Origin of the sequence: Aliagarivorans marinus DSM 23064 (assembly GCF_000429485.1) — a bacterium.
GTDB classification, from domain to species: Bacteria; Pseudomonadota; Gammaproteobacteria; order Enterobacterales; family Celerinatantimonadaceae; genus Aliagarivorans; species Aliagarivorans marinus.
On the sequence record NZ_KE386907.1, the window covers coordinates 656,059 to 698,113 of the forward strand.

The window sequence follows — 42,055 nt, forward strand, 5'->3', positions numbered from 1 at the left end:
AATCAGGAGTGGTTCGATAAGGGTTTTGATTGGCTTATCGCCGAGAAGCGCAGCTAAACGGCCGGGTGGCCGTTTCATCTTGAGAGAGGCTTAAGCGACTTCGTAGTAACTTGGCTGATTCTGCAGCTCTTGGTTAATCACTTGTTGAGCAGTACGCGCACATTTGCCACAGCCGGATGCCACGCCTAATTTCTCGCGCACCTTCGTCAGGGTATCGTGCCCTTCCATCACCGCTTCGCGGATCTGTTTATCGGTGATTGCCTTACAAAGACAAACGTACATGCTCAACCTCGCATTAAACTCTATGTGGCTAAGTGCAGTGACTCAGCTCTGTGTTACCCGGCGCTTTTACTCAAAGCAGGGGTAAGTTTAATGCGACCCATTCTCATTTTCAATACTTAAGATCATTAAACGGGGTTATCGATATCCACATAGGTCACTTGCAGCTTGTGCTCGCTCGCCAACCACTCGCCCAGTGCCTGCACGCCATAACGTTCGGTAGCATGGTGGCCAGCAGCAAAATAGTCGATACCCATCTCACGTGCGGTATGTACCGTGTTCTCAGAGATTTCGCCGCTGATAAAGGCATCAAGCCCCTGCTCTGCGGCCAGGCCAAGATAACTCTGACCGCCGCCAGTGCATATCCCGACCTTTTTAAGCTCGCCAGCGTGCCCGGCGATATGCAGCGGTTGGCGACCCAGTACCTTCTCTATGCGCGCAGCAAACTCAGGGCCTGACACAGGCTCATCTAGCTTGCCCACCATCGCCACAGAGCGCGGATCCCACGCTTCCAAGCCACGGGTTAGGCTAAGGCCTAATCGCTTAGCCAGCTGGGCATTGTTACCGAGCTCTGGGTGCACATCCAAGGGCAGATGATAGGCATAGAGGTTGATATCGTGCTTAAGCAGGGCCTGGATCCGGCGACGCTTCATGCCAGTAATCACCTCGGCCTCGTTCTTCCAGAAAAAGCCGTGATGCACCAAAATGCCATCGGCATCGAGTTCGATCGCCTTATCAATCAAGGCCTGACAGGCAGTCACACCAGTGACGATATGTTGTAGCTTGTAGCGTCCTTCAACTTGCAAGCCGTTGGGGCAATAGTCTTTGAACTTGAAGCTTTCAAGATGCTGATTGAGAATGTTTTCTAGGCGGGTGTTCTTCATACGGCAAACTCACTGTAAATTTTGCCGTATTGTAACCCTTAGGGGTCGAATAGCTAGTATGACGGGCTAAGATCAAAGGTGGCCGTTGGATAACGGCCACTGTGCCGCAAAGGGCTTAGAATAGGATGTGTTCTACCGATTTTTCAGCTTGCTGCAGCCAGCTTGGCTTGTCGTTACGCTTAATCCATTGACGGTGGATAAAGCTGTAAAACGGCTTGCGCAGACCTGCCATTGCAACGAATGGAAACGAGACAATCCCTAGTGATACCAGTCCAACGCGGCGTGACACGATCGAAAGAGCAGAAAATGATTTAGTCATTAGGGTAACTCCTACTGGTTTGACCAGAAGATATTACCCCAAGGTACGTAACTTAACTACAAAATTAGCGAAATAATCACCAATACCGCTTGTTAAGTTTGTGTTTTTGTAAATTTGTTAACATTAGAGAAACATGAGTGATTACTTCACCCGGGATTTGAGTTGGTGTCTTGAGCCACCTCGACTACTGCCCCATCCAGCCCCTTACTTGGCCGACAGCGGGTTTTATCAGCGCTGGCGTGAAGAGCTGGATGTATCCACTTTGCACAATACGCCGCGCCCGCAGATCAAGCGCTTGGGCCTGTACTTTGAGGCGTGTTGGCGACAGCTGATTGCCTTGCACCCCGAGTGGGAACTGCTTATCGACAACCGGGCCATCGTTGAGGGTGGACGCACGATTGGCGCCATCGATTTTGTGGTGATTAATCATCAGCAGCAATGCCTTGAGCACTGGGAACTGGCGGTGAAGTTCTACTTGGCAACTTGCGCCAATGCGCGTATCTATGATTACCTAGGCCCCAACCAACAAGACAGACTGAGCAACAAGCTCAGCAAGTTACTCCTCAAGCAACTGCCACTGATCCGACACCCGCAGCTGCAAGCTGAGATTGCCCCCTACCGGCACTACCAGTTCAAGCAAAGAATGCTGCTATGTGGCTATCTGTTCTCGCCGTGGCAAGCGCAATCAAGCGAGCATCAATGGTGTGAATACGCCGATTGGCGGGCGCGATTTGACACCACGCAGTGGCAGGCGATAGGCAAGCAGGATTGGTTATCGGCTAAGGGAAGTGTTGAGAAAAATACTGAAGAGCTGGTAGGTGGCGCACTAAGCCGGCCAATACAGTTAGTGCATAAGCAAACCCAAGCGCGCCTGTTTGTCTGCCCCGACGGCTGGCTAGCAGCCGCCAAGGGCCGTTAAGCTAGCTAAAGTCGCGATGATCGGCAGAGTACTGCTCCATCAGGCTTTCGACCTTATCCACCATCGAAGTACTACCGCAGAAGAACGGCACCCGTTGATGCAGCTCGCTGGGCTGAATTTCCAGGATTCGACGGAAGCCGTCACTCGCCTTACCGCCCGCTTGCTCAATCAAGAATGCCATGGGGTTGCACTCATAGAGTAAACGCAGCTTACCTTTGGGGGCCGAAGCGGTAGAGGGGTAGATGTAGATGCCACCTTTAATCAGGTTGCGGTGAAAATCCGATACCAGCGAGCCGATATAGCGCGAGGTATAAGGGCGGGAGGTATCTGGGTCAATCTCCTGACAGAACTTCAGGTACTTTTTCACGCCATCGGGGAATTTTAGATAGTTACCTTCGTTAATCGACAAGATGTTGCCTTCTTGGGGGATCTTCATCTTCTCGTGGGATAGGTAGAACACACCCAGTGAAGGGTCGCAGGTAAAGCCATGCACGCCATGTCCGGTGGTATAAACCAACATGGTGGACGAGCCATACACCACGTAACCGGCAGCAACCTGCTTCACGCCGGGCTGAAGAAAGTCCTCTGCAATGGCTGGCGTTCCCGGCGGGCTAAGACGGCGATAGATGGAAAAAATCGTTCCCACTGACACATTCACATCAATGTTGGAGGAGCCATCAAGCGGGTCCATCAGCACCACATATTTACTGTTAATCGCTCGCTGGCTGTCGAAGCTAACAAAACAGTCTTCTTCTTCTGAGGCCACGCCGCATACTTCACCGCGTGCTTCCAAGGCCTGTTTAAAAACTTCATTAGCGTACAAGTCGAGCTTTTGCTGGGTCTCGCCCTGTACGTTTTCCACCCCTGTGGTACCGATAATATCGACTAAACCGGCCTTGTTGATCTCCCTGTTGACGACTTTTGACGCTAAGCGGATCGCGCCCAGTAGCTGAGTAAGCTCGCCGGTGGCATTTGGATATTGGTGTTGTTTTTCTATGATGTATTCGCCGAGTGTAATCATACCCCTTCCCTAGTACTGATGATTTTGTTTTATGAAAACCTTTTCAGGCTTTACGACATTGTGCACTGCCTTATTGGTTAATGCTAGAACGGAAATTGTTCAAAAAAAATCCTATTTTAGTCTTGACCTGTATAAACACACAGTATACTGTTTACCCATACAGTGTTTATGTATACAGGTACTGTACAGGTTCAGGAGTCAGCCAATCTCAACGTCGGCAGATTCAGCAACCAAACCGTACCGCGGCGAGCAATCAGCAACGCGTCGCATACAGCACTGGTAAATAGCAAGAATTTAACCGAGTAACACTTAATCGAGTAACAACTGGTAGGCACCGTTTCATTCGCCAACGATTGGCAAGGAGATAGAACCATGGCTGCAACTGCATATAGCTTGAACACCGTAAAACTGAACCCTTACTGGTCTGAATTCAAGATTGCTACTCCAACATCTCATAGCGGGCAACTCTCCCGCAGCCAGGTCCAGTTCTTACCCTACTCACCCGACGACAAACAAAAGAAACTGTTGCTCTGCCGCTTAGCCGTATTGAGCCGTCAGCATCGTTGGATCACCCTGATTGCGCCGCACTTTGTACCTAGTAAGCAAAGCTTAGAGCGTTGGGGCATCGACCCAAACAAAGTACTGGTTGTAGATGCGGTGAATACCAACAATGTTGAGAAGGTGTTTGTGAGCGCCTGCCAAAGCGGTAACAACTCAGCGGTGCTGGCGTGGCTAGACAAACGCTCCAGCTATGACGCAGAAGAGCTAGAGCAGGCCGCCTCCGACGGAGACTGTCGCGGCTTTGTGTTCGCAGCTCCTAGCTTCCAGTAGCGTACGTATTCACTGGCTTCACGAGCATACAACGAGTTCAAACGACAAAAGCGCCCAAGTGGCGCTTTTGTTTTATGCTGTTGAGCATTTAGATACTCAACGTGATGCTATTTTGATTCCTAATCCTTTGTGCTAGTATCGCCGCCTTTTTGCGCCAGAGCAGCGCTCCGCCTATCGGTATTTGTATCGGTAACTACCGTCTAACTCTGCTGCTAACTCCTCGCGCATCAATACAAACAAAGAGTAACTATCATGACCAATTGGCTAATGTTAAATGACTTTGCCATTGCGGGATGCTTGTTGTTACTAGGGAAAGTTATACGAGTTCACAGCCGCTTACTGCAGCGCTTCTATCTGCCTTCTGCCGTGATTGCCGGGATCATCGGCCTGGCTTTAGGGCCTTCCAGTCTGGACATCCTGCCCTGGAGTGGCAGCTTTGGCAGCAATGCGGGCCTACTGACCACGGTACTGTTCTGCTCACTGGGTTTGGCCACTGATATCCCCTCTCCCAGCCAGGTTGCAAACCGCGCCGGCAGCTTGTGGGCCTTCAATCAGATTGCCACCGTTTCCCAGTGGATGTTTGCCGCCCTGTTCGGTTTGTTCTTGGCAACCTTTATCTGGCCTGAGCTGAATTCGGGCTTTGGTCTGGTCATGTCGTCCGGCTTTATGGGTGGACACGGCACCTCGGTGGTGGTTGGTGAGATCTTTGGCGATCTGGGCTGGGAAGATGCTCTGACTCTATGCTTGAGCTTTGCCACCGCCGGCATCTTTATCGCGATTATTCTGGGCATGTTGCTGCTGCAATTAGCGTTAAAGCTGGGTCTTATCGACAACTTCGCCAGCTTCGAGCAGATGGACCGCTACCAGCGCCGTGGCCTGATTGAGCCTGAAAAGCAGCAGGCAGTGATGACCGAAACCATGTCATCGTTGTCAGTCGACAGCTTTGCTGTGCATCTCGCGATGGTGGCCGCGGTGACTGCGTTTGCCTATCTCTCTGGCGAGTACTTGTCATCATTTCACCCCAAGGTACAGATCCCCACCTTCGTGACCGGCTTTATCGGTGGCATGTTAGTTCGCCGTATTGCTCAGCTCACCGGCAGTGCTAACTACCTGTGCGACAAGGTGTTTAATCACGCCAGTGGCTGCAGCACCGACTACCTGATCGTATTTGGCATCTCCTCGATTCAGGTGATGGTACTGGCGAACTACCTGCTGCCGATGGTGGTGCTGATGCTTGGTGGTATCAGCTTTACCCTGTTCTTGATCCTGTGGGTTGCCCCGAAGATCTTGGGCAAAGGTTGGTTCGAGAAAGGCATCTTTAGCTGGGGCTGGCTCACCGGCACGGTCGCGATGGGGATTGCATTGCTGCGTATCGTCGACCCGAAAATGCGCAGCAAGGTGCTGGATGATTACGCCATTGCCTACGTACCCGGCTCAATCACCGATATCTTCGTGATCTCGCTGATGCCACTGGCAATGGTGTCGGGCTATCACTGGCTGGCCTTTGCGGTCGCTGCAAGCTACATCACTGTCGTGCTGGGCATCTGGCGTTTTGTCCTGCCCAAACAGGGCTAATCTCTCACCTCGTTTCCGCCATTACTCTTCCGCCATCACTCACGGGCAAGGCTATCAGCGCCTTGCTCGTACTCGGCTAAGCGCTGTCTTAGCCACTCGCCCGAAGGATGGACCTGCCCTTGGGCATCTTTCACTAAATAAGGCTTGCCGCTGATGCTGGAGCCGCTGGCTACTTTGTCGATGAACAGCTCTACGCTCCATTGCTCTTTGGGCGGCGCAAACCACCAGTTTTGCGCGCGCTTAAGCTTCATACGCAAATGGGCCGCAGCCTCTGCTCCGTCATATTGCGTGCCGTTGCGAATAAAGCCATGGGGATTTTGCTCCACCGCCTCAAGTAAAAACTCGATCTTGTTCAGCTCTTGTTGCCAGCGGTAAGTGGCCTCGTCGGTTGAGGATTCAGCGCGAAGAAGGCCTGATACGCATATCAGGCAAAAACTGCAAAAAACAACAAAAACCTCTGTGAATTGTCGCCGTTCCATAAATCTTCCGAAAGTAATGCTCAAACTGGTATCGTTTACAAGACGTTAACGTAACGTGTCGCTTGTGTGGAGCATACGTTATTAGCTATGATTTTCCTTAATTGACAGTATATTAGCTAATGGAGCTGGCCACGATGTACTACTTTTGGGTACCTTTTCTGGTGCTCGCAGGAATCTTTGTCCCCCTATTGACCCGATCCTTGAGTCGCAGCCACAGTGCCATGGCCACCGCCGTTCTTCCGGCGCTGGCATTAATCCTAGTGGTGCTGGACCTGCCATTGGTTTTGGAGGGCAACAGCTTTAGCCAAAGCTATGATTGGATCCCTGCTCTGCAGCTATCGCTCTCCTTCCGCCTCGATGGCTTATCATCGCTGTTCGCCATGCTTATCCTGGGCATCGGATTGCTGGTGATTTTGTATGCCCGCTATTACCTCTCAGCCAACGACAGCTTCAGCCGCTTCTACTGTTTCCTGATGATGTTTATGAGCGCCATGCTCGGCATCGTCATGTCTAACAACCTGTTGCAGCTATGGTTTTTCTGGGAGCTAACCAGTATCAGCTCGTTCTTGCTGATCGCCTTCTGGACCCACCGCAGCGATGCCCGACGCGGTGCGCGGATGGCGCTCACCGTCACTGGCGCGGGCGGCTTGGCGCTGCTGGCCGGGATCGTGCTGCTGGGCCAAATTGGCGGCAGCTATCAGTTCGATGAGCTGCTCGCTCAAGCCGATGTGATTAAACAGCACCAGATGTATCCATGGATACTCGGGCTGTTCCTGCTCGGCGCGTTTACCAAATCGGCCCAGTTTCCTTTCCACTTCTGGCTGCCCCACGCCATGGCGGCACCGACACCGGTTAGCGCCTATCTGCACTCCGCCACCATGGTTAAAGCAGGCATCTTTTTGCTGGCGCGCTTCTATCCTCTGTTTGCGGGTACCGAGCTGTGGTTTATCACCGTCTCACTAACTGGCCTGTTCACCCTGCTGTTGGGCGCCTATATGGCGCTGTTCAAGCACGACCTTAAGGGCTTGTTGGCCTATTCGACCATCTCTCACTTAGGCCTGATTACCTTGCTGCTCGGGCTCAACACTCGATTGGCGGCGATTGCGGCGGTGTTCCACATCATGAACCACGCCATCTTTAAGGCCTCATTGTTTATGGCCGCCGGGATTATCGACCACGAGTCGGGCTCGCGGGATATGCGTAAGCTCAACGGCCTCTATCGCTACATGCCGATCACCGCCACCTTGGCGATTGTGGCAGCCCTGTCGATGGCGGGCGTGCCGCTACTTAATGGCTTCTTGTCCAAGGAGATGTTCTTTGCCGAAACCCTCGAGCAGAGCATCCTCGGTTCGCTGTCGTGGTTGATCCCAGTGCTGGCGACCATTGCAGGCGCGCTATCGGTGGCCTACTCGGCGCGCTTTATTCATGACGTGTTCTTTAATGGCGAGCCCAAAGGGCTGAGCCGCACACCGCACGAACCACCGCGCTATATGCGGGTACCGGTAGAGGTACTAGTAGCGCTGTGTTTGCTGGTGGGTATCGTTCCCGGCTACACCGTCGGCCCGATCCTTGATGCCGCATCATTAGCGGTGCTGGCACAGCCACTGCCTTACTTTAGCTTGGCCATCTGGCATGGCTTCAACGTGCCACTGCTGATGAGTGCGGTAGCGATTGCCGGCGGCTTGGTGGTGTATGCCAATCGCGCCCTGCTGTTCCGCTTCCAGAGCCAGTTCGAAGAAGTGGATGCCAAAGAGTACTTCGAAACCACCATTTTAAGCCTAACCGAGAAGGCTCGGGCGCTTAACCAGAGTTTGGAGAATGGCTCCTTCCAGCGCTACGCCTTCTTGTTGGTCATCTTCGCCCTAGTGTTATTTGGTGCGCCTTTGTTGAAGCTGGCCGATGCCACAGGCAGCCAAGGCGTGCGCGAGCTCAATGGCGCGGTCATTGTCGGTGCCGTGCTGATGCTGGCAGGTTCACTGGCCAAGGTGATCTGGAGCCACTATCGCCTCATCGCCCTGCTGATGCTCTCCTTGGTGGGCTTGGTGGTCTCGATTAGCTTTGCCTACTTTTCGGCACCGGACTTGGCTCTCACCCAACTCTCGGTGGAGATTGTAACGGTGATACTGCTGCTGTTGGCGCTGTACTTCCTGCCGCAGGAAACACCCGCCACCCGCACCCGACCGATTATCTTTGTACGCGACTTTGGCATCGCCTCGCTACTTGGCTGTGTGATTGGCGGCATCTGCTATGCGCTGATTACTCGCCCCACCGATAGCATCTCCCACTTCTTTATCGAGAATGCCAAAAGCGGCGGCGGTGGTACCAACGTGGTGAACGTGATTCTGGTGGACTTCCGCGGCTTCGATACCTTAGGGGAAATCACCGTATTGGGGATTGCCGCGCTGGGTATCTTCAAGCTGATTGCCGGTATGCGCCTGTCGGCGCGCAACCGCGACGGTGCCGGTCGCCTCTGGGCCAAGGAGCGCTATCCGATGCTGCTGGCGGTGGTGTCACAGAGCCTGCTGCCGCTATCACTGCTGATTTCGGCCTATATCTTTATCCGTGGCCACAACCTGCCCGGCGGCGGCTTTATCGCCGGTCTGGTTACCTCGATCGCACTGATTCTGCAGTATCTGGCCAATGGTGTGGAATGGATGGGACAACGCCTCAAGCTCACCTACCTGTACCTGGTTGCCTCTGGTTTAGCAATTGCACTGCTCACCGGCTTGGGTAGCTGGCTGTTTGACCGGCCATTCCTCACGTCGTGGTTTGATTTCTTCTACTGGCCGTGGGTGGGCAAGTTTGAGCTGGCCAGTGCCATCGCCTTTGACTTGGGGGTTTACCTCACCGTAATCGGTGCCACCCTGCTTATTCTGGCGAATCTCGGCAAGCTCACCACCGCCGAGCGCCTTACCGATGGAGACCAATAATGGAAGCTGTATTCGCCGCCTGCGTCGGTTTTATGAGTGCCTGTGGCATCTTTTTGATGCTGCGTGGCCACACCTTTACCCTGGTGATCGGACTCACCCTGCTCTCCTATGCGGTAAACCTGTTCTTGTTTGCCAGTGGCGGCCTGAAGATAGGCGCGCCCGATGTGCTTGGCGCCAGCAACGACTACGCCGATCCACTGCCCCAAGCGCTGGTGCTAACCGCCATCGTTATCGGCTTTGCCATGACCGCCTTTGCGGTGATTTTGGCGATGCGTGGGCGCTCTGACTCGGGCAACGACCACGTCGATGGCAAAGAACCTAACTTGGAGTGGAAGGAACCACGATGATCAAGCATTTAATCACCCTTCCCATCCTGCTACCGATGCTGACCGGGCTGTTGCTGCTATTGCCGCAGCTACGCCACAACGTGCGCTATCAGCGCGTTACCGCCAGCCTTGGCAACCTGGCGAGCTTAATAGCCTGCGTATACCTGCTGATTGCGGTGCAAGACGGCATCATCGCCTATGCACTGGGCGACTGGAAAGCCCCCTTCGGCATCGTGCTGTACGGCGATGGCCTGTCAGCGCTATTGGTATGCCTAAGCTGCCTGCTGGGCTTTTGTGTCCACCTTTACGCCTGCGCCGGCGACGACCAACGCGGGCCGTTCTTCCACCCGCTGTTTATGTTTCAGATCATGGGGATCAACGGTGCCTTTCTGACCGGCGATATCTTCAACCTGTTCGTGTTCTTCGAGATCCTGCTGATTGCCTCCTACTCCTTAATGGTTCACGGCGGCGGCAAGGCAAAGATCCAGGCCAACGTCCACTATGTGTTCCTCAACCTGATTGGCTCGGCGCTATTCCTGTTCGCCTTGGGCACCTTGTATGGCGCCACTGGCACACTCAACATGGCCGATATGGCCCAGCGCGTGGCCTTGCTCGATGCTGAGCAGCAGCTTATCGCGAAAGCAGGTGCCCTGCTGTTGTTAGCGGTGTTTGGCCTGAAAGCCGCGATGGTGCCGGTGCACTTCTGGCTACCGAAGACCTACGCCAGTGCCACTGCCCCCGTTGCGGCCCTGTTTGCGATTATGACCAAGGTGGGCTTGTACAGTATCTGGCGAGTGCATGGCGCTATCTTCGGTGACTACGCTGGCGAGCTGGCCAACGTAGCCCAGCCATGGCTATGGCCGATCGGCTTGGCCACCATTGCACTGGGCGTGATTGCCGCCTTGGCCAGCCAAAGCCTGCGTACGCTAATCAGTAATCTGGTCATCGTCTCTGTGGGCACCTTGCTAATCACCATCTACATTCATCAGCTCGATGCCACTCGCGCCGGCGTCTACTACCTCATCCACAGCACCCTGAGCTGCGCAGCAATGTTCTTGCTGGCAGGGGTGTTTGTCTCGCTGCGCGGCAAAGCGGAAGACCGTTTAGTCAGCGCTAAACCGATGCCTCGCGCTGGGCTACTCGGCAGTTTGTTCGCGCTACTGGCGATTGCCTTGATTGGCATGCCGCCGCTATCGGGCTTTGTGGGCAAGGCGCTGATCTTACAATCCATTCAACAGCCCGAGCTGCAGCTATGGGCGTGGTCGGCCATCCTCATCGGTGGTCTAGCGGCGCTGATTGGTCTGTCGCGCGCGGGCACCACGCTGTTTTGGAACACCAGTGGGGATCATCCAGAAGCAAGTACCATCCACCCACTGCAAATCACTGCCATCTTACTGCTGGTGATAAGCCTGCCTCTGATGGTGGTATTTGGCGGCGTGCTAACCGAACTTAGTGACACCGCCGCTCAGCACCTGCATCGTGCGCTAGAAGTAGAGACCCTGTTGGAGGTCAGCCAATGGTAAAGACCCTTAAATCGAAACTGCTGCCAACGCCCTACCACAGCCTGCTGCTATGGACGGTGTGGCAAGTGCTACATGGCTTTACCCCCGGCCATATCCTGCTGGGAACAGTGTTGGCTATCGCCATCCCGATCATTGTGGCGCCGCTAAGGGTTCAGCAGGTGTACGCCAAAAAGCCTTTGCTGGCATTGCGCTACCTGCTGGTACTGCTTGGCGACATCGTGGTGTCGAACATCGATGTGGCCAAGCGGGTGCTACAAAGCAACCGCAAGCTGCGCCCGGCCTTTATCGCGTTTCCGGTGGAGCTGGAGCCGCCACTACCACTAACCATTTTGACCAGCTCAATCTCCCTGACCCCGGGAACGGTGAGTGTGGAGCTATCTAAAGACCGTAAATGGCTGTATATCCATGTGCTGCATCTGGACGATGAGCAAGAGATGATCGCCCATATCAAGCAGCGCTATGAGCGCCCACTTCGCGAGGTATTCCAATGTTAGAGTTCGCAATCCTGATTGCCTGTGGGCTGATCTGCATCGGCCTGGCACTGAATGCCTGGCGCTTAATCATCGGCCCCACCACGCCGGATCGGATCATCGCCGTAGACACCATGTACATCAACAGCATCGGCCTGATTATTCTGCTCGGGCTTTATCACCACTCTACTCTCTATTTCGAAGGTGCATTACTGATTGCCCTGCTGAGCTTTGTCAGCACCGCAGCGTTTTGTAAGTACCTACTTCGTGGGGATATTATCGAGTAATTATGATGGGACCTATTACTGAATTTATTGTGAGTGCCGTGCTAATAATCGGCGCAGGCTTTATGCTAATTGGCTCGATTGGCCTGGCAAAGCTGCCGGACTTCTTCACCCGCCTACATGCGCCTACTAAGGCATCGACCTTGGGCGTGGGCTGTATTCTGGTCGCATCGATCATCTACTTTAGCGTGCAAAAAGGTGAGCTAAGCCTGATTGAGATGTTGATTACCCTGTTCTTGCTAATCACCGCCCCCATCTCGGCCCATATGCTGGCCAAGGCGGGCTTACACTATAAAGCCAAACTGGCTGAGCACACCCAAAACCCACAGCTTACAGAGCGCGCCTACCAGCACCAAGGGCCCGAACAAGACTCAGACGAAAAGCAATAATCCCCACCGCCTAAACGCAAAAAAGCCGACCATCAGGTCGGCTTTTGGGTATCAGCAGCGCTGTCTTACATCGTAACCAGCAGTACCAAACCAGGTAGCAGCAAGAACACCAAACCAATGTAGCCCGCGATGGCCCACTTGGTTTTGGCCGCCATGTCACCCAAGAACTCGGCGCCCTTCATTGGCAGCTCGCGCAGTGCCGGAACACCGAAGATAAATAGGGTCGCCAGCACGTTGAAGATCAGGTGAACCAAGGCGATTTGCAAGGCAAAGGCCGCCGTCTCACCGGTGATAGCAGTGGCAGCCAATAGCGCGGTAATACAGGTACCGATGTTTGCGCCCACATTGAATGGGTACACATCACGCACTTTTAGCACGCCTGTACCAACCAGCGGTACAACCAGGCTAGTGGTGGTAGATGAAGACTGAACCAACACGGTAACGATTGAACCAGACGCGATACCGTGCAACGGACCACGACCGATCGCCGATTTGAGGATTTCACGGGCACGGCCCACCATCAGGCTGCGCATCAACTTACCCATGCGGGTAATCGATACCACAATCAGCGCTACACCGATTAGTGCCAAGGCAACGCCACCCATGGTGCCCAAGCTCTCTAGCGGCGCCTTCACGGTGTTGACCATCGGGCCGATGATCGGCTTCATAAAATCTAGGCCCTTCATGCTCATGTTACCGGTACCCACCAGCGGGGTTACCATCCAAGCACTCAGTTTGCCCATCAGACCAAACATCATCTCTAGCGGCAAGAAGATCGCCACGGCCAGTAGGTTGAAGAAGTCATGCACGGTGGCACAGGCAAATGCACGCTGGAACTCCACCTTACAGCGGGCATGGCCAAGGCTTACCAGCGTGTTGGTCAGGGTGGTACCGATGTTGGCACCCATGATCATTGGAATAGCGATAGATACCGGTAGGCCGCCCGCCACCAAACCTACGATAATCGAGGTCACGGTGCTGGAAGATTGGATAAGTGAAGTGGCAATAAGGCCAATCATCAAACCCGCAACCGGATGCGACGCAAAGTCGAAAAGTACCGTTGCTTGGCTTCCCACTGCCCACTTAAAACCGTCGCTGACCATAGATACCGCGGCCAACATAAAGTAAAGCATTAGAGCCAGTTGGCCCCATTTAAGCCAGCGCTGAGATACTGTAGTAGATTGCGCCGTAATCGTTTGAGTTGTCATAACCTGTCTCGATGACAATTGAATGTCATTTACGTGTCAGTTAATTGAATTTGGCGCGATGGTAGAGGGCTTAAATTACGCTTATATTACACTTTTATGTAAGTCGATTTACTATTGAGTGAATTTTGACCACCCCCTTTTGTTTAAACTACCTCTAAGGTCATAAGCGCTCACTAACCCACTGTAATTACTAGGAATATATGTATTGAGAGTTTTTTACAAAAGGTAAAGGATATTCGACTGTTTTTACCTATTTTTTCCATCAAAAAAGCCATTTTTGCTTAAGATAGCGAAAAATGACGTCATTATTTCATTGTTTTACATGATCTATTGCTGGCAAAGGTCTTACGGGTGCCCCTCGTCTGCACCGCCACTGTGTTACAGTAGCAAGCATGACCCTGCGAAGCCGTAACCACCATGGATTGGAACACCCTTAGCTTATTCTTACTGGCCAGCCTCACTCTGAACCTGATCCCGGGGCCAGATGTGGTTTATATCGTCTCCCACTCGATGCATGGCAAGCTTAGCCGCGGGCTCACTGCCGCACTGGGGCTTGGCGTGGGTTACTTGTTGCACACCGCGGCAGCGGTATTAGGCTTGTCGGCATTGCTACTGCAATCGGCATTTGCTTTCACCGTCGTCAAATTACTGGGGGCCGCCTATCTGGTCTACTTGGGCCTCAGCGCCCTGCGCAGAGCCTATCAAGGCGGCGGCGCGCTCAGCCTTAAGCAAAGCACCCCCGCTAGCCACAACGCCTTTCGCCAAGGCGTGATCGTTAGCATCTTAAACCCCAAGGTCGCCCTATTCTTCCTGTCGTTTTTACCGCAGTTTATTAATCTCGAGCAAGCCAACACCACCCAGCAATTGCTAACGTTGGGGCTTGTGTTTACCCTGCTGGCCACGGTGGTTAACAGCAGCTACGCCCTGCTGGGTAGCTGGCTATTCAGCCGCGCCAACCGCGACAAGCTTAGCCGGGTTATCGAAGGTGCCTCGGGTGGGCTACTGCTGCTATTGGCGGGCAGGCTAGTGACCAACCAATAATCCCCTTCGAACAACAGCATCGAGAGTGGCGGCGCACTCAGCGAATCGCATGATCTCAGAAGCATTAGACGTAAAAGCATTGGATCTAAAAGCACTGGACCTATAAGCAATGGACGCAGAAGTAACGGATGTAGAAACAGCGCAAACAACACCAAGCGCAAGCAGCCAGCGACTTATCCCCTGGCATGACAATCTTTGGTATGTCGAGGGCAGCACCGTCTCGTTTTACGGCTTTCCCTTCACCACCCGGATGGTGATCGCCAAACTTAGCGACGGCACCTTGTGGGTACACAGCCCGATAGCCTTGGACGACGGCTTACAACAACAGGTCGATGCACTTGGCGAGGTGCGCTATCTGATTGCTCCCAATCATTTACATCATCTGTTCCTGCAGCCATGGCAGCAACGCTACCCTGACGCCACCAGCTACGCCACAAAAGAGCTGGCTAAAAAGCGTAGCGATCTGCACTTTGATGAGGTACTGGATAACCAACAAGACTATCCGTGGGGTGACGAGCTAGCTCACTGCTTGGTGACCGGCTCACCGGCCATGCAGGAGTGCGTGTTTTTCCACAAGGCCTCTGCATGCTTGGTGGTCAGCGATTTTATCGAGAACTTTCCGCGCCAACACTTTAAGCGCTGGCAACAACCGATTGCTCAGCTTGCCGGGATCCTCGCGCCCGATGGCAAGATGCCACTGGATTGGCGACTGAGCTTTTGGCGCGGCCGTAAACAGTTGGCCACTCACCTCACCACCATTTTGGGCTGGCAGCCGCAAAGCATCATTATGGCCCACGGCCTCCCGGTCGAGAGCAACGCGATGGGTCACCTTAAACAAGCCTTTAAGCTGAACTAAGCGCCCTGTAGACAAGGGGATAGAAAACGATACGGGCACAAAAAAGCAGCGCTAACACGCTGCTTTTTTGTGCCGAGAGTGAACTGACTATGAATCGGCCTCTGCCATATTCAATTGTGGGCTCACTGCCAACGATGGTTTCATTAACCAGTAATAGGACAACGCAGCCACCGAGCCTCCGATAAACAGCGCGTAAGTGGCCAAGGGGGTAAACACAAAGGTGGCAAAGATAGCGGCCACACTGGCGATAAGCAGGGCCATTACACTGCGTTTGTTGATGCCGTTTTGGTACCAATAGGCACCCTGTGGCGATTCAGTATAGAGCGATGGCACATCGATCTGCCCCTTCTTTAACAGGTAGTAGTCGACGAGGATGATGCCATACAGTGGGCCAATCATGGCCGCCAGTACGTCCACGGTGTAGTGGATCACCTCTGGGTTGTTAAACAGGTTCCACGGGGTAAGCAGGATCGAGCCGAAGGCGGCGATAAAGCCTCCAGTTTTAAAGCTGATCTTCTGCGGCGACACGTTGGAGAAGTCAAAGGCCGGCGCCACAAAGTTCGCCACAATGTTGATCCCCACCGTGGCGCAGATAAAGGTCAGCGCACCCAAGATGGTAATCAGCCCAGAATCGAGGCGTTTCACGGTTTCCACCGGATCCATGATCATCTCACCAAACACTGGGATCGAGGCTGACACAATCACCACACTGATCACCGCAAACAACATAAAGTTGAGCGGTAGCCCCAGCCAGTTCCCCAGTTTCAGTTGGCGGTAGCTGCCACAATAGCGTGAGAAGTCACTGAAGTTCAGGGTTGGTCCTGCAAAGTAGCCCGCCACCAAGGCAGTTGCCGCGATGGTTTGGCCCCATGACTCCCAGCCGCTTAGCTGTTTGCTGCTGAGGTTAAAGCTGATGTTGTCCCAGCCTGCAAGCTGAATCATATAGATACACATGGCGAACATTGCCAGATAAATCGCCGGCCCTGACCAGTCAATCAGCTTGCGCACCATGTCCATACCGAACATAAACACCACACCCTGCACCAACCACATAGAGCTAAAGCCGATCCAGCCCAAGTACGATAGCCCCAAGAAACTCGGCTCAGCCAGGCTTTCCATCGACGGGAACATATATAGCAACAAGATGATAAACGAGCTGGAGGCCAGGTAGGTTTGAATGCCGTACCACACCACCGCAATCAGTCCGCGGATCACCGCCGGTATGTTCGCGCCAAACACCCCAAACGACATCCGTGCCACCACCGGGAACGGCACCCCAGCCTTTTGCCCGGGTTTGCCCATAAGATTGGCAAACAGCAACACGATGGAGATACCTACCATTAAGGCAACAAAAACTTGAATACCTGTTAGCCCCAAGGCGAACAGGCTGGCTGCAAGCACATAGCCGCCGACGCTATGCACATCCGACATCCAAAAAGCAAAGATGCTGTACCATCCCCATTTCTGCTCTTCGTCGGGCTTGAGATCGTGATTGCTTAGGCGATCACTGACTGCAAATTCCTTGTTCATAGTGCTTTCCCTATTTTGTATACAATTTCAAATACAATACTCAGCACTTAACAATAAACATGCCAATCAATAGCAGGCCCGATACCGCCTGACGATCCTGGGAACTTGGTGGGTTTGCAAGCCAAGGCCTGCGTGTTTTTTGCACTACATCAGCGCAAGTAATCCCCAGCAAGGTGCAGCATTCACTCTATTTTTTCTCTCTAAGGCGGTGCAATCCAAAGAGGGAGCGGAGTTAAAGGGGCTTGGAAAATTGGTATACGTTGTGCAGAATAATCGTATACAAAAATATAGGTGAGCCATGTTAAAGGACGAACAGATCTACCAAAAGCTGCTCAAGGCCATTGTTGAGCACAAACTGCCACCGGGCGAACGTCTGCCCGAAGATAAACTGGCAGAGGCCTTCGGCATTAGTCGCACCGGCATCCGCAAGGTGATTCAACGCCTCGCTCTGGAGCGCTTTGTTATCGTAGAGGCGAACAAAGGCGCCCATGTTAATCGCCCCAGCCGGCAAGAGGCGGAAGAGGTGCTCAATAGTCGCATCCTTCTCGAGCCCCAACTGATCCCAGATATCGTTAACAACTGGACGGCTAAACACGCCAAGCATTTCTACGCCATGGTCGATGAAGAGAACCATGCCGACGAGCAAGGCTGGCTGTCACAGTCGATTCAGCTGACCGCCCAGTTTCACTACGAACTGGCAGCCATTAGCAACAACAGCATCCTGGCGGAGTTTGTCGAGCAGCTCTGCTATCGCTCCTCCCTGGTACTCGCCGCCTATGGCTCGCGTAAAAGCGTGAGCTGCGACAGCGGAGACCATGCCGAGCTACTGGCACTGCTGGATGCCCGCGAAACTGCCCAAGCCCAACAATGGATGGAGCACCACCTTATCAAAGTGAAGCAGTCCATCTCATTGGATGGGAACGACTGTGCCCAGATCGACTTTCAGCGCCTGTTTTCGGAGATGTAGCAGCCATGAAGATTAACCTGATCAACCCCAACACCTGTCAGGGAATGACTGACAAGATCGCCACCTCAGCGGCCGCAATTTGCGTGCCCGACAGCGAGATCATCGCGCAAAGCCCCGAGCACGGCCCGCTTAGCATTGAGTGTGCCTTCGATGAAGCACTGGCTGGCGCGGCAGTGCTCGACTGTATCGCCAAGGGCGAGCAGGCCGGTGTGGATGCCCACATTATTGCCTGCTTTGGCGATCCGGCTATCGATGCCTGCCGCGAGCTCGCCAGCGCACCGGTAATAGGTATCGCCGGGGCTGCCTTTCAACTAGCCAGCTTGGTGGCATCGCGCTTTTCGGTAGTCACCACCCTAAGCCGTACCCTGCCCGCCAGCCATCACCTGCTGCAACGCTATGGCTACCAACACATCTGTACCAGTGTGCGCGCCAGCGATATCGCAGTATTGGATCTGGAAGCGGTCAGTGAGGATAGCTTGCATGGTTTGCTAAGCGAATGCCAGCAAGCGGTTGAGCACGATGGCGCCGAGGCCATCGTACTTGGCTGCGCCGGGATGAGCGATCTGGTGAGCCGTCTGCAACAAGCCTTGCCAGTGCCAGTGATAGATGGAGTAGCAGCGGCAGTGAAGTTGGCTGAGTCATTGGTTCAACTGGGGCTAAAGACCGCCAAAACCGGCAACTACGCCGCGCCACTGCCCAAGCAATACACTGGGCGCTATCAGCACTGGTCCCAATAAAAAAAGAGAGAAAAGGAACAAGGATGAACCACTTCCCCCCACGTGATTATCAGGGCTATGGCCCTAACCCGCCCCATGCCAACTGGCCGGGTAAGGCACGGATTGCCGTGCAATTTGTACTGAACTTTGAAGAGGGCGGCGAGAACTGCGTGCTACACGGCGACCCGCACGCAGAAACCTTCTTGTCGGAAATCTTTGGCGCCGCCCCCTATCCTGAGCGGCATATGAGCATGGAATCACTGTACGAGTACGGCTCGCGGGTGGGCGTGTGGCGCATACTCAATGAGTTCAAGCGTCGCCAGTTGCCACTGACCATCTTTGGGGTGGCCACCGCCCTGCAACGCAACCCCGAGGTTACCAAGGCGATTGTCGATGCTGGCCACGAGATAGCCTGCCACGGTCTGAAGTGGATCCACTACCAGGATATGCCCATCGAGCAAGAACGCGCACAGATGGCCGAGGCGCTAGATATTATCGAACAGCTTACCGGCGAGCGCCCGCTGGGCTGGTACACCGGTCGCGACTCGCCCAACACCCGTCAGTTGGTGGCTGAGCAACAAGGGCTAGTCTACGACTCCGATTACTACGGCGATGACCTGCCGTTTTGGACTCAGGTCAAGCAGCCCAACAGCGAGCAAACCCGGCCCCATCTGGTGGTGCCCTATACCCTCGATTGCAACGATATGCGCTTCGCCTCGCCCTACGGCTTTAGCCATGGCGAGGAATTCTTTGAGTACCTGAAAGCCAACTTTGACTGTCTGTATCAGGAAGGCGCCGATGCGCCGAAGATGATGTCTGTGGGGCTGCACTGCCGCACCATTGGCAAACCGAGCCGCTTTATGGCGCTGGTGAAGTTCCTCGATTACATCCAATCCCACCAGCAGGTGTGGGTAGTGCGAAGGATAGATATCGCCAAGCACTGGATGGCAGAGCACCCTTATCAAGGCTAAGTCCACTGCTATATGTCCAGTTGATGTAATTAAAACATCAGCTGGGCATGCTAGTTTTCAAATAGCGCCATTCCAGCATACCTGATTGATATAAAAACAGTTTGTGTACTTTCTACGCTCTCATTCCTAGCAAATTAATCCGCTGTACTAGCAATGACTCGTTCGCTTGCCAACGACGGCTGCCTTTCGATGTAATTTAAACATCATATCGCGATGTATAAATAACATCAGCCAACATGCCACCTCAATAATTTACTCAATAAATTCAGTGACTTAAAAACTGGCACAAAGCCTGTAATAGCCTCTGCAACTGGATAAGTTCGGGCCTTCCCTCGCCCGGCAATACAACAATGTGGAGACAACAATGTTTTGTATTCAATGTGAACAGACGATTCAAACCCCTGTAGCGAAAGGCTGTGCCTACACCCAAGGCATGTGCGGTAAAACCTCCGAGGTATCCGACCTACAAGACGTGCTGGTGTATACCCTGCAAAGCGTCTCATACTGGGCCACGCTAGGTCGCAGCTACAACATCATTGATAGCGAAATCGACCAATGGGCACCCAAAGCCTTCTTTGCCACGTTGACCAATGTAAACTTCGATCCCGAGCGCATCATCGAGCTTTCGCACACCGCCGCACGCTTCCAACAGCGCCTGCAAGAGCGGGTTAGCCAAGCCGCCCAGCTCGCCGCTAATACCTTGCCCGCTGATACCCTGCCCACTCATCCTGCGGTGGCCAACTTCAAGCTGCCAGACAGCGCCGAACAGATCCTGGCTTACGCCCCACAAGTTGCAGTGAACCGTGGTCATCATGAGCTGCATGAAGATGTAATTGGCCTGCGCCTACTGTGCCTCTATGGCCTGAAAGGTGCCGCCGCCTACCTTGAGCATGCCCGGGTACTGGGTCAAACCAGCCAAGAGCTATACAGCCAGTATCACAAGATTATGGGCTGGCTCGGCACTGACCCCACCGACCTGAATGCCCTGTTGGATTGCTCGATGGAGATCGGCCTGATGAACTATCAGGTGATGGAGATGCTGGATCGCGGCGAAACCGACACCTTCGGCCACCCGCAACCGACTCAGGTGAACGTTAAGCCAGTTAAAGGTAAATGTATTCTGGTCTCCGGACACGACCTGCACGATTTAGAGAAGATCCTCCAGCAAACCGCTGGCACTGGCATCAATGTCTACACCAACGGTGAGATGCTGCCGGCTCACGGCTACCCTGCGCTTAACAAGTACCCGCACTTGGTCGGTAACTACGGCAGCGCCTGGCAGAACCAACAGAAAGAGTTCGCCAACTTCCCCGGCGCCATTGTGATGACCTCTAACTGCCTGCTTAACCCTAACGTCGGTCAGTATGCCGACCGTCTGTTTACCCGCAGCATTGTGGGTTGGCCTGGGGTGGCACATATTGAAGGTGACGATTTCAGTGAGGTGATTGCCTGCGCCGAAGCGCAGCCTGGCTTCCAGCACGATGAGATTGAGCACTACATCACCGTAGGTTTTGGCCGTAACGCGCTGATGGAAGCCGCGCCTGCGGTTATCGATCAGGTGAAACAAGGCAATATCAGCCACTTCTTCTTGGTTGGCGGCTGCGATGGCGACAAGGCCGAGCGCAGCTACTACAGCGACTTTACCGCTGCCACCCCCGATGACAGCCTGATCCTGACTCTGGCCTGCGGTAAGTTCCGCTTTAACAAGAACCAGTTTGGCGATATCAACGGCATTCCTCGTCTGCTCGATGTGGGTCAATGCAACGATGCTTACTCGGCCATCCAGTTGGCCTTGGCGCTCAGCAAAGAGTTCGATTGCGATATCAACGAGCTACCGCTGACCTTGGTGCTGTCGTGGTTTGAGCAAAAAGCGATTGTTATCCTGCTTACCCTGTTCGCGCTAGGCGTAAAAGGGATCTACACCGGACCAAGTGCACCGGCTTTCCTCACCGATAACCTAATCAGCATCATCCAGGATAAGTTTGAGATGCGGATGATTGGCACGGTTGAAGAAGACCTTCAGGCCATCTTGCAAGGTTAAGCCGACCCGGCAGAGGGGAAGCCACACGCTTCCCCTCTCTTAAACTCCACGATTTTCAAAGCAATCACTACTTTCAAACGAAAAGGCAGCCCTATGCAACAAGCGACTTGTTCAGCCCGAGGCATCACCCTGCGCTGCAGTGCCCGCATTCAAGAGACCGCCGATACGGTATCGCTGCGTCTGCGCAGCCATGATGGCGTGCGCCCCTTCAGCTTTCATCCCGGTCAGTTTATCTCCTTGGGTATAGAGGTGGATGGGCGCAATGAGTACCGTGCCTACTCGCTTAGCTCCACCCCACAAGACGACGAACTGCAGATCACGGTGAAACGGGTGCCCGGCGGTGTAGTGTCGAACCGTATTGTCGACAACATCGAGGTGGGTAGCGAGCTGCCGATACTCGCGCCTGCCGGTGAGTTTAACCTAAACCAATGCCCGCCCGTCGCAAACCATGGTCGTAGCAAAGTGCTGATGCTTAGCGCAGGCTGCGGCATTACCCCGGTCTATTCCATGGCTCGCCACTGGCTGGAGCAACACAGCGATATCGATATCGTGTTCCTGCACACCGCCCGCGATCAGGCCAATATTATCTTCCACCAGCCGCTCGAGCAGTTGGCACAAAACCACGACAACTTCTCGCTAAAGTTGCTGCTAAATGACGCTACTGGCAGCCACTATCCAGAGGGCTTCCTCGATGCCGCATGGCTAAACAAGTTAGTGCCGGATTTTTCCGAGCGCAGCGTGTACTTATGCGGGCCAGAGCAGTTTATGCAGGATATGCGCAGCTATTTAGAGCAAGGCGGCCTGGATATGGACCGTTTCTATCAGGAGAGCTTTACCCCGACCAAGCCGGAGCCCACAGCATCGAGCACCTCACCCGCACACGATAGCGTACAGGTGGTCATCCCGCAGTTTGGCGCCAGCCAACCAGCAGATGCCGACAGCTTGCTCAGTGAAGCGCTGGAAGATGCCGAGGTGCCGGTTATTCTAGCCTGCCGCAGCGGGATCTGCGGTTCGTGTAAGTGCAAGGTCACCAGTGGTGAAGTGGAAAGCAGTACCCATGGCCCGCTTACCCCTGAAGAGGTGGAGCAAGGCTATGTGCTGGCCTGCTCCAGTACCTTGAAGTCGGATGTGACGGTTGAGCTTTGAGCTTCGGGCTTAAACGGTAAACAGCCTTGAGCTTTTAGACAGTAAACAGCCTTGAGCGGCTAGACAGTAAAAAGCAGCACTGCGCCCGGCAAAGCCAAAAACACCACACCGATATACGCGGCAATCGCCCATTTGGTGTGGGTGGCCATATCGGCCAGCAGCTTCGCGCCTTTCAAAGGCAGCTCGCGCAGTACCGGTAGCGCGAAGATCGTTAGCGTCGCCAGGGTATTAAATAGCAAGTGTACCAAGGCGATCTGTAGGGCAAAGGCGGCGGTATCGCCGGTGATCGCGGTGGCTGCCAGCAAGGCGGTGATACAGGTGCCGATATTGGCCCCCACGCTAAATGGATAGACATCGCGCACCTTCAATACGCCCGAGCCAACTAAAGGCACCACTAAGCTGGTGGTGGTCGAGGACGACTGCACCAGCGTGGTAACCACCGTGCCCGATGCCACCCCATGTAGCGGCCCGCGGCCGATGGCCGATTGCAAAATCCGCTTGGCTCTGCCTACCATCAGGCTGCGCATCAACTTGCCCATCAAGGTGATGGATACTATCAGCACCAGTACACCGGTGAGCGCTAAAAGCACGCCACCCAGCATGCCAAGTTCCGCGAAGGGCGCTTTCATTGCATCGACGCCGGGCGATATCAGCGGCTTCATAAAATTCAGCCCCTTCATGCTCATATTGCCGCTATCAAGAAACGGCGGCACGAAGGCTGAGCTGAGGCGCTGCAACAAGCCAAAGGCCATCTCCAAGGGCAGGAAGATAGCGACTGCGAGTAGGTTGAAAAAGTCATGCACCGTGGCGCTGGCAAAGGCGCGGCGAAACTCGGTCTTATCCCCGGCATGGCCAAGGCTGACCAAGGTATTGGTCAAGGTGGTACCGATGTTCGCCCCCATCACCATAGGGATGGCAATCCCCACCGGCAAGCCGCCCGCCACCAACCCGACGATGATCGAGGTGACGGTGCTGGACGATTGAATCAGCGAGGTAGCGATTAAGCCAATCATCAAACCAGCAACCGGATGAGAGGCAAACTCAAACAGCTCGGCGGCATGGTTACCCGCCGCAATCTTGAAGCCACTACTCACTGCGGAAACGGCAACCAGCAGCAGGTATAGCAGCATGAGTAACTGCGTCCAACGCAAGGTACGTCGCCAACGCGATACCTGTTGGGCCGGTAGTGCCTGCACGGGTGGCAAGGACTGCTCAATATCCATATCTACTCCAGTAGTGACAACTTTACGCTACTTATCAGGCATTTACTGTACGGGATAGAGGTAAGTAAACGCTTCCTTAGAAAATGCAGTCGTCATACTACTGTGTTTTTTGTGAGCGATTTGTGAGCGCCAACATAGATTATTACGCGTTCATGACTAACGGTGAGTTCTGCGATTTACAGAGCAATTTAAGCGACGTTAGCAGCTAAATAGTCCATTTATTGATTTGGCACCATACTCTACGGGTCGTTGCCTTCTAGGATGGACGGTTTAGCTTAACACGCAGATTCTGCGCAAGGATTGCGATGCACCCGTTAAAGCATACCCCTATTTCACTTGAGCAGGCGCGAGACGCGCTATCGCCAATCTACCAGCACATGCAGGCAAGCCCGCTGCTGAGTTGCCAAGCCCTATCCCAACAACTCGACTGCGAGCTCTACATAAAACACGAGAACCACAACCCGACCGGTTCATTTAAGATCCGTGGCGGCATTAATCTGATGCATCACTTGGCCAAGACCAATGCGCGGGGTGTGATTACCTTTTCTACCGGTAACCATGGCTTATCCGTTGCACAATCGGCCGCATGGTTTGGCTTGCCCGCAACGATTGTGGTGCCAGAAGGTAACAACCCCGCTAAGAACCGCAGAATCAAAGCGACAGGCGCAAACTTGCTGGAAGCAGGCAGCAGCTTTGAACACGCTGCACAAACCGCCGAGCGACTATGCAATGAGCAAGGGCTCTACTATGCCCACCCGGCCGATGAGCCCTGTTTGATTAATGGCGTTGCCAGTGAGTTTTTGGAGATCTTGGAACAGTTGCCAGATATCGATGCGCTAATCTTGCCGATTGGTGCTGGCAGTGAGCTGGCTGCCGCCACTTTGGTGCTAAAACAGCTAAAACCAGAGGTGGAGATCTTCGCCGTTCAAGCAGAATCCTCACCCGCCGCCTATCTAAGCTGGCGCGCAGGCCGCATTCAAAGCGCTGACAATCGCACCTTCGCGGGCGGCTTTGCCACTGGCAGTGGCTACGCCCTGCCCTTTAGTTACTACCGTGAGTCATTGAGCGACTTTGTGCTGCTCAGCGAGCAGGAAATCTATCAAGGTATTGCCTTGGCGGCGCATTACACCCAAAACCTGATGGAAGGAGCCGGTTCAGCCAGCTTAATGGCAGCCCTACGCTTACGTGAACGCTTGAAAGGCAAAAAGGTCGTTGTGCAGTTTAGTGGTGCCAATGCATCGGCCAGTGAGCTGCGACACGCATACCAGCTTCCTTGCTTTGAGCACGGCCTTAATGCCTTGTAATAGAGGAAAGCGCCTTGTAATAGAACTAAGCACCTTGTAATAGCGCTAAGAGTTAACAAGCAAAACCTAAACAGCAACGAAAAAGCGCGACCATCTAAGCCAGTCGCGCCTTGGTTACCCTATCTTGATTTACGAAAGCGACTAGTGCGCCGCCACAATCCGATAGCTCATGCTTTGGTCGTTCACCTCAACGATGTAGTCGCCCACCACTGAGGTATAGATATCCCCACCGGTTTGCTCTAACACTCCATCGCTGTTGTTATCGCCAAAGTTGTAGCTCCAATCGCCATGTACATCGAACTTAAAGCGCTGCTCGCTTCTGCCATCGAAGCTGACCACCAGCTGCCAGGTGTTATCGCCGACCAAGTTCATGGCGCTGCTGGCCCAGCCATTCGGTGTACCTCGAAAATAGAGCTGCTCGAAGTTACTTTGCAGATTGGCATTGGGGTCGAAGACCTCAATGCTCACGGTGGCAGTATCGGTCTGGCCGGCCTCGTCGGTAACGGTGAGGCTGATATCAAACAGGCCCACCTGATCGAAGGTCAGATCAAGCAGTACTGAACTGGCACCGGTACTCCACTGATAACCAACAATATCTCCTTCAGCATCGCTCGAGCTGGCAGCGTTAAAGCTCACCACCGAGCCTACCGCCACACGGGTACTGCTCACATCAATCACTGCGCTAGGCTTTTGGTCGCTGCTCACTGGAGTTAGCTGATAGGTCATCGCCTGATCGTTCACCTCCACCAAATAGCTGCCGGTGACCGTGGTGAAGATATCGCCGCCGGTTTGCTCAAGCACCCCATCGGCATTGTTATCGCCGTAGTTAAGGCTCCAGTCGCCATTCACGTCAAACTTGAAGCGCTGCTGGCTCTGCCCATCGAAGTCCACCACCAGCTGCCAGGTGTTATCGGCCACCAAGGCCATCGCATCCGCACTCCAACCGTTTGCTGTTCCGCGGAAGTAGAGCTGCTCGAAGTTGCTGGCCAACTCTTCGCTGACCACTTTCAGCTCAATCTGGGTCTGTGCACTCAGTCCCTCGACATCGCTCACCGTGACGCTAACGCTCATGTCCTGCTCAACCACCACCGAGATGGATTCGCTGGTTTCGCCGGTGCTCCATAGGTAGCTCAAGGCCTCGCCCTCAGGGTCGTAAGAAGACGCTGCGCTTAAGGTAACCGTGGTTCCCGCCGAGACCTCGGTTGCTGAGGCCTCGATAGCGGCCACCGGCGCTTGGTTGACCGTCACTTGATAGAGCTCGCTAACGCTATGGGTCGCGCCTTCATTGTCGGTCACAGTCAGGCTGATGGTGATATCTTGTTGCAGAGTGAAACTGATGCTCTGGGAGGTTTCACCGGTGCTCCACAGATAGCTGACAATCTCGCCGTCACTATCGGAGGATTGAGCAGCGCTTAGGTTGAAAACCGTACCTACTGCCGCGCTTTGCCCCGGTGGGCTTATCACTGCATTGGGGGCTTGGTTACCCAGCTCATCCGGGATACCTGCAGCCACACCACCGGCCGACAACTGCCAGTCGCCTTCGTCGACCTGATAGTTTTGCCCGCCGTTGTTATCCCAACTGCCGCTGCAGTTGTTGGTAACAAACTCCAGTGGCTGGCCTCGCTCCAGCTCCACGGTATAACGGAACCAGCCGCTGCCAGCGGCTTCCATCTGCACGCCCGGAGCCGTGGTCCAGGTTTGCGCCCCATCGGTGCTGTAGTGCAAACAGACCTTGCCCCAACCTTGGGTGTCCTCGTAGTACAGGGTCGAGAGAATGGCCTCGCCAATAATGCTCAGAGTTATGGTCGAGCTGCTCGTAGCGCCTTGATCATCGGTCACGGTGAGGGTCACCGAGGTGCGCTCATCTACGGTTATGCTAATCGATTGCGAGGTCTCGCCGGTGCTCCACTGGTAGCTGACGATTTCGCCATCGACATCCGATGAATCCGCGCCGCTTAAGGTAACGACTGCCCCACGCTCAACCGCTTGGCTTCCCGGGGTGATCACCGCGCTTGGCTTGCGGTTACCGGTGTAATCGGCGGTGAAGAACACGTACTCACCTTCAATATTGCCGTTTACATCCTCAACCGTCAGGCCGCCTTCGTTGCGATAGCGACCGGCGCCCACATACACCTGCTGAATCGCCGAGCGGGTCACGTTGCCCTTAGCATCAGTGGCTTCGATATAGTAGTCCAGCAACTGCTCTTGGTACTGATCGAAGTAGGCATAGTACATGTTGCCAATCTTATCGGCGGGCACCACCTCGAAGGTTTCAGTACTGGCGGCCTGCCAGCTAACGCCATTGATATCCGGCGTTAAATCACGCTCGGTTAGCGGGAAGCTGCTCCACTCGCCCACCCGGGATGGGTCGACGTTAGGGTCAGAGGCGTGGGCGGCCGGATCGTAAAGCTTGTAGGTTTTATCTGTCGCATCTGCCCACTTGTTGGTGTGTGGGCGGATCTTCACCTGGATATCGCTAATGCCGCTGGCATCAAAGGCATAGGTGTAGATGGCAAAGGTGGTATCGGCGTAGATCTCCGCCCAACCTTCGGCCTTGCTCTTGTTGGCACTGCCCGGGTTGTAGGGATAACGCTGTGGCCACCACACCGATGGTCCGGTGCGGTCCTTGCCTTTGTTTTGCTCCACGTAGGGCTCGCTAAAGTACAGCGATTGATTAAACGAGATGGTGGGCTTAACGCCATCATCCACGTTCTCGTCGTAGTAGCCAAAGCCAGAGTCGATGGCCGCAATCAGGAAGTACCAGCCAAGCTCTGCCGGGTTAGCGCCACCGGCGTAGTTGTTGCTGGCATCGCCTTTCACCGGATAGGACATCATCCACGGGTTGAGCTGGTTACCCGGATAGGTTATCTCGTGGTCCATCTGGGTGGTGGGCTGCCAGTGGTTGGGATTGTCATCCAGCCAGATCTGCTCGGCGGTTTTCGCGTAGTTCTCGGCGGCCTGTAGCAGCGCGAAGTTACGTTCAAGGTAGTGATAGCCCAGCTCCAGCGACACCATATGCTGGCGCGTCGCCACATAGTCACTGGCGTGGGCAGCATTGAAGTCGCTCATCTGCCCGGCCCATACCCCCATCGGAATATGCCAGTGGTACCACGTAGGATCGGCCGAAGAGTCACGGGTATCAATCCATGAACCATCCTGCACATGCACCACATCATCATCAGGGATTGGATAAGCACGCAGGTACTCTTCAACCCCCATACCGGTAACGGCGCCATCGGCGTAGGTGACATTGCCCGAGTTTGCCCAAGTGCCGCCATCGCCGGCGCGGCCGGAAGAGTTATCGCCATCGTGGGCAATCACAAAGTACTGACGGCGGCCCAGGCTGTCGGCATCACCCACAAAGCTTTTCAGCACATCGGCGCTTACACTGCCCTGATAGCCTTCTTCCCACGAGCTGGCTTGCTCGACCGGAATACCGGCGACCCGAAACTCTTCACCACTGTCAGGATCGACGTACTGCACCCAATGGGGAATGGAGGCAAAGGGGAACTTGTTCTGGGTGACCTGCTGTTCATTGAACATCGGGATCGATACCCATTCACCAATATCGCTGGTGTTACGCAGATCGGCCCGGTTTGGTGGGGAGATCATCGTGTCCACCCCGGGCTGATTCAGATAGGGGTAGTCACGCAGGGTACGCGAATAGTGCACGTTCCCTAGCACCGACCACTCGATCCCCAGCTTGTTTAGTACCGGGATAATCCGGTCTGAGAAACCCAGCTCGGTGGGGAAAAAACCCTTGGAGGAGCGGAAGCTGTCACCGAGGAAGTAATCCTGCGCCAAAGTGGCATTCTGGTAGATCAAATCCTTGAGGAAGTAATCATTGCCCACCAACGGGCCCATGGTGTGGTGGCCGCTGAAGTGGATGGTATCCAGCGCGTTATAGCCATTGGTGGTTTTGGTGCCCTGCTGGGTCTCACGCCAGTAGTTTCCCCAACCGAGGTTATAGCCACTAAGGTTACCCAGCTCAGCGAAGCTCTGAACATTGTTAATCACCGATGCCGACATGGTCACGTGAGTCTGGCTAAGCGGATGGGCGCCGTTGTTGTTTCTGGCGGTATCCATTGGCCAGCTTAGATACGCGCCGGTCTTGGCATGGTGTGAGTAGTACGCCACCAAATCATCGTGGGGCATCGGTAGGCCGCTGCCGGGGATGTAGAAGGTGTAGCCCGGTGGTGGGTTGTTTTTCAGTTCGATGACCTGGCCATCGTAGGTGTAGCGGATGGGTTCGCCCACATTGAGGTTCTGGTACTGATCTACGTCGTAGTAAGGCCAGAAATTGGGCATGTGATTGTGGTAGATATGGGTCGCCGCGATTTGTGCATGCGAATGGGCACAAGCGACCATGGCCATCGTTAAGACGGCCAGCCTTGTTTTTCTCATGTCTTCCTTTCCCGTTTGTATAGTTAGTGTTGCCCAAGTGAACTTAGGCACCAGTAGGCATGCGGGCACTCTTCTAATTGTTTGAAAGATGAAGGGTTACGCGCTGCCAGACTCCTTACCGGGGAGCCAGTTAGCCCGCTTCAAAACATCAGAAAGACAACGCAGCAAGGCTGCACAATCACTAAGAGGAAGGCTGAGATATTCGTTACTGATATAACGAACACCTCAGCCAGTCTAATCAAGGCTATAAACGCTGTAGATAGCAAAAGGGAAGAAGTTTGCGCTCTATCAAGTATTTACTTAATTGTCACATTTGTTTCGTGAGCTATCACTTTGTTAACAAGCAAGGGCTCGCTAGCCCGGGTGACCATCCACCCGCGGCTGACCCAGCATCGGAACAAAGCGCCAGACAAACCAGATAAAGGCAAACATCCATAACCCCCCTGCAACTTGCACCAGAGTGACCAATGCAGCAGGCATTAGCGCAACGCCTGCAGTACGAATCGCGGCCGCGGCAAACAAGGCAGCATAGGCTGGCCACATCACGGGGCCTTTGTAGATCTCACGCCCGGTATGTCCCATGCTCACCCGCGCCATCATCGCTAGGATCAGCCCACCTAAAGCGCCAATGGCGAACAGGTGAACAAAGCTATGAGCGACAAAGGCATTGCTACTCAGCCCCCGTACCAGCAGGCTAAGTGGCAGACACCAATAAGCAACGTGCAGCGACCACACCAAAGACTCCGAGAAGGTGCGCCAGCTTCTCCAACGCAGGCAGCGCAGCAGCTGACACACGCCAGCAACCACCATTAGCCAGGCCGATGCATTGAGATAAACCAAGGGGAAGAAGCTTAGCAGCAGTAACGCGATAAGAGGGAGGGTAGCTCCCCATTCCAACCACCACAGCGCAGGAGGCTTGGCAAAATCAAAGCGCCGGGCAGTGAAGAAGGGGATCACCCGGCCTCCCATCACCGACAACAGGATAGCAAACCACCACAACATTGCCTGCCACACCGCCTGTACACTAAAGGGTGGAAGGCCTTTCATTGCGGCATAGCTTGCAAAATTTGCCGCGATAGCCAGCAAAAACAGCGGCACAAAGAACAGGTTTCGCCAACCTTTGGCCTTCACAACGCGGCTACCGACCTCCCAACAGGCCACCAATAAGAACAGCCCCTCCACAGAAGAGGTAAGCCAAAGCGGCACGGGCAGCCACAGCAATACGCGTGGGGCGAGCCAGAGACCAATCAATAGCAATAGTCGCCAGGATTTGGTGCCGGGCTGTCCGGTCCAGGTTTGCACGGCGGTTAGCACAAAGCCCACCACAACCGCCATGGAAAAACCAAAGATCATCTCATGCACGTGCCACCATAGCGGGTCGACCTGCAGCCCCGGCAGCGGCCCACCTGTCCACATATGCAGCCATAAGCCGATAGCCAGCACCGCGTAGATGCCGGCAAGGGCAAAGAAGGGCCGAAAGCCCAGGCGCAAAAAAGGTGGGATCTGTTCTTCTTTGCTTCGATCAACAATGTTTAGCAAGGGTGACTCCTGAACGCTGCGTATGCTCGCGTACGCTAGATAACTTAGTAAGTGTAAAGTAACTTTCGTACAGCATGATCCAAGCCAATTTTTAAAACTAAATATTTCAAACACTTAGATAAAGCGCGATCTAAAAGCCAACATGAGTCGATGTATTTTTTACAACACAACGTTACAATGCTCAGCATCTTGATGTCATTTCCAAACAGTATTGCCATGCCAGCAAATTCCATTGACACCCTGTTACTGCAACTCGCCGTCGATCTCAGTGCTCAACTGCCTGAGGGAGAGCACTATCAGCGCCTGCTAGATTCGCTCAATCAAGTCTTACCTAGTGATGCCAGCGCCCTGTTTATTCTGGATGCCCACAAGAGTTTGGTGCCCGTGGCAATCAGTGGTCTGTCTCCCGCTATATTGGGCCGGCGCTTTGAACCAACCGCCCACCCGAGGCTGGCAGCAATCCTAGCGAGTCGCGAACCGGTGCGTTTTGAAGCCGGCTCCCCCCTGCCCGACCCTTTCGATGGGTTGGTCGAAGGCATGCCCGATGGCGAGCTGGATGTGCATGACTGTCTCGGTTGCAGCCTGTACGTGGAAGATGAACTGGTTGGCGCTATAACCCTCGACGCGATGGAAGTGGGCGCGTTTAGCCGGGTCTCAGAAGTAACCATCTCGACCATTGCCGCTTTGGCTGCGGCCAACGTGCGTAATGTCACCCTGATTGAGGCCCTGCGCAGCAGCAACCGCCATCAGCACAGCATCAACCAGTTGCTGATAGAGCAAGCCCGCGCCCAACAGGGTGAGCTGGTGGGTAACAGCCCTCAGATGCAGCAGCTGCAGCGCAGCATCGCCACGGTGGCCCCCTCAGACTTTGCGGTGCTGATTAGTGGCGAGACCGGCACCGGCAAGGAGCTGGTCGCCCACCTGCTACATGCCCAATCGACCCGCAGCGACAAACCGATGATTCAAGTCAACTGTGCGGCCCTACCCGAGTCGCTAGCCGAAAGTGAGCTGTTCGGGCACGTGAAGGGCGCGTTTACTGGCGCGACCTCCCATCGCCCCGGCAAATTTGAGTTGGCCGATGAGGGCACCCTGTTTCTCGATGAAATTGGTGAACTGCCGCTATTGCTGCAAGCCAAACTGCTACGGGTGCTGCAACAAGGCGAAGTGCAACGAGTGGGCGCCGACAAGCTCAAGCACGTTAACGTTCGGATCATCGCCGCCACCAACCGCGATCTACAACATGAGGTTGAGCAGGGCCGCTTCCGCGCCGATCTCTACCACCGCTTGCACGTCTTCCCCATTCAACTCCCACCGCTGCGCGAGCGAGATGGCGATATCCCTCTGCTGGCAGGCCACCTACTCGATAAGGTGCGCACCCAATTCCATGCCCCGCAGCTACACATTCAGCCTCGCTGTCTTAGCCTTCTCGAGCAGCAGGGCTGGCCAGGCAATGTGCGAGAGTTAGAGCACTGCCTAATGCGCGCAGCCCTGAGTGCCATTCAGCAAGGCGAGCAGGTGATCACCCAGCGCCATCTTGGCCTGCAGCAGGTAAACCCGAGCCTTTCCGCTGGCATTGCGAGCGTACCTGAGCAGGGGTTTCGGCGTGCCATCGAGGACTATCAAAAACGCTTGATTGAACAGGCCTTGGCCCAGCATGACGGTGTATGGGCGCAAGCGGCCCGCAGCTTACAGATGGACCGGGGCAACCTGTACCGACTAGGGAAAAAGCTCGGCGTTGTTTAAATGACATCGCCGATGTGTAAACAACAACAGTATGCGGGTAGTCAGCCTGTTACAAGTTAAGTGCTTTAAGGCTGGCTGAGCGCATAAACGTAGCAGTCCACCTGCTCTCCATTGGCTAACGTCGCTTGGGTGATGCAGCGCTGATAGCCGCTACCTTCAAACTCATCCAGCATTGGCCATTGCTCGGCTAGGCCCTCAGCGGTAAACAAGAATCCGCTAACCTCGCCTGCGCTGTCATCCAGCACTAAACCGGGGTAACCCAGCTCCGCCCCCCAGCCGCTCTGTTCGAGCCTTCCCTTGACGCTGGCCGGCTGCCAATGGCCTTCTACCTTTGCCAGTACATGTTGATTTGGCCGGCCCGGCGCTAATGTGCCGTAAACAAATAAATGCGTGATAATCGTTTCTCCATTAACCCTTCTAATATCATTCTACTTTCGGCCATGCCGAGACGACGAGGCTCTGATTATTCCACACCCAACCTTGCAAGCCTTTCATCTTCAATTACATTTTATTGATACACATCAAGTTATTGTCTCCACATGGACATTACTACATGAAGATAACCACCCGCTTTTTCCTCCTACTGCTCGCCAGCATCATCGTTCCCATCTTGGTCATTTCCACCACCGTGGTCATCAAGGTTCGCAACGAAGCCCAAGCCAACTTTGTGGAACGCAGTAATGCCGAGCTCACCCATATCGACAGCGCCATTAGCATCTATCTAAATGGCTTGGCCGAAGACGCCGCGTTTCTGGCGAGCACCGACGTGGTCAAGCAGTTAGACGACACGGTCACCACCTACATGGGCAAGCCCGGTGGCATGATGCGCGCATCGCAAAACGGCGGCATCGAAGCCGAGGTATACCACCTGCTACGTCAGTTTGGTGAGGCCCGCCCCGACTTAGCCTATGTGTATCTGGGGATGAGCAATGGCGGCTATATCGTCTGGCCGGAGAGCAATGTGCCCGACGATTATGACCCGCGCACTCGCCCTTGGTACAAAACCTCCATTGGCCAGAACCGGGCGGTGAGGATCCCGGCTTACATCGACTTGGCAACCGGCAACCCCTTGCTCGATTACATGCATAGCTTTAGCGCCAAGCAAGGGATCAAGGGCACCATTGGCGTCGACGTATCACTGCAGAAGTTCACCGAGATCGTCGCCAGTATTAAGTTTGGCCAAAGCGGCTATGTGATGATGATTGAGGACACTGGCGCGGTGCTGGCCGACCCATCGAACCCCGACAATAACTTCAAATCATTCGGTGAGATTGCCGACTACCAACGCATAGCCAGTCAGGGGCAAGGCTTGGTTGAAACCGAGATCGGTGGCGAGAGTTGGTATGCCAACGTCTACCTTTCACCCGCAACCGGTTGGAAGATGGTTGGGATGATCCCCACCGATGAGGTTTATCAGAATGCCAATGCGATTACCTGGAACATCATCGTGATGTCGGTGATTATGGTGGCAATCTTTATGGGCATCGGCTTCGTGCTAATGAAACTGATTAGCCGCCCAATGCAAACCATCACCGATGGCCTGGAAAATATTGCCTCCGGTGACGGCGACCTTAGCAAGCGCTTGAACATCGACAGCCAGGATGAATCAGGGCAGATGGCCCGTGCCTTCAACCGCTTTGCTGGCACCATCGCAGAGCTGGTGGACAGCATCAAAGAGAAGAGCGGCCAGCTGAATGACTCAGCCGATACCTCTGCCCAGCTATCCCAGCAGATGAAAGGAGTCGCCTCCAGCCAGCTAGCCGCCGTAGAGCAAGTCTCCACCGCCTTCCACGAGATGGTCGCCACCTCCAATGAAGTCGCCAACAACTGTAGCCAAGCCGCCTCGGCCGCCGACGATAGCCAAGGGCAAGTCGAGCAAGGCCACCAGTTGATTCAGCAAACCGTTAGCGCCGTGAATCAGCTAGAAACTACCCTCAATCAATCTAACCAAGCGATGCGTGAGCTCTCAGAAGACTCGCAAAACATCACGGTTATCCTCGACACCATTCGCGGCATCGCCGAGCAAACCAACCTGCTGGCTCTTAACGCTGCGATTGAGGCTGCCCGCGCTGGCGAGCAAGGCCGTGGCTTTGCAGTGGTCGCCGACGAGGTGAGAACCTTGGCTGGGCGCACCGCCGAGTCCACCGAAGAGATCGACAAGTTGCTGACCAAGCTGCGCAGTCAAACTGATGTGGTTGCGCAGAGCCTGAACGACAGCATCAAGCACTCAGAGCAGTCGGTACAGGCCACCGACCAAACCAGCAGCGTGTTTGAGTCCATCATGGAGTCGGTGCTGACGATCCGCGATATGACCACCCAGATTGCCGCGTCCGCCGAGGAGCAGCACTTGGTAGCTGAAGAGATTAACCGCAACATTACCGACATCCATGATGGCGCCAACCAAAGTAACGAAGGCTCACTGGATTTGGAAACCAAGGCGGAGGAACTCAATCAGCTAGCGCAAGCACTGGCCGGTTTGGTATCGCGCTTTAGAACCTAGGCAATGCGAGTTAAGCGGGGACCTCCCCCGCAAACTTCAGACATAAAAAAACCTCAGCCAGTTGGCTGAGGTTTTTATTTGATACATCGACTAGCGCTTACTCAGAACCGGTTGCCTTATCTTCGTTGGTGTAGATAAGGATTGGGTCGCTCTCGCCTTGGATAACCGCTTGGTCGATAACCACCTTACTCACGTTATCCATCGATGGCAGCTCGTACATGGTATCCAGCAGTACCGCTTCAACGATGGAGCGCAGGCCACGGGCGCCAGTCTTACGTTCCATGGCTTTAGCAGCAATGGCACGTAGCGCGTCTTCGCGGAACTCCAGCTCAGTCTCTTCCAGCTTGAACAGTGCACCATACTGCTTGGTCAGTGCATTCTTCGGCTCGCTCAAGATCTGAATCAGCGCGTCTTCGTCCAGCTCAGTCAGGGTAGCTACGACAGGCAGACGACCGATGAACTCAGGGATAAGACCGTATTTCACCAGATCTTCTGGCTCCACCTTGGCAAAGGTTTCGCTCAGGCTGTTCTTGTCTGACTCGCTGCGCACTTCAGCGCCAAAGCCAATACCGGTACCGGTCGCGGCGCGCTGCTCAATCACTTTATCCAGGCCAGCAAAGGCACCGCCACAGATAAACAGGATCTTAGAGGTGTCCACCTGCAAGAACTCTTGCTGAGGGTGCTTACGTCCACCTTGCGGCGGTACAGAAGCAACGGTACCTTCGATCAGCTTGAGAAGCGCTTGCTGCACACCTTCACCGCTTACATCACGAGTGATAGATGGGTTATCTGACTTGCGAGAAATCTTGTCGATCTCATCGATGTAGACAATACCGCGCTGGGCCTTCTCTACGTCGTAGTCGCATTTCTGTAGCAGCTTCTGGATGATGTTTTCTACGTCTTCGCCCACATAACCGGCTTCGGTAAGGGTGGTTGCATCGGCCATGGTGAACGGTACGTCCAACAGGCGAGCCATGGTTTCTGCCAGCAGGGTTTTACCGCTACCAGTTGGACCAATCAGCAGGATGTTACTCTTGCCAAGCTCGATGCCATCGGCCTTATCGCCGTTGCGCAGACGCTTGTAGTGGTTGTAAACAGCCACGGCCAACACCTTCTTGGCGTGCTCTTGTCCGATGACGTAGTCATCGAGGTGGGCACGGATCTCTTTCGGTGTTGGTAGCGCGTTGCCATCTTTCTTAGGAGAAATTTCCTTTACTTCTTCACGAATAATGTCGTTACACAGTTCGACACACTCATCGCAAATATAAACGGAAGGACCTGCAATCAGCTTTCTCACTTCATGCTGGCTTTTACCGCAGAATGAGCAATAGAGCAGTTTACTGCTCTCCCCATCACCCTTGCGCTTATCTGTCATTCGCTAACCTCAATATGCTTTATGTGCCGTGTTTACTTTCAAGTTTACGCCAAGCGCTCAATATTGCTACGCGAGATTTCAACACAGCAGACCGTCGCAACGCTAAATCCTATTCGCGACGCAGAAATACTTCGTCAACTATACCATAGGCCTTGGCTTCTTCGGCGGTCATGTAGTTGTCACGGTCGGTATCTTTGGCGATGGTATCCAGTTTTTGCCCGGTATGTGACGCCAGAAGCTCGTTCATGCGTTGACGAGTTTTGATAATTTCATTGGCGTGGATCTCGATGTCCGACGCCTGGCCTTGGTAGCCACCCAGCGGTTGGTGAATCATCACCTTGGCATTAGGCAGACAGTAACGCTTGCCCTCGGCACCACCGGCCAACAAAAAGGCACCCATGCTTGCCGCCATACCCATGCACACAGTGCTGACGTTTGGCTTAATAAACTGCATGGTGTCGTAGATCGCCATACCGGCGCTAATCGAGCCGCCCGGCGAGTTGATGTAAAGGAAGATATCTTTCTCGGGGTTTTCCGACTCAAGAAACAGTAGCTGGGCTACGATCAGGTTGGCCATTTGGTCTTCAACCGGGCCGGTCAAGAAAATCAGTCGCTCTTTTAGCAGACGCGAGTAAATATCATACGAGCGCTCGCCCTTAGACGTTTGCTCTACCACCATGGGAACTAAGGCGGCCATCGGATCAAATGAGTTATCTTTATTTAACATTTACTGCTCTCTTCCTTAAAAAAATGGCTCGTATGGGAACATACGAGCCATTATATCCAAGATTAGTGGAAATAAGTCAAATAAGGACTTACCTACGCACCTTGGTTGTTCATGATTTCATCAAAAGCAACAGAAGTTTCGGTTACTTTTGCTTGAGCCTTAACGAATTCAATCGCTTGCTCTTCTAGAACGACGTTGCGAACGTTGTTCATCAACTCTTCGTTCTTCGCGTAGTACTCAACCACTTCGCTTGGATCTTCGTAGGCAGAAGCCATGGTTTCGATGTGAGCTTTAACTTTCTCGTCGTCAGCTTTCAGTTCGTTAACCTTGATTACTTCGCCCAGTAGCAGACCTACACGTACGCGACGCTCAGCTTGCTCGCTGAACAGTTCAGCTGGCAGCTCAGGTGCTTTGCTCGCATCGCCACCGAAGCGTTGTAGCGCTTGCTGACGCAGTTGCTCAACTTCTTGGTCGATCAGTGCTTTTGGCACGTCAACTGGGTTTTGCTCAAGCAGGCCAGAGATAACTTGCTCTTTAACGCCAGTCTTCAGAGTTTGCTCTAGCTCGCGTTCCATGTTCTTGCGGATTTCAGCCTTCAGCTCATCCAGCTCACCGGTAGCGATACCGAACAGTTTAACGAACTCTTCGTTAACTTCGGCCAGCTCAGGCTTCTCTACCTTGTTTACCTTGATTTCGAAGGTCGCAGCTTTACCTTTCAGGGCTTCAGCGTGGTAATCTTCTGGGAAGGTTACGTCGATAGTGAACTCTTCTTTCACTTTCTTGCCCATCAGGCCATCTTCGAAGCCAGGGATCATGCGGCCAGCGCCCATGGTCAGGTCGAAGCCTTCAGCTTTACCGCCTTCAAACTCAACGCCATCTACTTTACCCAGGAAGTCCAGGTTTACGCGGAAGTCGTCTTTGATCATGCCCTTGGTTTCTTTCCAAGTCGCTTGCTGCTTGCGCAAAGTGTCGATCATGTTGTCAACGTCTTTGTCTTGTACTTCAGCAGTCTTTTGCTCAACTTCGATTGCGTCCAGACCTTTCACTTCAACTTCTGGGAATACTTCGAAAGTGGCAGTGAAGTTGAACTCGTCTTCTTTACGCTCACCGATTTCCAGAGCAGGCGCACCGGCTGGGTTCAGTTTCTCTTGGATGATCGCTTCGTAGAAAGCACGCTGCATAGCTTGGCCTTCAACGTCTTGGCGGATAGCAGCACCGTAACGCTTCTTGATTACAGAAACTGGAACCTTGCCTGGACGGAAGCCATCGATGCGAGCACGCTTTGACTCTTGCTTAAGCGCTTGCTCTACTTGCTTGTCGATTTCGGTAGCGTCGATAGAAATCGCAACGCGACGCTCCAAACCTTGAGTTGTTTCTACTGAAACCTGCATTTTTTTACCTCGGTTGTAGTCGGGCTTGCCCGACTCGATTTGCTAACCAATGGGAAAGCAGCCGCCGCTGTGGCGACCCACTAAATCCTTGTCTGGGTGTTACCCATAATTTGAAAACGCCGCATTATAGCTGCGCTTTTTGGCAAGGTCGAGACTCTGGAGTGTAATCCCTGTGGAATTGACGAAAAAGCGTGAGCTTTTTGCGAAAATACGCGCTATACCCCTCTTTTCACGGCACTAAAGTAAGCACCATCTACTACCCTCAGCGCGAAAATCCGACACCTCACAACACACGTTGCAGCAAACTTGAGCGATGAAACGCGGGCTTAAGGGCGAAACTCGCTAGAAAGCGTTGTCGGCATAATTAGTCATGGACAAAAATTGATGTGACGCAAGGTAAGCGCAGTTCCCCCAAATAATTTGTCAGCGAAGATTGGAATCTTACCTCTTTAGTAGCAGAATACGCCCCTATAAATAAGTGGGGCCATAGGATCGACTATCGCCCGAGCTTGTTGCAGTCCCTTCGTAGGTAATACTCCTGCCGCACTGCCCGCGACGTCGCTAGTTTGACCATCTACCTTCGCCTTGGCGAATAGGTATGCATTCATGTTGCTATGTTCGCGCGTTCACTGCGGCTTGGCACTGCACTAATCTCGGCCGACTGGCCCTCAATAATGCTGCGTTTACGCGCATTTCAGAGCTCATCACGGAAGATATACCGCTTATTCAATCGGCCATATGGGTCGACAAGGCAACAACCACTATGGTTTCAATCTTGACTAGGTATGCATTCCACTATGAATGAGCAAAAAATCAAAAACCGCTGGCTGATCGCCCTGTGCGCAGTCGCGATCCACATCTCTATCGGATCTGTTTACGCCTGGAGCGTATTCTCCAACCCGCTGATGGAGCTTCTTGGCAAAGACTCACAGCAGATCGGCTTGACCTTTGGTATTGCCATCTTCTTCTTGGGTACCTCGGCTGCAGTGATGGGCCAGGTTGTAGAGAAACACGGCCCTCGTTTTACCGGCACCTTTGCTGCTTGCTTCTTTGGCGCAGGTATAGCAGGTGCAGGCTTTGCTACCAGTATTGAAAGCCTGTACCTACTTTACTTTAGCTATGGTGTAATCGGCGGTATTGGTCTGGGCATGGGCTATGTGACCCCAGTATCGACCCTGATCAAGTGGTTCCCCGACCGTCGTGGTCTGGCGACTGGCCTGGCGATTATGGGCTTTGGTTTCGCCGCGATGATTGCCAGCCCGGTGATTCAGCTTTTGATTGAGAGCCATGGCGTATCGGCCACCTTTAAAATCATGGGCGGCTGCTACTTTGTGGTTATGATTTTGGCAGCAAGCTATCTGGAGCGCCCTCCAGTAGGTTGGAAGCCAGCCGGTATGCTAGAAAACGAGCAAGCGGCCAAGAAAGAAGGCAAGCAAGCCACTGGCGATCTGAGCCAACAGAACGCTAACGATGCGATCCGTACCCCACAATTCTGGGGCCTGTGGCTGATGCTGTTCATCAACATTACCTGTGGTCTGTCTATCCTTTATGCCGCCTCGCCAATGGCGCAGGAGATTGCTGGCCTGAGCGCGATGGAAGCCGCGGCAATGGTAGGCGTGATTGGCGTGCTCAACGGCTTGGGTCGTCTGCTTTGGTCAACTGGCTCTGATTACCTGGGTCGCCCAAATACCTTCCTGGCGTTCTTCTCGATTCAGATTGTGGCCTTCTTGCTACTGCCGATGATGACCGATGCGATTATGTTCCAGCTGCTGGTGTTCATTGTTATCACCTGTTACGGCGGCGGCTTCTCTTGCCTGCCGGTATACATCGGTGACCTGTTCGGTACCAAACAGCTTGGCGCCATCCATGGCTACATCTTAACTGCATGGGCAATGGCCGGTGTGGTTGGCCCTAGCTTGTCGTCTTACGTGCGCGAGCAGACCGGTAGCTACACCATGACCATGTATATCTTGGTTGGCCTACTGTCGGTTGCCTTGGCCATCGCGATTGTGATGAAGGCTTACGTGGTTCGCACCCAACGAGCGCTGCAACAAGCGATTGCTTAAGACTTTCGCTGGTTTAGCAAAAACGCCCCAATTGGGGCGTTTTTTGTATCGGCATGTATTAAGCGCTACACGCTACGCGGTTAACTCACTTGTTCCTACCCAAGCGCCTTAGCTCCTCCAGGATTTGCTTCTGGCTGCGCTCTAAGCGTTCTAAACGGGTTAATAGCTCACGCTCATGGGCGTTGCGGCTGGCACTCATCATCAGCGAGGTCACATAAGCGGTAAACGCACCGAACACCGATACGCCTGCCAAAATCACAATGCTGGCCACCGCCCGACCGGCCATCGATGTGGGCACATAATCGCCATAGCCCACGGTAGAGAGTGTCACCACGCTCCACCAGATGATATCGGCGGCATCCTCAAAAGGGCTGTTAGGATCAGGGATCTCAACCAGCACCATCACCAATGTACTGGCCGTAATCGCCAGCAACACCCCAAGCACCGCTAAGGCCAGGGTGATCTCTAAAGGCTCGTCCTGAATCTCTTCCAGCGCCCGATGATGGCGACGAAACACCGAAATGACTCGCCAGATCTGCAGCAGGCGCAGTGGCCGGGTAACTTCTAGCATTGGAATGGAGGCGATAACATCAATCCAGCGCTCTTTGAGATAACTGCGCTTGTGCGGCGCAGTAAACAAGCCCCAAAACCAATGCAACAGCAACACCGAGCAAATCAGCGTATCCAGCCCAAGCACCGCACGGTGGAACTCATTGTCGCGATCGCCGGTGAGCGATACCAAACCACCCAGCACCAACAGCAAAGAGAGAAAAGCCATCGCAACGTCCATTGCGCCAATTGCCCGATGGTTGCCTGGATGAGGAGGAACATGCATTTAAATCAACACCTTAAGATCAGTCGCTACTCGTTAACAAATAGCTCCGGTAAGGCTAGGCTGTCAAACTCCGGCACCTCGTCGCGCCACACTTGATTACTTATGTTACTAGATCGACAAACCGTACTGGCCTAAGAATGCTCTTGGATGGCGTTGTTGCCTAAATAGAATTGAACCTATTCGCTCATCTGCGATCTGATCGTTAAACCCTACTATCAGGTCGCACTATGGGCACCGCCAAGG

Annotated in this window: 36 protein-coding genes (1 of these 36 cut by a window edge); 21 read left to right on the forward strand and 15 right to left on the reverse strand. The window is 53.9% G+C overall.

From position 1 onward, the window contains the following. Positions 1-57, forward strand: the end of a protein-coding gene (locus G461_RS0117385; RefSeq protein WP_026972796.1) for a hypothetical protein. Its footprint begins 1,281 nt before the window's first position; only the last 57 of its 1,338 coding nucleotides appear in the window; its start codon lies beyond the left edge, outside the window; it ends in the stop codon at positions 55-57. Positions 58-90: 33 nt separating this feature from the next. On the opposite strand, the gene G461_RS0117390 is transcribed toward G461_RS0117385, so the two are convergent. The 3 genes from G461_RS0117390 to G461_RS25980 form a co-directional block, all read right to left on the reverse strand. Continuing rightward, positions 91-282 carry a bacterioferritin-associated ferredoxin gene (locus G461_RS0117390; RefSeq protein ID WP_026958715.1) on the reverse strand — a complete coding sequence of 64 codons (192 nt, stop codon included), beginning with the start codon at positions 280-282 and terminating at the stop codon, positions 91-93. Between the two features lie 125 nt (positions 283-407). Further along, positions 408-1,163: a Nif3-like dinuclear metal center hexameric protein gene (locus G461_RS0117395; RefSeq protein WP_026972797.1), complete on the reverse strand. Its 756-nt coding sequence runs from the start codon at positions 1,161-1,163 to the stop codon at positions 408-410. Positions 1,164-1,278: 115 nt separating this feature from the next. Beyond that, positions 1,279-1,482: a DUF2517 family protein gene (locus G461_RS25980; RefSeq protein ID WP_035477353.1), complete on the reverse strand. Its 204-nt coding sequence runs from the start codon at positions 1,480-1,482 to the stop codon at positions 1,279-1,281. Between the two features lie 133 nt (positions 1,483-1,615). On the opposite strand from G461_RS25980, the gene G461_RS25645 reads away from it, so the two are divergent. Continuing rightward, positions 1,616-2,401 (forward strand): DUF1853 family protein, encoded by a 786-nt coding sequence (locus G461_RS25645; protein WP_051333654.1) that lies wholly within the window; start codon positions 1,616-1,618, stop codon positions 2,399-2,401. 1 nt (position 2,402) lies between these two features. Here G461_RS25645 and fbp read toward each other — a convergent pair whose 3' ends face one another. Then, positions 2,403-3,422 (reverse strand): class 1 fructose-bisphosphatase, encoded by a 1,020-nt coding sequence (gene fbp / locus G461_RS0117410; protein ID WP_026958712.1) that lies wholly within the window; start codon positions 3,420-3,422, stop codon positions 2,403-2,405. Positions 3,423-3,794: 372 nt separating this feature from the next. On the opposite strand from fbp, the gene G461_RS0117415 reads away from it, so the two are divergent. Together G461_RS0117415 and G461_RS0117420 are read left to right on the forward strand one after the other, a co-directional pair. After that, positions 3,795-4,253, forward strand: coding sequence for a SulA-like leucine-rich domain-containing protein (locus G461_RS0117415; protein ID WP_026972799.1), 459 nt, complete (start codon positions 3,795-3,797; stop codon positions 4,251-4,253). Positions 4,254-4,505: 252 nt separating this feature from the next. Next, positions 4,506-5,828 (forward strand): sodium/glutamate symporter, encoded by a 1,323-nt coding sequence (locus G461_RS0117420; protein ID WP_026972800.1) that lies wholly within the window; start codon positions 4,506-4,508, stop codon positions 5,826-5,828. A gap of 35 nt (positions 5,829-5,863) precedes the next feature. On the opposite strand, the gene G461_RS25650 is transcribed toward G461_RS0117420, so the two are convergent. Then, the gene (locus G461_RS25650; protein ID WP_051333655.1) at positions 5,864-6,307 is read right to left on the reverse strand and encodes a DUF5329 family protein; all 444 of its coding nucleotides are present in this window, start codon (positions 6,305-6,307) and stop codon (positions 5,864-5,866) included. A 134-nt stretch (positions 6,308-6,441) separates the two neighbouring features. Here G461_RS25650 and G461_RS0117430 point away from each other — a divergent pair, with 134 nt between their 5' ends. Genes G461_RS0117430 through G461_RS0117455 form a run of 6 tightly spaced genes read left to right on the forward strand, consistent with a single transcriptional unit; the run spans position 6,442 to position 12,229 of the window. Next, complete coding sequence (locus G461_RS0117430) at positions 6,442-9,237, forward strand: monovalent cation/H+ antiporter subunit A (protein WP_026972801.1); 2,796 nt, start codon at positions 6,442-6,444, stop codon at positions 9,235-9,237. Then, entirely contained in the window at positions 9,237-9,584 is a 348-nt protein-coding gene (locus G461_RS0117435; protein ID WP_026958707.1) for a Na+/H+ antiporter subunit C, read from the forward strand. Before G461_RS0117430 ends, G461_RS0117435 begins: the two co-directional genes overlap by 1 nt. Further along, positions 9,581-11,086, forward strand: a complete 1,506-nt coding sequence (locus tag G461_RS0117440; RefSeq protein WP_035480498.1) for a monovalent cation/H+ antiporter subunit D — start codon at positions 9,581-9,583, stop codon at positions 11,084-11,086. Before G461_RS0117435 ends, G461_RS0117440 begins: the two co-directional genes overlap by 4 nt. Further along, positions 11,080-11,580, forward strand: a complete 501-nt coding sequence (locus tag G461_RS0117445; RefSeq protein ID WP_026958706.1) for a Na+/H+ antiporter subunit E — start codon at positions 11,080-11,082, stop codon at positions 11,578-11,580. The genes G461_RS0117440 and G461_RS0117445 overlap by 7 nt, the downstream gene beginning before the upstream one ends. After that, positions 11,574-11,843 (forward strand): K+/H+ antiporter subunit F, encoded by a 270-nt coding sequence (locus G461_RS0117450; protein WP_026958705.1) that lies wholly within the window; start codon positions 11,574-11,576, stop codon positions 11,841-11,843. Before G461_RS0117445 ends, G461_RS0117450 begins: the two co-directional genes overlap by 7 nt. Positions 11,844-11,845: 2 nt before the next feature. Beyond that, positions 11,846-12,229, forward strand: coding sequence for a Na+/H+ antiporter subunit G (locus G461_RS0117455; protein WP_245579544.1), 384 nt, complete (start codon positions 11,846-11,848; stop codon positions 12,227-12,229). Between the two features lie 65 nt (positions 12,230-12,294). Here G461_RS0117455 and G461_RS0117460 read toward each other — a convergent pair whose 3' ends face one another. Further along, a complete protein-coding gene (locus tag G461_RS0117460) occupies positions 12,295-13,437 on the reverse strand; it encodes a Na/Pi symporter (protein WP_026972803.1) in 1,143 nt (380 codons plus the stop codon). A 417-nt stretch (positions 13,438-13,854) separates the two neighbouring features. On the opposite strand from G461_RS0117460, the gene G461_RS0117465 reads away from it, so the two are divergent. Both G461_RS0117465 and G461_RS0117470 read left to right on the forward strand, forming a co-directional pair. Continuing rightward, positions 13,855-14,478 (forward strand): LysE family translocator, encoded by a 624-nt coding sequence (locus G461_RS0117465; RefSeq protein WP_026972804.1) that lies wholly within the window; start codon positions 13,855-13,857, stop codon positions 14,476-14,478. Between the two features lie 109 nt (positions 14,479-14,587). Beyond that, positions 14,588-15,334 carry a DUF4336 domain-containing protein gene (locus G461_RS0117470; protein ID WP_084429343.1) on the forward strand — a complete coding sequence of 249 codons (747 nt, stop codon included), beginning with the start codon at positions 14,588-14,590 and terminating at the stop codon, positions 15,332-15,334. Positions 15,335-15,421: 87 nt separating this feature from the next. Here G461_RS0117470 and G461_RS0117475 read toward each other — a convergent pair whose 3' ends face one another. Next, positions 15,422-16,864 carry an NCS1 family nucleobase:cation symporter-1 gene (locus G461_RS0117475; RefSeq protein ID WP_026972806.1) on the reverse strand — a complete coding sequence of 481 codons (1,443 nt, stop codon included), beginning with the start codon at positions 16,862-16,864 and terminating at the stop codon, positions 15,422-15,424. A 298-nt stretch (positions 16,865-17,162) separates the two neighbouring features. Here G461_RS0117475 and G461_RS0117480 point away from each other — a divergent pair, with 298 nt between their 5' ends. From G461_RS0117480 to G461_RS0117500, 5 genes are all read left to right on the forward strand, one after another. Next, the gene (locus G461_RS0117480; RefSeq protein ID WP_026972807.1) at positions 17,163-17,831 is read left to right on the forward strand and encodes a GntR family transcriptional regulator; all 669 of its coding nucleotides are present in this window, start codon (positions 17,163-17,165) and stop codon (positions 17,829-17,831) included. Between the two features lie 5 nt (positions 17,832-17,836). Continuing rightward, positions 17,837-18,568 carry an aspartate/glutamate racemase family protein gene (locus G461_RS0117485; protein ID WP_026972808.1) on the forward strand — a complete coding sequence of 244 codons (732 nt, stop codon included), beginning with the start codon at positions 17,837-17,839 and terminating at the stop codon, positions 18,566-18,568. A gap of 23 nt (positions 18,569-18,591) precedes the next feature. Beyond that, a complete protein-coding gene (gene puuE, locus G461_RS0117490; protein ID WP_026972809.1) occupies positions 18,592-19,518 on the forward strand; it encodes an allantoinase PuuE in 927 nt (308 codons plus the stop codon). A 364-nt stretch (positions 19,519-19,882) separates the two neighbouring features. Beyond that, positions 19,883-21,559, forward strand: coding sequence for a hydroxylamine reductase (hcp, locus tag G461_RS0117495; protein WP_026972810.1), 1,677 nt, complete (start codon positions 19,883-19,885; stop codon positions 21,557-21,559). 93 nt (positions 21,560-21,652) lie between these two features. Further along, on the forward strand, positions 21,653-22,705 hold the full coding sequence (locus tag G461_RS0117500; RefSeq protein ID WP_035480500.1) for an FAD-binding oxidoreductase: 1,053 nt from the start codon (positions 21,653-21,655) through the stop codon (positions 22,703-22,705). Positions 22,706-22,764: 59 nt separating this feature from the next. On the opposite strand, the gene G461_RS0117505 is transcribed toward G461_RS0117500, so the two are convergent. Beyond that, on the reverse strand, positions 22,765-23,928 hold the full coding sequence (locus tag G461_RS0117505; RefSeq protein WP_035480502.1) for a Na/Pi symporter: 1,164 nt from the start codon (positions 23,926-23,928) through the stop codon (positions 22,765-22,767). Between the two features lie 305 nt (positions 23,929-24,233). Between G461_RS0117505 and G461_RS24665 the strand changes: the two genes are divergently transcribed. Beyond that, the gene (locus tag G461_RS24665) at positions 24,234-25,232 is read left to right on the forward strand and encodes a threonine ammonia-lyase (protein WP_051333656.1); all 999 of its coding nucleotides are present in this window, start codon (positions 24,234-24,236) and stop codon (positions 25,230-25,232) included. Between the two features lie 141 nt (positions 25,233-25,373). Here the strand turns inward: G461_RS24665 and G461_RS0117515 are convergent, their stop codons facing one another. Next, positions 25,374-29,636 (reverse strand): PKD domain-containing protein, encoded by a 4,263-nt coding sequence (locus tag G461_RS0117515; protein WP_026972813.1) that lies wholly within the window; start codon positions 29,634-29,636, stop codon positions 25,374-25,376. A gap of 354 nt (positions 29,637-29,990) precedes the next feature. After that, positions 29,991-31,175 (reverse strand): NnrS family protein, encoded by a 1,185-nt coding sequence (locus G461_RS0117520; RefSeq protein WP_026972814.1) that lies wholly within the window; start codon positions 31,173-31,175, stop codon positions 29,991-29,993. A 216-nt stretch (positions 31,176-31,391) separates the two neighbouring features. Between G461_RS0117520 and norR the strand changes: the two genes are divergently transcribed. Then, the gene (gene norR, locus G461_RS0117525; protein WP_035480503.1) at positions 31,392-32,918 is read left to right on the forward strand and encodes a nitric oxide reductase transcriptional regulator NorR; all 1,527 of its coding nucleotides are present in this window, start codon (positions 31,392-31,394) and stop codon (positions 32,916-32,918) included. A gap of 65 nt (positions 32,919-32,983) precedes the next feature. On the opposite strand, the gene G461_RS0117530 is transcribed toward norR, so the two are convergent. Continuing rightward, positions 32,984-33,340 (reverse strand): gamma-glutamylcyclotransferase family protein, encoded by a 357-nt coding sequence (locus tag G461_RS0117530; RefSeq protein ID WP_342664375.1) that lies wholly within the window; start codon positions 33,338-33,340, stop codon positions 32,984-32,986. Between the two features lie 131 nt (positions 33,341-33,471). Here G461_RS0117530 and G461_RS0117535 point away from each other — a divergent pair, with 131 nt between their 5' ends. Continuing rightward, on the forward strand, positions 33,472-35,418 hold the full coding sequence (locus G461_RS0117535) for a methyl-accepting chemotaxis protein (RefSeq protein WP_051333657.1): 1,947 nt from the start codon (positions 33,472-33,474) through the stop codon (positions 35,416-35,418). A gap of 97 nt (positions 35,419-35,515) precedes the next feature. On the opposite strand, the gene clpX is transcribed toward G461_RS0117535, so the two are convergent. The 3 genes from clpX to tig form a co-directional block, all read right to left on the reverse strand. Further along, positions 35,516-36,793 carry an ATP-dependent protease ATP-binding subunit ClpX gene (gene clpX / locus G461_RS0117540; protein ID WP_026972818.1) on the reverse strand — a complete coding sequence of 426 codons (1,278 nt, stop codon included), beginning with the start codon at positions 36,791-36,793 and terminating at the stop codon, positions 35,516-35,518. A 109-nt stretch (positions 36,794-36,902) separates the two neighbouring features. Then, a complete protein-coding gene (gene clpP / locus G461_RS0117545) occupies positions 36,903-37,520 on the reverse strand; it encodes an ATP-dependent Clp endopeptidase proteolytic subunit ClpP (protein WP_026958688.1) in 618 nt (205 codons plus the stop codon). A 92-nt stretch (positions 37,521-37,612) separates the two neighbouring features. Next, entirely contained in the window at positions 37,613-38,911 is a 1,299-nt protein-coding gene (tig, locus tag G461_RS0117550) for a trigger factor (RefSeq protein WP_026958687.1), read from the reverse strand. 797 nt (positions 38,912-39,708) lie between these two features. Between tig and G461_RS0117560 the strand changes: the two genes are divergently transcribed. Then, on the forward strand, positions 39,709-40,977 hold the full coding sequence (locus G461_RS0117560) for an L-lactate MFS transporter (protein ID WP_026958686.1): 1,269 nt from the start codon (positions 39,709-39,711) through the stop codon (positions 40,975-40,977). A gap of 85 nt (positions 40,978-41,062) precedes the next feature. Here the strand turns inward: G461_RS0117560 and G461_RS0117565 are convergent, their stop codons facing one another. Next, on the reverse strand, positions 41,063-41,812 hold the full coding sequence (locus tag G461_RS0117565) for a potassium channel family protein (RefSeq protein ID WP_084429345.1): 750 nt from the start codon (positions 41,810-41,812) through the stop codon (positions 41,063-41,065). Positions 41,813-42,055: the final 243 nt, after the last annotated feature.

Excerpts from the sequence above, each read along its gene's own strand:
- G461_RS0117455 (WP_245579544.1), top strand. The coding sequence starts at position 11,846 with ATGATGGGACCTATTACTGAATTTATTGTGAGTGCCGTGCTAATAATC.
- G461_RS25980 (WP_035477353.1), bottom strand. The coding sequence starts at position 1,482 with ATGACTAAATCATTTTCTGCTCTTTCGATCGTGTCACGCCGCGTTGGA.
- G461_RS0117565 (WP_084429345.1), bottom strand. The coding sequence starts at position 41,812 with ATGCATGTTCCTCCTCATCCAGGCAACCATCGGGCAATTGGCGCAATG.
- G461_RS0117390 (WP_026958715.1), bottom strand. The coding sequence starts at position 282 with ATGTACGTTTGTCTTTGTAAGGCAATCACCGATAAACAGATCCGCGAA.
- clpX (WP_026972818.1), bottom strand. The coding sequence starts at position 36,793 with ATGACAGATAAGCGCAAGGGTGATGGGGAGAGCAGTAAACTGCTCTAT.
- G461_RS0117420 (WP_026972800.1), top strand. The coding sequence starts at position 4,506 with ATGACCAATTGGCTAATGTTAAATGACTTTGCCATTGCGGGATGCTTG.
- G461_RS0117485 (WP_026972808.1), top strand. The coding sequence starts at position 17,837 with ATGAAGATTAACCTGATCAACCCCAACACCTGTCAGGGAATGACTGAC.
- G461_RS24665 (WP_051333656.1), top strand. The coding sequence starts at position 24,234 with ATGCACCCGTTAAAGCATACCCCTATTTCACTTGAGCAGGCGCGAGAC.
- G461_RS25650 (WP_051333655.1), bottom strand. The coding sequence starts at position 6,307 with ATGGAACGGCGACAATTCACAGAGGTTTTTGTTGTTTTTTGCAGTTTT.
- G461_RS0117450 (WP_026958705.1), top strand. The coding sequence starts at position 11,574 with ATGTTAGAGTTCGCAATCCTGATTGCCTGTGGGCTGATCTGCATCGGC.
- G461_RS0117475 (WP_026972806.1), bottom strand. The coding sequence starts at position 16,864 with ATGAACAAGGAATTTGCAGTCAGTGATCGCCTAAGCAATCACGATCTC.
- G461_RS0117430 (WP_026972801.1), top strand. The coding sequence starts at position 6,442 with ATGTACTACTTTTGGGTACCTTTTCTGGTGCTCGCAGGAATCTTTGTC.
- norR (WP_035480503.1), top strand. The coding sequence starts at position 31,392 with ATGCCAGCAAATTCCATTGACACCCTGTTACTGCAACTCGCCGTCGAT.
- G461_RS0117435 (WP_026958707.1), top strand. The coding sequence starts at position 9,237 with ATGGAAGCTGTATTCGCCGCCTGCGTCGGTTTTATGAGTGCCTGTGGC.
- G461_RS0117470 (WP_084429343.1), top strand. The coding sequence starts at position 14,588 with ATGGACGCAGAAGTAACGGATGTAGAAACAGCGCAAACAACACCAAGC.
- G461_RS0117500 (WP_035480500.1), top strand. The coding sequence starts at position 21,653 with ATGCAACAAGCGACTTGTTCAGCCCGAGGCATCACCCTGCGCTGCAGT.
- G461_RS0117460 (WP_026972803.1), bottom strand. The coding sequence starts at position 13,437 with ATGACAACTCAAACGATTACGGCGCAATCTACTACAGTATCTCAGCGC.
- G461_RS25645 (WP_051333654.1), top strand. The coding sequence starts at position 1,616 with ATGAGTGATTACTTCACCCGGGATTTGAGTTGGTGTCTTGAGCCACCT.
- clpP (WP_026958688.1), bottom strand. The coding sequence starts at position 37,520 with ATGTTAAATAAAGATAACTCATTTGATCCGATGGCCGCCTTAGTTCCC.
- G461_RS0117505 (WP_035480502.1), bottom strand. The coding sequence starts at position 23,928 with ATGGATATTGAGCAGTCCTTGCCACCCGTGCAGGCACTACCGGCCCAA.
- G461_RS0117515 (WP_026972813.1), bottom strand. The coding sequence starts at position 29,636 with ATGAGAAAAACAAGGCTGGCCGTCTTAACGATGGCCATGGTCGCTTGT.
- G461_RS0117465 (WP_026972804.1), top strand. The coding sequence starts at position 13,855 with ATGGATTGGAACACCCTTAGCTTATTCTTACTGGCCAGCCTCACTCTG.
- G461_RS0117415 (WP_026972799.1), top strand. The coding sequence starts at position 3,795 with ATGGCTGCAACTGCATATAGCTTGAACACCGTAAAACTGAACCCTTAC.
- tig (WP_026958687.1), bottom strand. The coding sequence starts at position 38,911 with ATGCAGGTTTCAGTAGAAACAACTCAAGGTTTGGAGCGTCGCGTTGCG.
- hcp (WP_026972810.1), top strand. The coding sequence starts at position 19,883 with ATGTTTTGTATTCAATGTGAACAGACGATTCAAACCCCTGTAGCGAAA.
- G461_RS0117535 (WP_051333657.1), top strand. The coding sequence starts at position 33,472 with ATGAAGATAACCACCCGCTTTTTCCTCCTACTGCTCGCCAGCATCATC.
- puuE (WP_026972809.1), top strand. The coding sequence starts at position 18,592 with ATGAACCACTTCCCCCCACGTGATTATCAGGGCTATGGCCCTAACCCG.
- G461_RS0117440 (WP_035480498.1), top strand. The coding sequence starts at position 9,581 with ATGATCAAGCATTTAATCACCCTTCCCATCCTGCTACCGATGCTGACC.
- fbp (WP_026958712.1), bottom strand. The coding sequence starts at position 3,422 with ATGATTACACTCGGCGAATACATCATAGAAAAACAACACCAATATCCA.
- G461_RS0117480 (WP_026972807.1), top strand. The coding sequence starts at position 17,163 with ATGTTAAAGGACGAACAGATCTACCAAAAGCTGCTCAAGGCCATTGTT.
- G461_RS0117445 (WP_026958706.1), top strand. The coding sequence starts at position 11,080 with ATGGTAAAGACCCTTAAATCGAAACTGCTGCCAACGCCCTACCACAGC.
- G461_RS0117395 (WP_026972797.1), bottom strand. The coding sequence starts at position 1,163 with ATGAAGAACACCCGCCTAGAAAACATTCTCAATCAGCATCTTGAAAGC.
- G461_RS0117560 (WP_026958686.1), top strand. The coding sequence starts at position 39,709 with ATGAATGAGCAAAAAATCAAAAACCGCTGGCTGATCGCCCTGTGCGCA.